Source organism: Streptomyces sp. UG1 (assembly GCF_049974585.1).
Classification (GTDB): Bacteria; Actinomycetota; Actinomycetes; order Streptomycetales; family Streptomycetaceae; genus Streptomyces.
In genome coordinates this window covers 1-57,320 of the sequence record NZ_JBNGGG010000043.1, presented here as the reverse complement: position 1 = coordinate 57,320, position 57,320 = coordinate 1, and the positions used below count along the sequence as shown (strand labels likewise).

General features: G+C 70.4%; 49 protein-coding genes and 1 pseudogene (1 of these 50 running past the window's edge). 26 read left to right on the top strand and 24 right to left on the bottom strand.

What is annotated here, in order from left to right; translation table 11 throughout:
- Nucleotides 1-49: the 5' end (the start) of an oligopeptide:H+ symporter gene (locus tag ACP4J3_RS38630; protein ID WP_426541005.1), read on the bottom strand. Its footprint begins 1,448 nt before the window's first position; the window shows 49 of its 1,497 coding nt (coding positions 1-49); it begins with the start codon at nt 47-49; its stop codon lies beyond the left edge, outside the window.
- Nucleotides 50-440: 391 nt separating this feature from the next.
- Here ACP4J3_RS38630 and ACP4J3_RS38625 point away from each other — a divergent pair, with 391 nt between their 5' ends.
- Together ACP4J3_RS38625 and ACP4J3_RS38620 are read left to right on the top strand one after the other, a co-directional pair.
- Entirely contained in the window at nt 441-1,118 is a 678-nt protein-coding gene (locus ACP4J3_RS38625) for a response regulator transcription factor (RefSeq protein WP_194045338.1), read from the top strand.
- Nucleotides 1,119-1,173: 55 nt separating this feature from the next.
- Nucleotides 1,174-2,445, top strand: a complete 1,272-nt coding sequence (locus ACP4J3_RS38620; protein ID WP_426541004.1) for an ATP-binding protein — start codon at nt 1,174-1,176, stop codon at nt 2,443-2,445.
- A gap of 21 nt (nt 2,446-2,466) precedes the next feature.
- Here ACP4J3_RS38620 and ACP4J3_RS38615 read toward each other — a convergent pair whose 3' ends face one another.
- Nucleotides 2,467-3,021: a GtrA family protein gene (locus ACP4J3_RS38615; RefSeq protein WP_426541003.1), complete on the bottom strand. Its 555-nt coding sequence runs from the start codon at nt 3,019-3,021 to the stop codon at nt 2,467-2,469.
- Between the two features lie 163 nt (nt 3,022-3,184).
- Between ACP4J3_RS38615 and ACP4J3_RS38610 the strand changes: the two genes are divergently transcribed.
- From ACP4J3_RS38610 to ACP4J3_RS38600, 3 genes are read left to right on the top strand one after another with little or no spacing between them, the layout of a single operon-like run.
- Complete coding sequence (locus tag ACP4J3_RS38610; protein WP_426541002.1) at nt 3,185-4,324, top strand: 5-(carboxyamino)imidazole ribonucleotide synthase; 1,140 nt, start codon at nt 3,185-3,187, stop codon at nt 4,322-4,324.
- Nucleotides 4,321-4,848: a 5-(carboxyamino)imidazole ribonucleotide mutase gene (gene purE, locus ACP4J3_RS38605; RefSeq protein WP_426541001.1), complete on the top strand. Its 528-nt coding sequence runs from the start codon at nt 4,321-4,323 to the stop codon at nt 4,846-4,848. Before ACP4J3_RS38610 ends, purE begins: the two co-directional genes overlap by 4 nt.
- Before the next feature lie 5 nt (nt 4,849-4,853).
- Complete coding sequence (locus tag ACP4J3_RS38600; RefSeq protein ID WP_426541000.1) at nt 4,854-6,044, top strand: dipeptidase; 1,191 nt, start codon at nt 4,854-4,856, stop codon at nt 6,042-6,044.
- Here ACP4J3_RS38600 and ACP4J3_RS38595 read toward each other — a convergent pair whose 3' ends face one another.
- Both ACP4J3_RS38595 and ACP4J3_RS38590 read right to left on the bottom strand, forming a co-directional pair.
- Complete coding sequence (locus tag ACP4J3_RS38595) at nt 6,045-6,458, bottom strand: VOC family protein (protein WP_426540999.1); 414 nt, start codon at nt 6,456-6,458, stop codon at nt 6,045-6,047. It abuts the gene before it with no gap.
- Between the two features lie 28 nt (nt 6,459-6,486).
- Nucleotides 6,487-6,846, bottom strand: coding sequence for a VOC family protein (locus tag ACP4J3_RS38590; RefSeq protein WP_426540998.1), 360 nt, complete (start codon nt 6,844-6,846; stop codon nt 6,487-6,489).
- A 147-nt stretch (nt 6,847-6,993) separates the two neighbouring features.
- Here ACP4J3_RS38590 and ACP4J3_RS38585 point away from each other — a divergent pair, with 147 nt between their 5' ends.
- Nucleotides 6,994-7,494, top strand: coding sequence for a CGNR zinc finger domain-containing protein (locus tag ACP4J3_RS38585; protein ID WP_426540997.1), 501 nt, complete (start codon nt 6,994-6,996; stop codon nt 7,492-7,494).
- A 190-nt stretch (nt 7,495-7,684) separates the two neighbouring features.
- Here ACP4J3_RS38585 and ACP4J3_RS38580 read toward each other — a convergent pair whose 3' ends face one another.
- Nucleotides 7,685-9,028, bottom strand: coding sequence for a UDP-glucose dehydrogenase family protein (locus ACP4J3_RS38580; RefSeq protein ID WP_426540996.1), 1,344 nt, complete (start codon nt 9,026-9,028; stop codon nt 7,685-7,687).
- A gap of 190 nt (nt 9,029-9,218) precedes the next feature.
- Between ACP4J3_RS38580 and ACP4J3_RS38575 the strand changes: the two genes are divergently transcribed.
- Nucleotides 9,219-10,376 (top strand): acyl-CoA dehydrogenase family protein, encoded by a 1,158-nt coding sequence (locus ACP4J3_RS38575; RefSeq protein WP_426540995.1) that lies wholly within the window; start codon nt 9,219-9,221, stop codon nt 10,374-10,376.
- A 14-nt stretch (nt 10,377-10,390) separates the two neighbouring features.
- On the opposite strand, the gene ACP4J3_RS38570 is transcribed toward ACP4J3_RS38575, so the two are convergent.
- A complete protein-coding gene (locus ACP4J3_RS38570; RefSeq protein ID WP_426540994.1) occupies nt 10,391-11,284 on the bottom strand; it encodes a DUF4344 domain-containing metallopeptidase in 894 nt (297 codons plus the stop codon).
- Between the two features lie 120 nt (nt 11,285-11,404).
- Nucleotides 11,405-11,962: an acyl-CoA thioesterase gene (locus ACP4J3_RS38565; RefSeq protein ID WP_426540993.1), complete on the bottom strand. Its 558-nt coding sequence runs from the start codon at nt 11,960-11,962 to the stop codon at nt 11,405-11,407.
- Between the two features lie 119 nt (nt 11,963-12,081).
- On the opposite strand from ACP4J3_RS38565, the gene ACP4J3_RS38560 reads away from it, so the two are divergent.
- Nucleotides 12,082-13,371, top strand: coding sequence for an LCP family protein (locus ACP4J3_RS38560; RefSeq protein WP_426540992.1), 1,290 nt, complete (start codon nt 12,082-12,084; stop codon nt 13,369-13,371).
- A 72-nt stretch (nt 13,372-13,443) separates the two neighbouring features.
- Here the strand turns inward: ACP4J3_RS38560 and ACP4J3_RS38555 are convergent, their stop codons facing one another.
- Nucleotides 13,444-14,850: an APC family permease gene (locus tag ACP4J3_RS38555; protein WP_426540991.1), complete on the bottom strand. Its 1,407-nt coding sequence runs from the start codon at nt 14,848-14,850 to the stop codon at nt 13,444-13,446.
- 216 nt (nt 14,851-15,066) lie between these two features.
- The gene (locus tag ACP4J3_RS38550) at nt 15,067-15,426 is read right to left on the bottom strand and encodes a four-helix bundle copper-binding protein (protein WP_426540990.1); all 360 of its coding nucleotides are present in this window, start codon (nt 15,424-15,426) and stop codon (nt 15,067-15,069) included.
- A gap of 201 nt (nt 15,427-15,627) precedes the next feature.
- Here ACP4J3_RS38550 and ACP4J3_RS38545 point away from each other — a divergent pair.
- Nucleotides 15,628-16,038, top strand: a pseudogene (locus ACP4J3_RS38545) (GNAT family N-acetyltransferase); the annotation flags it as partial.
- Nucleotides 16,039-16,355: 317 nt separating this feature from the next.
- On the opposite strand, the gene ACP4J3_RS38540 reads toward ACP4J3_RS38545, so the two are convergent.
- Nucleotides 16,356-17,813: an LCP family protein gene (locus ACP4J3_RS38540; RefSeq protein WP_426540989.1), complete on the bottom strand. Its 1,458-nt coding sequence runs from the start codon at nt 17,811-17,813 to the stop codon at nt 16,356-16,358.
- Nucleotides 17,814-17,955: 142 nt separating this feature from the next.
- Between ACP4J3_RS38540 and ACP4J3_RS38535 the strand changes: the two genes are divergently transcribed.
- Nucleotides 17,956-18,993 carry a glycosyltransferase family 2 protein gene (locus tag ACP4J3_RS38535; RefSeq protein ID WP_426540988.1) on the top strand — a complete coding sequence of 346 codons (1,038 nt, stop codon included), beginning with the start codon at nt 17,956-17,958 and terminating at the stop codon, nt 18,991-18,993.
- Between the two features lie 53 nt (nt 18,994-19,046).
- On the opposite strand, the gene ACP4J3_RS38530 is transcribed toward ACP4J3_RS38535, so the two are convergent.
- Both ACP4J3_RS38530 and ACP4J3_RS38525 read right to left on the bottom strand, forming a co-directional pair.
- A complete protein-coding gene (locus ACP4J3_RS38530; protein WP_426540987.1) occupies nt 19,047-19,466 on the bottom strand; it encodes a spore-associated protein A in 420 nt (139 codons plus the stop codon).
- A 50-nt stretch (nt 19,467-19,516) separates the two neighbouring features.
- The gene (locus ACP4J3_RS38525; RefSeq protein ID WP_426540986.1) at nt 19,517-19,921 is read right to left on the bottom strand and encodes a hypothetical protein; all 405 of its coding nucleotides are present in this window, start codon (nt 19,919-19,921) and stop codon (nt 19,517-19,519) included.
- A 320-nt stretch (nt 19,922-20,241) separates the two neighbouring features.
- Between ACP4J3_RS38525 and ACP4J3_RS38520 the strand changes: the two genes are divergently transcribed.
- Complete coding sequence (locus ACP4J3_RS38520) at nt 20,242-20,715, top strand: DUF2690 domain-containing protein (RefSeq protein ID WP_426540985.1); 474 nt, start codon at nt 20,242-20,244, stop codon at nt 20,713-20,715.
- Nucleotides 20,716-20,802: 87 nt separating this feature from the next.
- Here the strand turns inward: ACP4J3_RS38520 and ACP4J3_RS38515 are convergent, their stop codons facing one another.
- From ACP4J3_RS38515 to ACP4J3_RS38500, 4 genes are all read right to left on the bottom strand, one after another.
- Nucleotides 20,803-22,383, bottom strand: a complete 1,581-nt coding sequence (locus ACP4J3_RS38515; protein ID WP_426541053.1) for an LCP family protein — start codon at nt 22,381-22,383, stop codon at nt 20,803-20,805.
- 457 nt (nt 22,384-22,840) lie between these two features.
- Nucleotides 22,841-24,583: an LCP family protein gene (locus ACP4J3_RS38510; RefSeq protein ID WP_426540984.1), complete on the bottom strand. Its 1,743-nt coding sequence runs from the start codon at nt 24,581-24,583 to the stop codon at nt 22,841-22,843.
- Nucleotides 24,584-24,819: 236 nt separating this feature from the next.
- The gene (locus ACP4J3_RS38505; protein ID WP_426540983.1) at nt 24,820-25,953 is read right to left on the bottom strand and encodes an LCP family protein; all 1,134 of its coding nucleotides are present in this window, start codon (nt 25,951-25,953) and stop codon (nt 24,820-24,822) included.
- Nucleotides 25,954-26,186: 233 nt separating this feature from the next.
- Complete coding sequence (locus ACP4J3_RS38500; RefSeq protein WP_426540982.1) at nt 26,187-26,942, bottom strand: TIGR03089 family protein; 756 nt, start codon at nt 26,940-26,942, stop codon at nt 26,187-26,189.
- A gap of 140 nt (nt 26,943-27,082) precedes the next feature.
- Here ACP4J3_RS38500 and ACP4J3_RS38495 point away from each other — a divergent pair, with 140 nt between their 5' ends.
- A complete protein-coding gene (locus ACP4J3_RS38495) occupies nt 27,083-28,549 on the top strand; it encodes a peptidoglycan recognition protein family protein (RefSeq protein WP_426540981.1) in 1,467 nt (488 codons plus the stop codon).
- A 69-nt stretch (nt 28,550-28,618) separates the two neighbouring features.
- On the top strand, nt 28,619-29,701 hold the full coding sequence (locus ACP4J3_RS38490) for a sugar phosphate nucleotidyltransferase (RefSeq protein WP_426540980.1): 1,083 nt from the start codon (nt 28,619-28,621) through the stop codon (nt 29,699-29,701).
- 125 nt (nt 29,702-29,826) lie between these two features.
- Here ACP4J3_RS38490 and ACP4J3_RS38485 read toward each other — a convergent pair whose 3' ends face one another.
- From ACP4J3_RS38485 to ACP4J3_RS38470, 4 genes are all read right to left on the bottom strand, one after another.
- Nucleotides 29,827-30,828, bottom strand: coding sequence for a DNA-3-methyladenine glycosylase family protein (locus tag ACP4J3_RS38485; protein ID WP_426540979.1), 1,002 nt, complete (start codon nt 30,826-30,828; stop codon nt 29,827-29,829).
- 115 nt (nt 30,829-30,943) lie between these two features.
- Nucleotides 30,944-32,254 (bottom strand): coenzyme F420-0:L-glutamate ligase, encoded by a 1,311-nt coding sequence (locus ACP4J3_RS38480; protein WP_426540978.1) that lies wholly within the window; start codon nt 32,252-32,254, stop codon nt 30,944-30,946.
- Nucleotides 32,251-33,210 (bottom strand): 2-phospho-L-lactate transferase, encoded by a 960-nt coding sequence (cofD, locus tag ACP4J3_RS38475; RefSeq protein ID WP_426540977.1) that lies wholly within the window; start codon nt 33,208-33,210, stop codon nt 32,251-32,253. The genes ACP4J3_RS38480 and cofD overlap by 4 nt, the downstream gene beginning before the upstream one ends.
- A 34-nt stretch (nt 33,211-33,244) precedes the next feature.
- The gene (locus ACP4J3_RS38470; RefSeq protein WP_426540976.1) at nt 33,245-33,751 is read right to left on the bottom strand and encodes a cysteine dioxygenase; all 507 of its coding nucleotides are present in this window, start codon (nt 33,749-33,751) and stop codon (nt 33,245-33,247) included.
- A 646-nt stretch (nt 33,752-34,397) separates the two neighbouring features.
- Here ACP4J3_RS38470 and ACP4J3_RS38465 point away from each other — a divergent pair.
- From ACP4J3_RS38465 to ACP4J3_RS38455, 3 genes are all read left to right on the top strand, one after another.
- Entirely contained in the window at nt 34,398-34,661 is a 264-nt protein-coding gene (locus ACP4J3_RS38465; RefSeq protein WP_003975777.1) for a WhiB family transcriptional regulator, read from the top strand.
- A 213-nt stretch (nt 34,662-34,874) separates the two neighbouring features.
- Entirely contained in the window at nt 34,875-38,621 is a 3,747-nt protein-coding gene (locus ACP4J3_RS38460; RefSeq protein ID WP_426540975.1) for a glycosyltransferase, read from the top strand.
- Nucleotides 38,618-40,102 (top strand): DUF5719 family protein, encoded by a 1,485-nt coding sequence (locus tag ACP4J3_RS38455; protein ID WP_426540974.1) that lies wholly within the window; start codon nt 38,618-38,620, stop codon nt 40,100-40,102. The genes ACP4J3_RS38460 and ACP4J3_RS38455 overlap by 4 nt, the downstream gene beginning before the upstream one ends.
- 88 nt (nt 40,103-40,190) lie before the next feature.
- Here ACP4J3_RS38455 and ACP4J3_RS38450 read toward each other — a convergent pair whose 3' ends face one another.
- On the bottom strand, nt 40,191-40,640 hold the full coding sequence (locus tag ACP4J3_RS38450) for a metallopeptidase family protein (protein WP_426541052.1): 450 nt from the start codon (nt 40,638-40,640) through the stop codon (nt 40,191-40,193).
- Nucleotides 40,641-40,949: 309 nt separating this feature from the next.
- Here ACP4J3_RS38450 and ACP4J3_RS38445 point away from each other — a divergent pair, with 309 nt between their 5' ends.
- The 7 genes from ACP4J3_RS38445 (at nt 40,950) to ACP4J3_RS38415 (ending at nt 48,740) form a co-directional block, all read left to right on the top strand.
- Nucleotides 40,950-41,327 (top strand): DUF3499 domain-containing protein, encoded by a 378-nt coding sequence (locus tag ACP4J3_RS38445; RefSeq protein ID WP_426540973.1) that lies wholly within the window; start codon nt 40,950-40,952, stop codon nt 41,325-41,327.
- 134 nt (nt 41,328-41,461) lie between these two features.
- Nucleotides 41,462-43,078 carry an L-lactate permease gene (locus ACP4J3_RS38440; RefSeq protein WP_426541051.1) on the top strand — a complete coding sequence of 539 codons (1,617 nt, stop codon included), beginning with the start codon at nt 41,462-41,464 and terminating at the stop codon, nt 43,076-43,078.
- A gap of 113 nt (nt 43,079-43,191) precedes the next feature.
- On the top strand, nt 43,192-44,556 hold the full coding sequence (locus tag ACP4J3_RS38435; protein WP_426540972.1) for a phosphomannomutase/phosphoglucomutase: 1,365 nt from the start codon (nt 43,192-43,194) through the stop codon (nt 44,554-44,556).
- A 314-nt stretch (nt 44,557-44,870) separates the two neighbouring features.
- Nucleotides 44,871-45,041, top strand: a complete 171-nt coding sequence (locus ACP4J3_RS38430; RefSeq protein ID WP_007382472.1) for a Trm112 family protein — start codon at nt 44,871-44,873, stop codon at nt 45,039-45,041.
- A 136-nt stretch (nt 45,042-45,177) separates the two neighbouring features.
- A complete protein-coding gene (locus ACP4J3_RS38425; RefSeq protein ID WP_426540971.1) occupies nt 45,178-46,305 on the top strand; it encodes an SIS domain-containing protein in 1,128 nt (375 codons plus the stop codon).
- A 119-nt stretch (nt 46,306-46,424) separates the two neighbouring features.
- Nucleotides 46,425-47,576 (top strand): mannose-6-phosphate isomerase, class I, encoded by a 1,152-nt coding sequence (gene manA, locus ACP4J3_RS38420; RefSeq protein WP_426540970.1) that lies wholly within the window; start codon nt 46,425-46,427, stop codon nt 47,574-47,576.
- Nucleotides 47,577-47,759: 183 nt separating this feature from the next.
- Entirely contained in the window at nt 47,760-48,740 is a 981-nt protein-coding gene (locus tag ACP4J3_RS38415; RefSeq protein WP_426540969.1) for a cation diffusion facilitator family transporter, read from the top strand.
- 65 nt (nt 48,741-48,805) lie between these two features.
- Here the strand turns inward: ACP4J3_RS38415 and lepB are convergent, their stop codons facing one another.
- Both lepB and ACP4J3_RS38405 read right to left on the bottom strand, forming a co-directional pair.
- Complete coding sequence (lepB, locus tag ACP4J3_RS38410; RefSeq protein ID WP_426540968.1) at nt 48,806-49,489, bottom strand: signal peptidase I; 684 nt, start codon at nt 49,487-49,489, stop codon at nt 48,806-48,808.
- Nucleotides 49,490-49,628: 139 nt separating this feature from the next.
- Nucleotides 49,629-51,761, bottom strand: coding sequence for a fructose-specific PTS transporter subunit EIIC (locus ACP4J3_RS38405; protein WP_426540967.1), 2,133 nt, complete (start codon nt 51,759-51,761; stop codon nt 49,629-49,631).
- A 496-nt stretch (nt 51,762-52,257) separates the two neighbouring features.
- On the opposite strand from ACP4J3_RS38405, the gene ahcY reads away from it, so the two are divergent.
- Both ahcY and ACP4J3_RS38395 read left to right on the top strand, forming a co-directional pair.
- Complete coding sequence (gene ahcY / locus ACP4J3_RS38400) at nt 52,258-53,715, top strand: adenosylhomocysteinase (protein WP_426540966.1); 1,458 nt, start codon at nt 52,258-52,260, stop codon at nt 53,713-53,715.
- Between the two features lie 347 nt (nt 53,716-54,062).
- Nucleotides 54,063-54,677: a hypothetical protein gene (locus tag ACP4J3_RS38395; RefSeq protein ID WP_426540965.1), complete on the top strand. Its 615-nt coding sequence runs from the start codon at nt 54,063-54,065 to the stop codon at nt 54,675-54,677.
- A 25-nt stretch (nt 54,678-54,702) separates the two neighbouring features.
- On the opposite strand, the gene ACP4J3_RS38390 is transcribed toward ACP4J3_RS38395, so the two are convergent.
- Entirely contained in the window at nt 54,703-55,755 is a 1,053-nt protein-coding gene (locus ACP4J3_RS38390) for an RDD family protein (protein ID WP_426540964.1), read from the bottom strand.
- A gap of 130 nt (nt 55,756-55,885) precedes the next feature.
- On the opposite strand from ACP4J3_RS38390, the gene ACP4J3_RS38385 reads away from it, so the two are divergent.
- Nucleotides 55,886-56,893: a stage II sporulation protein M gene (locus tag ACP4J3_RS38385; protein WP_426540963.1), complete on the top strand. Its 1,008-nt coding sequence runs from the start codon at nt 55,886-55,888 to the stop codon at nt 56,891-56,893.
- Nucleotides 56,894-57,320: the final 427 nt, after the last annotated feature.

Genomic DNA, 57,320 nt, shown 5'->3' with positions numbered 1-57,320 from the left:
AGCCGGGGGTGCCCGGGCGGGCCGAGTCCTTCGTCAGGCTGGACGCCATGGTCGATCCTTGCTGGTCGGGACGCGTGTGCCTGAGCGGTGCCCGCGAGGAGTCCCGCTCCGGGTCACGAAGCGGCGGACGGCGCGGCGCCGGCGCGTACCGGCCCGCACATGAAAGAGACCCCCAGCGTCAAGCGCCGAAGGTCCCCGCAGTGCTACAGGCGTGGATTCACCATACGTCACGACACCGCCGGATATGGAAGGACTTGAGACCCGAATCACAGGTGTCGAGGGAACCGCAACACCTTTTCCATGGTCCTTTCCAGGATGGCACCTCACAGGCGTAGGTCTGTACCACAGCGGGTGAAGGTAAGAGGCTGACCAAAAGCCGGTGAGAACCAAGGCCGCCGATCACCCTCCAGCTCTTGTCAAGGGCGGACTACCATCAGCTCATGACCCGAGTACTGCTCGCCGAGGACGACGCGTCCATTTCGGAGCCGCTGGCCCGCGCACTGCGCCGGGAAGGGTACGAGGTCGAGGTGCGCGAGGACGGCCCCACCGCGCTCGACGCGGGAATGAAGGGCGGAGTCGACCTGGTCGTGCTGGACCTCGGCCTGCCCGGCATGGACGGCCTGGAGGTGGCACGCCGACTGCGTGCCGACGGTCACACCGTGCCGATCCTCATCCTGACCGCGCGCGCCGACGAGGTGGACACCGTCGTGGGCCTGGACGCGGGCGCCGACGACTACGTCACCAAGCCGTTCCGGCTCGCCGAGCTGCTCGCCCGGGTGCGGGCGCTGCTGCGGCGCGGGGCCGCGGAGCCGCAGCAGCCGCCGGCCACGCACGGGGTGCGCATCGACGTCGAGTCGCACCGGGCGTGGATGGGCGACGAGGAGCTCCAGCTCACGGCGAAGGAGTTCGACCTGCTGCGGGTGCTGGTGCGGGACGCGGGCCGGGTGGTGACCCGGGACCAGCTCATGCGGGAGGTCTGGGACACGACCTGGTGGTCGTCGACCAAGACGCTCGACATGCACATCTCCTGGCTGCGCAAGAAGCTGGGCGACGACGCGGCGAACCCCCGTTACATCGCGACGGTGCGAGGCGTGGGCTTCCGGTTCGAGAAGAGCTGAGCCCGAAGGCACCGGGCCGTACAGACACACGGGCCGTACAGGTAAGTAAGAGGACATGCGCCGCCGACTGATCCAGTCCACCCTCGCCGTCGTTCTCGTCGTGATCGCCGTCTTCGGGGTGTCGCTCGTCATCGTCGAGACGCGGACGATCACCAGCACCGCGCAGGAGCGGGTGGACACCGAGGCCGTGCGGCTGGCCAGCATCGTGGACAGCCGGCTGCTCGGCGAGGAGACCGTGGACGCCGCGGTGCTGCGGGACCAGATCCAGGGGGATCGTTACGCCGAGATCCGGATCCCCGGCAAGCCGTTGATCGAGGTGGGCGCCAGGCCGAGCGGTGACGTCATCAGCGCCACGGAGACGGGTGAGGAGGGCGAGACCGTCACCGTGCAGGAGCCGCGCTCGTCGGTGACCCGGGAGGTCGGCCGTACGCTGCTGATCATCGGGGCGGTGGCGCTGCTCGCGGTGATCGCGGCGGTGCTGCTCGCCGTCCGCCAGGCGAACCGTCTCGCCTCCCCGCTCACCGACCTCGCGGAGACGGCGGAACGGCTCGGCTCCGGCGACCCCCGCCCCCGGCACAAGCGCTACGGCGTCCCCGAGCTGGACCGGGTGGCGGACGTGCTGGACTCGTCGGCGGAACGCATCGGGCGCATGCTGACGGCCGAACGCCGACTCGCGGCGGACGCCTCCCACCAGCTCCGCACCCCCCTCACCGCGCTCTCCATGCGCCTGGAGGAGATCACCCTCACCGACGATCTCGACACCGTGAAGGACGAGGCGACCATCGCCCTGACGCAGGTGGAACGCCTCACGGACGTCGTCGAACGCCTCCTGACCAACTCCCGCGACCCGCGCAACGGCTCCGCGGTCACCTTCGACCTCGACGAGGTCATCCAGCAGCAGCTCGCCGAGTGGCGCCCGGCGTACCGCAGCGCGGGCCGGGCGATCGTGAGCTCGGGCAAGCGTCATCTGGAGGCGGTGGGCACGCCGGGCGCGGTGGCCCAGGTCCTGGCGGCCCTGATCGAGAACTCCCTCATGCACGGCGGCGGCACCGTGGCCCTGCGCACCCGCGTCACCGGCAACCAGGCGGTCATCGAGGTCACCGACGAGGGCCCCGGCATCCCGGCCGACCTCGGCGCCCGCATCTTCGAGCGCGCGATCAGCGGCCGCAACTCCACGGGCATCGGCCTGGCGGTGGCCCGCGACCTGGCGGAGGCGGACGGCGGCCGGCTCGAGATGCTCCAGACGAAGCCCCCGGTCATGGCCCTGTTCCTGTCCCGGACACCGCCGGCGAAGAAGGCGCAGGAGTCGGGACTGACGGTCAGGTAGGCGTCCTGCACCAGGTGCGTGTCAGCCCACCCGCTGACCGACCCTCGCCTCCCGTGCCGCGGGCCGGCGCTCCAGGAACGATTCGGCGGGCGGCGCCGGCTCCTCCACCGGGAGCGCCCGGAACACCCAGGTGCGGTACGACCAGAACCGGAACAGCGTCGCGATGCCGATGCCGAGGAACTTGAAGATGTTGCTCTGCAGCGGGCTGTCCCAGCCGAAGCCGTACGTCGCCGCGTACAGCACGCCGTTCTCGATGACCAGGCCGACCGCGCTGAACAGCAGGAACAGCCCGAGTTCCGTGGTATGGCGGCTCTTGTCGCGGTCCCGGTAGGTGAAGTACCGGTAACCGAGATAGTTGGTGAAGGTCGCGACCGCCGTCGCGATCACGCTCGACCGCACCACCTGGAGGTCGGTCACATGCCGTACCAGGTTGAACACGAGGAAGTTGACCAGGACCCCGGCCCCGCCCACCGCACCGAACTTGGCGACCTCACGTACCAGCCGGTCGAGGCGCTGCCGAAGCGCGCTGCGAGTCACCGGAGGCGCCTTCTGGAGCCCCGAGGAACCACGTCCCATGGTCGTGAAGGCTCCCGTCGGTCGATTTGTCGGTCGGTTTCGTCAACGCAGCCATGCTAACCACCCCCCTTCGCGATTGCCTGTGCGTGAACTCATACGCCCCGAGGAGACGCGGAAAAGTCCGGTAAGAGGGTCGCCCCGCGGCGGCCGATACCCTAGGGGCGTGACGTTCCCGGTAGTCGGCATGGTCGGCGGGGGTCAGCTCGCTCGTATGACACACGAGGCAGGCATCCCGCTGGGCATCAGGTTCAAGCTTCTCAGTGACACCCCGCAGGATTCCGCGGCTCAGGTCGTCAGCGATGTCGTCGTCGGCGACTATCGCGACCTCGACACGCTCCGCGAGTTCGCCCGAGGGTGCGATGTGATCACTTTCGATCACGAACACGTACCCACCGAGCACCTCAGGGCGCTCGAGGCGGACGGCATCCCCGTACGCCCCGGCCCCGACGCGCTCGTACACGCCCAGGACAAGGGTGTGATGCGCGCGAGGCTCGACGCGATCGGCGTGCCGTGCCCCCGGCACCGCATCGTCGGCGACCCGGCGGACGTGGCCGCCTTCGCGGCGGAGGGCGACGGCTTTCCCGTCGTCCTCAAGACGGTCCGCGGTGGCTACGACGGCAAGGGCGTCTGGGTCGTCGACTCCGTCGAGGAGGCCGCCGACCCGTTCCGCGCCGGCGTCCCGGTCCTCGCCGAGGAGAAGGTCGACTACGCCCGCGAGCTCGCCGCCAACGTCGTACGGTCGCCGCACGGCCAGGCCGTCGCCTACCCGGTGGTCGAGTCCCGGCAGGTGGACGGCGTCTGCGACACGGTCATCGCGCCCGCCCCCGACCTCGACGAGCCCCTCGCCCTGCAGGCCGAGGAGATGGCTCTGCGGATCGCCAAGGAACTGGACGTCGTCGGCCACCTCGCCGTCGAGCTGTTCCAGACCCGCGACGGCCGCATCCTCGTCAACGAACTGGCGATGCGCCCGCACAACTCGGGCCACTGGAGCCAGGACGGGGCGATAACGTCCCAGTTCGCCAACCACGTCCGGGCCGTCCTCGACCTCCCGCTCGGCGACCCCCGCCCGCGCGCCCCGTGGACGGTGATGGTCAACGTCCTCGGCGGCGACTACCCGGACATGTACTCCGCGTACCTGCACTGCATGGCCCGCGACCCCCAGCTCAAGATCCACATGTACGGCAAGGACGTGAAGCCCGGCCGCAAGGTCGGTCACGTCAACACCTACGGCGACGACCTCGACGACGTGCTGGAGCGCGCCCGTCACGCTGCCGGCTACCTGAGAGGGACCATCACCGAATGAGCCCCGTTGTAGGCATCGTCATGGGTTCGGACTCCGACTGGCCGGTCATGGAGGCCGCCGCCCAGGCCCTCGACGAGTTCGAGATCGACTACGAGGTCGACGTCGTCTCCGCGCACCGTATGCCGCGCGAGATGGTCGCGTACGGCGAGCAGGCCGCCGAGCGGGGCCTGAAGGTGATCATCGCGGGCGCCGGGGGAGCCGCCCACCTCCCCGGCATGCTCGCCTCCGTCACCCCCCTGCCGGTCATCGGCGTGCCCGTCCCGCTGAAGTACCTCGACGGCATGGACTCGCTGCTCTCCATCGTGCAGATGCCGGCCGGCGTCCCGGTCGCCACCGTCTCGGTCGCCGGCGCGCGCAACGCGGGCCTGCTCGCCGCCCGCATCCTGGCCGCCCACGACGAGGACCTGCTGCAGCGGATGCGGGAGTTCCAGCAGGACCTGAACGACCAGGCCACCGAGAAGGGCAAGCGCCTGCGTGCGAAGGTGGACGGATCGAACGGCTTCGGCTTCGGCGCGGGGAAGTGACGCCGATGTCCTCCGCTTCGTTGGAGGCAGCCCGGGAACTCCTGCGCGAGTTCCCGGTCGTCGACGGCCACAACGACCTCCCGTGGGCCCTGCGCGAACAGGTCCGCTACGACCTCGACGCCCGCGACCTCGCCGGCCACCAGGGCGCCCATCTGCACACCGACATCCCCCGCCTGCGCGAGGGCGGTGTCGGCGCGCAGTTCTGGTCGGTGTACGTCCGCTCCGACTACGCCGGTGACAAGGCGGTCAGCGCCACCCTCGAGCAGATCGACTGCGTACGGCAACTGCTGGTGCGCCATCCGCGCGACCTGCGCCCGGCGCTGACGGCGGCGGACATGGAGGCCGCCCGCGCCGAGGGCCGTATCGCGTCGCTGATGGGCGCGGAGGGCGGCCACTCCATCGCGAACTCCCTCGCCACCCTGCGCGCCCTGTACGCGCTCGGCGTCCGCTACATGACCCTCACCCACAACGACAACATCGCGTGGGCCGACTCGGCGACGGACGTACCGAAGACCGGCGGTCTGTCCGCCTTCGGTCGCGAGGTCGTGCGGGAGATGAACCGCGAGGGCATGCTGGTCGACCTCTCGCATGTGGCGCCCTCGACGATGCGTGACGCGCTGGACACCTCGACCGCCCCGGTGATCTTCTCCCACTCCTCCTCCCGCGCGGTGTGCGAGCACCCGCGCAACATCCCGGACGACGTCCTGGAGCGCCTCCCCGGCAACGGCGGCGTCGCGATGGTGACCTTCGTGCCGAAGTTCGTGCTCCAGGCGGCCGTCGACTGGACGGCCGCGGCCGACGAGAACATGCGCGCCCACGGCTTCCACCACCTCGACACCACCGCCGAGGCGATGAAGGTGCACCGCGCCTTCGAGGAGGCCAACCCGCGCCCGATCGCCACGGTGTCCACGGTCGCCGACCACCTGGACCACATGCGCGAGGTCGTCGGCGTCGACCACCTCGGCATCGGCGGCGACTACGACGGCACCGCCTTCACCCCCGAGGGCCTGAATGACGTCTCCGGCTACCCCAACCTCATCGCCGAACTGCTGGAGCGCGGCTGGTCCAGGCCCGACCTGACCAAGCTGACCTGGCAGAACGCGGTACGGGTGCTGGGCGCGGCCGAGGACGTGGCCCGCGACCTGCGGGCGACGCGGGGCCCGTCCAACGCGACCATCGAGGACCTGGACGGCTGATCAGGGGCGCTCGACCACGGGCGCCCGGTCGCCGGGCTCGATCCGGCAGAGGCAGAACGGGTGCCCGGCCGGGTCGGCGTACACCCGGAAGTCCTCCTTGTCCTCCTTGTGCAGCAGTCGCGCGCCCAGCTCCAGCACCTTCTCCTGGGCCGCCTCGACCTCCTCCCAGGTGGACCCGGCGTCGAAGTCGAGGTGGAACTGCTGGGAGTCGTGGTCGGCCCGCGGCCACTGCGGCGGGCTGTAGCCGGGCGCCGACTGGAAGGCGAGCCGCGGCCCGGCCGGGATCTGGAGTACGACCCAGTCGGGGTCGTCGTCCTTGGGCCTGCCGCCGCCGACGTCGGCGTAGAAGCGGGCCAGGGCCCGCGGGTCGGGGCAGTCGAGGACTACGTTGCGCAGGCGTGCCACGGGTGCCATGGGATCCTCTCGAGGGGTCGCGGGGATGTCAGCAGGCGCACAGGCAGAATGGGTGCCCTGCGGGATCGGCGTAAACCCGGAAGGTGCGCGAGTGGTCCCCGGCGTCCAGCGGCTTCGCGCCCAGGGCCAGTACCCCTTCCTCGGCGGCGTCCAGGTCCTCGACGGTCAGGTCGAGATGGAACTGCTGCGACTGATCGGGCGCGGGCCACTGCGGCGGTACGAACCCGGGGGCGGCCTGGAAGGCCAGAGCCGGCCCGCCGGGCACCTTCAGGTCCACCCAGTCCCCCTCGCCCTCGACGCTGCCGCCGAGCATGCGGGCGTAGAAGTCGGCGAGGGCGCGGGGTTCGGGACAGTCCAGGACGACGGCACCCAGTTCGGCGATGGCCATGACTTCCTCCTCGGAGTCCTGCTTACGCGCTCTTGTTACCCATGAAGCGCATCAACGGGTAACGCTGTTACCCCATACTCATGCATTGGGGGTAACGTCGCAAGGGAATTGGAGAAGCGTTCGAGAAGCGAGGGATAGCGTGCAGCCATGAGTGAGAGAACGCCCGCGCCCGGGGGCCTGGAGCTGGTCGAGTCCCTGGTCAACACGGTGGACCTGGAGTCGGGGGCGGACTCGCTGGACACGGCGCAGGGCAGGGCGCGCTTCGGGCTGGCCGAGGAGGACCTGCCCGGGGCGCGGGAGCTGCGGGAGTCGCTGCGGGTGGCGCTCCTCGCCCACGCCGGGCATCCGCCGCACCGCGCGGTGACCTCGCTCGGTGATCTGCTGGCGGCGAGCCCGCTGGTGGTCGCGGTCGACGCCGCCGACGGTTCGGCCGTGCTCGCCCCGGCCGAGGAGGGCCCGCTGCTGTCCCGCGTGGCCGCGGCCATCGCCCAGGCGCTGGTCGAGGGCACCTGGACCCGGCTGAAAGCCTGCGAGGCGGCCGACTGCCACTGGGCGTACTACGACCGCAGCCCGGCGGGGCGGGGGCGCTGGTGCTCGATGCAGGTGTGCGGGGCGCGCGCGAAGATGCGGCGCTACCGAGCGAAGTGAGCCATTTCGAAAGGTTGTTGAAGATTCATGCGGCACGCCGCGGCGGTGTGCGGCAGAATGCGAAGGACGCCGTTTCGGCCGACTGAGCCTCGGCCGAAACGGCGTCACCCGTGCCGCGGGCGGCGACCTGATCCGGTGTCGGCGGTCACACCCCGGCCAGCCGCGTCACCGACCTCTCCGAACAACACGCCTAGGCCGTCGGCCGGCCCATCGCCCGGTAGCTCCAGCCGGCCTCGCGCCACAGTTCGGGGTCGAGGGCGTTGCGGCCGTCCAGGATGACGCGGGCCGCGGCGGCCTCGCCGAGCGCCTTGGGGTCCAGCTCGCGGAACTCCCGCCACTCCGTCAGATGCAGCACGACATCGGCGCCGCGCACCGCCTCCAGCGCGCTGTCGGCGTAGCCGAGGGTCGGGAAGAGGCGGCGGGCGTTGGTCATGCCCTTGGGGTCGTAGACCGTGACCTGGCCGCCCTGGAGGTGGATCTGCCCGGCGACGTTCAGCGCGGGCGAGTCCCGTACGTCATCGGAGTCGGGCTTGAAGGTGGCGCCGAGCACCGCGACCCGCTTGCCCAGGAACGGCCCGCCGCCCAGCGCCTGCCGCGTCAGCTCCACCATCTGCCCGCGCTGGCGCATGTTGATCGAGTCGATCTCGCGCAGAAACGTCAGCGCCTGGTCCGCGCCCAGCTCACCGGCCCGGGCCATGAAGGCACGGATGTCCTTGGGCAGACACCCGCCGCCGAAGCCGATCCCGGCCCGCAGGAACTTCTTCCCGATCCGGTCGTCGTACCCGATGGCCTCGGCCAGCTTGGCGACATCGCCGCCCGCGGCCTCGCACACCTCCGCCATCGCGTTGATGAACGAGATCTTGGTGGCGAGGAAGGAGTTCGCCGAGGTCTTCACCAGCTCGGCGGTGGGGAAGTCGGTGACGACGAACGGCGAGCCGTCGGCGATCGGCGTCGCGTACACCTCGCGCAGCAGCTCCTCGGCCCGCTCGCTGCGCACACCGACCACGATCCGGTCCGGGTGCAGGGTGTCCTGCACGGCGTAGCCCTCGCGCAGGAACTCCGGGTTCCAGGCCAGCTCCACCTCGCCGCCGCCCGGGGCCAGCTCCAGGATGCGGGCGGCGAGCCGGTCCGCGCTGCCCACCGGCACCGTCGACTTGCCGACGACCAGGTTGGGCCCGCGCAGGTGCTTGGCGAGCGACTCGACGGCCGAGTCGACGTAGGACATGTCGCACGCGTACTCACCGTGCTTCTGCGGGGTGTTCACGCAGACGAAGTGCACGTCGCCGAACTCGGCGACCTCCGCGAAGTCCATCGTGAAGCGCAGCCGCCCGGTGGAGCCCTCGATGCCGGCCACGTGCTTGCGCAGCAGCTCCTCGAGCCCCGGCTCGAACATCGGGACCTGGCCCCGGCCGAGCATCTCGATCTTCTCGGGCACGACATCGAGCCCCAGCACCTCGAACCCGAGCTCGGCCATGGCCGCGGCGTGGGTGGCGCCGAGATAGCCGGTACCGATCACGGTGATCTTGAGGGCCATGGGGGACTCCAGAAAGGGGTACGGGGGCATGCGGGCCCGAGCATAGTCGGAGGGTCTGACGGGCAACTTCCCCGCTGTCGCCAAGCTCACGTATCACTCCCGTGGGCCGACCTCTAAAATTTGAGTTACTTAACGGTAATTAGCGCCAGCATCACACTTGCCACTCAGCGTCCTTGGAGCGTGAGAGACCTTGGCCGGATCGGCTGACTTCGACCTGTACCGCCCGTCCGAGGAGCACGACATGCTCCGTGACGCCATCCGCTCCCTGGCCGAGGCGAAGATCGCGCCGTACGCCGCCGCGGTGGACGAGGAGGCCCGCTTCCCGCAGGAGGCGCTGGACGCCCTGGTCGCGGGCGACCTGCACGCCGTCCACGTACCCGAGGAGTACGGCGGCGCGGGTGCCGACGCCCTCGCCACGGTGATCGTGATCGAGGAGGTGGCCCGCGTCTGCGCGTCCTCCTCCCTCATACCGGCCGTGAACAAGCTGGGCTCGCTGCCGGTGATCCTCTCCGGCTCCGAGGAGCTGAAGAAGAGGTACATGACCCCGCTCGCCAAGGGCGACGGCATGTTCTCGTACTGCCTGTCCGAGCCCGACGCCGGCTCCGACGCGGCCGGCATGAAGACGAAGGCGGTCCGCGACGGCGACCACTACGTCCTGAACGGCGTGAAGCGCTGGATCACCAACGCGGGAGTCTCCGACTACTACACGGTGATGGCGGTCACCGACCCCGCCAAGCGCTCGAAGGGCATATCGGCCTTCGTCGTCGAGAAGTCGGACGAGGGCGTCTCCTTCGGCGCCCCCGAGAAGAAGCTCGGCATCAAGGGCTCCCCGACCCGCGAGGTCTACCTGGACAACGTCCGCATCCCGGCGGACCGCATGATCGGCGAGGAGGGCACCGGCTTCGCCACCGCGATGAAGACCCTGGACCACACCCGCATCACGATCGCGGCCCAGGCCCTCGGCATCGCGCAAGGCGCGCTGGACTACGCCAAGGGCTATGTCCAGGAGCGCAAGCAGTTCGGCAAGCCGATCGCCGACTTCCAGGGCATCCAGTTCATGCTCGCCGACATGGCCATGAAGATCTCCGCTGCGCGCGCCCTGACCTACCAGGCCGCCGCCGCCTCCGAGCGCGGCGACGCCGACCTCACCTACCAGGGCGCCGCCGCCAAGTGCTTCGCCTCGGACGTGGCGATGGAGGCCACCACGGACGCCGTCCAGCTTCTCGGCGGCTACGGCTACACCCGTGACTACCCGGTCGAGCGCATGATGCGCGACGCCAAGATCACGCAGATCTACGAGGGCACGAACCAGGTCCAGCGCATCGTCATGGCGCGGAACCTGCCGTAACTGTCCCTGGTCCCTCAGCTCTTGAGGTAGGGCTCGAGCAGTGTGCCCCAGGCGTGCGCGATCTTCGCGAATTCGTCGGGGCACCTCTCGGCCCGCTCCTCGGGGAGATAGCCGTCCGGGTTGCCGTCGCTCTGCACGATCCACTTGTACGCGGCGGGGTCCGAACCGTACAGCCAGCAGGACCAGTTGTAGAACCGCTGGATGTCGAGGGAGTGCTCGTCGGCGTACGCGTCGTCGGAGATGCCCCCGGCCGCGTCCGCCTGCGCGAGGCCGCCCCACGCCCTGATCGTGTCGATCGCGTACTGCTTGTGTTCGTCATCGCCCTCGGCGAGCAGCAGTGCGGAGAGCTGGTCGACGGCGTCCTCCTCCTCGCCGGTGGCGGGCAGGTCGTACATGGCGATGAGGCCGTGGCCGAGTTCGTGCAGCAGGACGCCGTTGGTCAGGCCGACGAGGTCCTGCTCCACGGCGGCGGCCCGTTGCCCGGTGCCGCCCGCGGTCTCCTGCTTCTCGTAGATCGGCCTGAGGGCGTCGACGAACTCGTAGCAGTACGTGATGTCCTTCGTCTCGGGATTCCAGAAGGCGTTGGCCTCGCCGCAGCTCTTCGCGCGCAGCGGCACGTCGTACGGGAGCCTGACGATGCCGTCGGCGTAACTCGCCACGCCCTCAAGGGCCTTGGTGCGCCGGAGGAATTCCTCGACCTGCCGGTCCGCGGCCTTCTTCGGCTTCTCGTGCGACACCACGAGGGAGCCGGAGCCGGGTGGGGAAGCGGTGGCCCTGACCGGCCGCACCGCGTCCCTGGTCCTCGCCGTCGCTTGGTCGGAGCCGGTCGAGCAGCCCGTGACGGCGGTGAGGGCGGCCCCGACGAGAGCGGCGCCCGTCCGGACGTACGAACTCCGCGCTGCTGTCACGAGGGATCACCTCTCACGGTGTGGCCGGATGCGGAACGCCCCCCGTCCACCCTGGCCACGGGCCCGGTGCCGGGCAAACGGCGTGGGCCGAACGGGTGGCCGGCCGCGCAGGCCGAGGGCTCAGTCCTCGTAGCCCTCCGCCGCCCGCTTCTCCCGCAGCTCCTTGATCGCGCGCCGCCGGGCCAGCCGATGCGTCCGCCTGATCTGGGCCTCCTGGTAGCGGCGCCGGTCGCGCTCGGTCTCCGGTATCACCGGCGGCACCCGGCGCGGCTTGCCGTCCGCGTCGACCGCCGCGAACACCAGGTACGCCGAGCCGACCTGAGTGGGCGGTGCCGATTCGTTCCAGCGCTCGGCCAGGACTCGCACGCCGACCTCCATCGAGGTCCGGCCGGTCCAGTTGACCTGGGCCTTCACATGTACGAGGTCGCCGACGCGGACCGGCTCCAGAAAGGCCATCTCGTCCATGGACGCGGTGACGGCGGGGCCGCCGGAGTGGCGTCCGGCCACGGCGCCGGCCGCGTCGTCGACGAGTTTCATGATCACGCCGCCGTGCACCGTGCCCAGCAGGTTGGTGTCGCCGTGGGTCATGATGTGGCTGAGAGTGGTGCGGGATGCCGACGTCGGCTTGCCCGGGATACCCGGAGTGCCCGACTCCGCGTCGGTGACCTGGTCTGTCATGACCTCCACCTTATGCCGAGCTGACATTCGCGGACTTTGTGTTGGGTTCGCAACAGCCGTGCCTCTATTTTCCGCCGAACCTTGTAAGACACCTGGCCGGGCCCTGCACACTAAGGCGCATGAATGACTGGCCCCAGGGATGGTCCGACGACGACCGCGGCAACCGTTACGGACGCGGCAGCGCGAGCGCACAGCCCGAGAGCGCGCGCGTGATGCGCCAGGTCCGCCGCGGCCCGGCGGCGCCGCCCGGCCAGGGTTACGGCGGAGTGCCCCGGCAGCAGTCGTATGTGAACGGCCAGGGCCACGGCGGCTACGGCGACGGCGCGTCCTACGACGACGGGTACGACAGCGGCTACAACACCGGCCAGGTCTACGGCGGTGGCTCGGGCGGCTCCGGCGGTCCGGGGATGCGCGAGCGCCCCGCGCCGAACTGGCGGCGCCGGATCAAGGTGGCCACGATCACCCTCGTGACGGTGCTGCTCGTGACGACCGTCGCCACCTACTTCTGGGCCGACTCCAAGCTCAACCGCGAGGTCGACCTGTCCAAGGTCATCGAGCGGCCGGAGGCGGGCGAGGGCACGAACTACCTGATCGTCGGCTCCGACAGCCGTGAGGGGCTGTCCGACGAGGAGAAGAAGAAGCTGCGCACCGGGTCCGCCGAGGGCAAGCGCACGGACTCGATGATGATCCTGCACACCGGCAGCAACGGCCCGACGCTGATCTCGCTGCCGCGCGACTCGAACGTCACGATCCCGTCGTTCAAGGGCTCGGACTCCGGGAAGTTCTACGAGGGCACCGGCCGTCAGGTGAAGCTGAACGCGGCGTACGCGGAGGACGGTCCCGAACTGCTGGTCCGCACCGTCGAGGCCAACACCGGTCTGCACATCGACCACTACGTCGAGATCGGCTTCGCCGGCTTCGCCAACATCGTGGACGCGGTCGGCGGCGTCGAGATGGACATCCCGAAGGGCGGTATCAAGGACTCCAAGTCCGGGGCCGACCTCAAGGAGGGCAAGCAGACCCTGAACGGCGAGGAGGCGCTCGCCTTCGTCCGCACCCGGTACGCGCTGGCCGGCTCCGACCTGGACCGTACGAAGAACCAGCAGAAGTTCCTCTCCGCCCTGGCCAACCAGGTGGCGACGCCGGGCACGGTCCTCAACCCGTTCAAGCTGTACCCGACCATGGGCGCGGGGCTCGACTCCCTGATCGTCGACAAGGACATGAGCCTGTGGGACCTGGCGTCCATGTTCTGGGCGATGAAGGGCGTCAGCGGCGGCGAAGGCACGTCGATGAACATGCCGCTCTCGGGCAACTCCGCGAACGGCAACCTCCAGTGGGACACCGCGAAGGTGAAGCAGCTGGTGGAGCAGCTGAAGAACGACGAGAAGGTGACGGTCTCGGGCAACTGACGGCCGACGCACCCATGCCGCGTGGGCTGCTGCCGGTGCAGCAGCCCACGCGGCATTTCGTCAGGCAGGCGGTCAGCGTGCCCCGACCGCTTCGATCAGACGCCGCTCCGCGTCCTCACCGGGCGCGATCTTCGGCAGCCGCCACAGGAACACCGCCCCGGCCAGCCACCAGGCCCCCACGATCACCCACTCCGAGGGCCAGATGAGGGCCGCGGGCATGCCGGGGAGGTAGAGGACGCCCAGGCCGAGGCTGAGGACGAGCGCGGCGATGCCGACGGCCGGGCCGGCCGGGGTGCGGAAGGGACGCGGCATGGCGGGCTCGCGGCGGCGCAGCACCAGGAAGGACAGCACGACGACGACGTAGGCGACGACGATGTTGATGCCGCCCGCGTCGACGAGCCACACCAGCATCGCCCGGCCGAAGAACGGGGCGAGCACCGTCAGCGCGCCGATGAACAGCACGGCGTTGCCCGGCGTGCGGTACTTCGGGTGGAGCTTGCCGAACCAGGCCGGGATCATGCGGGACTCGGCCATGGCGTACAGCAGTCGGCTGCCGCCGATGAGGAAGGCGTTCCAGCTGGTCAGGATGCCCGCGATACCGCCGATGATCAGGATGTTGCCCATGGCCTCGCTGCCCCACAGGGCCGTCATGGCGTCGGCGGCGGCGAGGTTGGCGTCCGCGAGACCGGCGGCGTTGAGACCGGAGCCCACGGTCAGCATGATCATGACGTACCAGACGGTCGCGCACAGCACGGAGATCACCAGCAGCCTGCCCACCTGGCGGTACGGCAGCTTGATCTCACCGGCGGACTGCGGGATGACGTCGAAGCCGACGAAGAGGAAGGGGACGGCGACCAGCACGGTGAAGATGCCGTCCATACCGCCGTTGATCATCGGCTCCATGTTGTCGGCGGAACCGCCCTTGAGGGCGCCGACGAGCAGCGCGGCACCGGCGGCCAGCAGGAAGAGCACGGCGATGGTCTGGAAGACGGCGGCGGGGCGGATGCCGATGTAGTTGACGACGGTGATGGCGATCGCGGCGACGACACCGACGGCGACCCAGCTGGCGTAGACGTCGTAGTCGGCGATCGTCCACAGGTGGCCGGCGAGCATGTCCGGGAAGAGGTTGACCATGCTGTGCGGCAGCGCGACGGCCTCGAAGGCCGCGACCGAGACATAGCCGAGGACCATCGCCCAGGACGCCAGGAACGCCCCGCGCCCGCCCAGTGCCCGCAGCGCGTAGTGGTGCTCGCCGCCGGCGTGCGGCATCGCCGAGACCAGCTCCGCGTACGTCAGTCCGACGAGGGTGACGACCAGCCCGCCGACGGCGATGGCGATGGCCGCGCCCACCGGTCCGGCGTCGCTGATGAAGTCGGAGGTGAGGACGATCCAGCCGAAGCCGATCATGGCCCCGAAGGCCAGTGCCAGTACGTCACCTCTGCCGAGGACTCTGAGGAACCCGCCGTTGTTGTCCGTCATGCGCCGCGCCTGCCTCTCAAGCGGTTTCGTTCGTCGGGGAGAGACAGCAGTGGAGCGGATGTCAGGACATGAACGCCAGCGGCGAAATGTATAAGAGGCCGCGCATATATATACGGATCGATGAAAGGGCTGGTGGTAGGCCTGCAACAGCGCACGTTCAAGGGCACCCGGGTGGGTGCCCTTGAACGAGATCCGGCACGAGATCCGGCGAGGTCGTCACATCGTGGCGCCCGCCATCGAGCGACAGGACTCGGCGCAGCGCCGACACGCCTCGGCGCAGCGCATCATCTGGGGGTCGTCCGGCATGGACATACACGCCTCGGCGCACATCTCACAGGCCTTGGCGCACATCGCGCACATCTCCGTCGACATGGGCGAGCGGCGCATCATCATGTCCGCGCACATACGGGTCGTCTCGGCGCAGTCCATGAGCGTGCGCATGATCTGCATCTGGGCCTGGCCGCCCATCTGCATGCAGGAGCTCATGGTCTCCTCGCACACGCTGTGGCAGTTCATGCACGCCTCGACGCAGTCCTGCATCTCCTTGCTCATCGTCGTGGTTCCGGGCTGGGTCATGGCTCCTCCTGGTGGTGCGGGAGCCCGGGGGCGGGCCCCGTGCCCTTCCGTCCTACGCCCACCCGCCGCCGCGCGCCATCGGTCGGACACACACATTCCGGGGAGGGCGCCATCGGGGTTACGGCGTCGAATGCGCAGCGCGGCCGCGACGGGGCGTACAAGTCGGCTGTGGCGCCGGGGCGTCCGTGGCACGATGCGGCGATGATCCACCACACGCCGGACACCCACGGCGCGCCCATACCGGCCGTCGTCCCCGCGGGCCGGATGGCCCTGAGCGACCAGCCCGTACTGCCTCTCTCCCGCGGCCGGGAGCTGCGCCCCTGGCTCCCGGCCGACGCCGGCGCCCTGGTGGCCGCCGGCCAGGACCCGGCGATCCGGCAGTGGAACCTGCTGGCGGTGGCGTCGGAGCAGGACGCGCGCCGCAGGATCGAGCGGATGCACGAGCGCTGGCGGGCCGAACAGGGCGCCGTCTGGGCCATCGCCGGGCGGGACGGCAGCGAGGCCGTCGGGCTCATCGGCTGCAACGACGTCGATCTCGCCGGCGGCAGCGCCGAGATCGTCTACTGGGTGCTGCCCGAGGCACGCGGCGCCGGCGTGGTCGTCGAGGCGGTCGGGCGCCTCAGCCGCTGGGCGCTGGACGAACTCGGCCTGCACCGGCTGCGGCTGTGCCACTCGGTGGTACGCCTTCGAGGGCACCATGCGCGAGGCGCTGCTGCATGCGGACGGGTGGCACGACCAGCATCTGCACGCGCTCATCCAGGGGGACGCGGCGGCGGTGCGGGCGCACGAGGACTAGGGGGCGTTGTGCGAATCCCGTGCGGTGCCTGCGCCCGCCGCGGCAGCGGCTGTTGTCACAGCCGGTTCGTGCCTCGGCGCGGTGCGGGCCGGGCGCCGTGGGTGCCGTGCGGGACTCTCACAGTACCCCCCGACTACGAGCAGCCTGTCTCGTCCCCGCGCACCACCCTGGCGTGCCCGTCCGCCGGGTCCTCGGCCCGCACCTTCCGCACCTGCTCGAAGTCGGCCCCCACGATCACCTTCAGCGTCGGTCCGAGCCCCTTCACCGCCCGCAGTTCGCTTCCGGGCAGCGCGGCGGCGAGGGACTTCGCGGAGCGGTCCCAGCCGGGGTCGTGGGCGACGACCGTGCGCTTCAGGTCGCGGTCCGTCGCGAACACGGGGCTTCCCGTGGTGCGGAAACCGGTCTTCGCCAGCGCGGTGTCGACGCGCTCGCCGAGGCCGTTCTCCTTCGTGCCGTTCTCCACCTGGACCTGGATCTGCCGCGGGTCGACCTCCACGGGGACGGCCCTGGGCTTCGGGCGGTGCGTGGCGAGCGGCTTGTCCTCGCGCAGGGCCCTGAAGAGCCGCTCGGCCTGTGCGGTGTCCCACTTCACGGTGGAGCCGATGCCCTTCACGTCGTATTCGAGGTCCCCGATCGGCACGGTCGTGAACTCCGAGGAGGACGGTGAGAAGTTCCGCATCGCCCGCCCGAGGTCGAGCAACTCGCCCGTGCCGAACCCCTTGTCGGCCCGCACCGACCCCAGCACCGCCCGTGTCACGTCCCGGAACCGCATCGGGTTCAGCAGGATCCCGGACGACGTGGCCCGCTCGACCAGTGCCGCCATGAACCGCTGCTGACGCTGCACCCGCCCCAGGTCGGCGTCGCTGTCGAGATGCCGCGCGCGCACGAACTGCAGCGCCTCGCCGCCCATCAGCCGGTGGCTGCCGGCCGGCAGGTCGAGGCCGGTGTAGGAGTCCTTCAGCGGCTCGGCGGTGCAGATCTGCACACCGCCGAGGACGTCCACCGTCTTCATGAAGCTGGTGAAGTCGATCTCCAGATAGTGGTCGATCTTGACGTGGGTCATGTGCTCGACGGTGCGCACGGTGAGGTTCGGACCGCCCTCGGCGTACGCCGCGTTGATCTTGATGGGGTGTGCCGCACGGCCCTCGCCCTCCGGCACCTCGGCGTACGAGTCGCGCGGCAGGCTCACCACGCTGGCCCGCTCCCGGTCCGCCGAGATGTGCACGATCATGATCGTGTCCGTGCAGTGACAGGGCGCCCCGCCCAGCCGGTACTTGCGCCGCTCCTCCTCGGTGATGCGGTCGCGGCCGTCCGTTCCGACGAGCAGGACGTTCATCCCGTGCCCGGCCTGCGGCCGGTTCTTCATGTCCTTGAACGGGTCCACGCGCTCGATCTTCGCGTCCAGGCTGGTGACCACCGCGTGCCCGATCCCGGCCGAGGCGAGCACCACGACGGACAGCGTCGTCACCGCCCGCATGGCCCAGCGCGGCCGCCTGCGCCGCCGCACGGGCGCGACCGGCCGCTCCCCGCCGCGGGACAACTGCGGGCGTCGCTGCGCGGGGGCGGGGGAGCGGCGGGGCGTCGTGGGCATGAGGCGATACCTCCGCTGGGGCTTGCCCTGGGGGGTGACGGGGGATCCGAGTAGCACCGTACGGCCATACGATCGGCTGCCCGGAGCACCGGCCCCGGCGGGGCGCACCGGTGTCCCCCGTTCGCGGTAACGTGAGGCCTCTATGAACGCCAATCCCGACGTGCAGCTCCCCGCCGTGTCCGTCATCATGCCCGTCCTCGACGAGGAGCGGCATCTGCGCGGAGCCGTCCAAGCGATCCTCGCGCAGGAGTACGCCGGCGAGATGGAGGTCGTGATCGCCCTCGGTCCCTCCACGGACCGCACGGACGAGATCGCGGCCGAGCTCGTCGCCGAAGACCCTCGTGTGCACACCGTCCCGAACCCGACCGGCCGCACACCCGCCGCCCTCAACGCCGCGATCAAGGCCTCCCGGCACCCGATCGTCGTCCGCGTCGACGGCCACGGCATGCTCTCGCCGAACTACATCGCCACCGCCGTACGGCTCCTTCAGGAGACCGGCGCGCAGAACGTCGGCGGCATCATGCGCGCCGAGGGCGAGAACGACTGGGAGCACGCCGTCGCCGCGGCCATGACCTCGAAGATCGGGGTCGGCAACGCCGCCTTCCACACGGGCGGCGAGGCCCAGGCGGCCGAGACCGTCTACCTCGGTGTCTTCCGGCGCGCGGCCCTCGAACAACAGGGCGGGTACAACGAGGAGTTCATCCGCGCCCAGGACTGGGAGCTCAACTTCCGCATCCGCGAGGCGGGCGGGCTCATCTGGTTCTCGCCCGAGCTGAAGGTGTCGTACCGCCCGAGGCCGTCGGTGAAGGCCCTCGCCAAGCAGTACAAGGACTACGGCCGCTGGCGGCACGTCGTGGCCCGCTACCACTCCGGCTCCATCAACCTGCGCTATCTCGCCCCGCCGACGGCGGTGTGCGCGATCGCGGCCGGCCTGGTACTCGGCGCCCTGGTCACCCCGTGGGCCCTGGTGGTCCCGGGCGGCTACCTCGCGGCGATCGTCGCCGGGTCCGTCCCCGCCGGCAAGGGGCTGCCGCTCAAGGCCAGGCTCCAGATCCCGGTCGCCCTGGCCACCATGCACATGTCCTGGGGCTACGGCTTCCTGACCAGCCCTCGAGCCCTGGCCCGAAAGGTCATCGCGTCCCGTCGCCCGGCGGTGCTCAGCGCGGGCTCCTCGCGCTGAACACGGGGCGGGCCCCTCTCGGCGTATGAGAGGGGCCCGCGCGCACTGGGGCGTCAGCCGCAGTGGACGTTGTAACTGACCCGGACGTAGTTCGAGGCTGCGGCACCGCCGTAGTCGACGCAGGTGTCCACGGCCTTCACGTAAACGGGGCCCGCGTAATACTTGAAGGTGCCGTAGTCCGTCTCGCTGTCCTTCCACACGGTGTCGGTTCTGTGGATCCGCAGCCGGGCGTCCAGGACCATCGGCGTGCCCGGGGTGTCACTGACGGTGACGACGCAGTTCTTGCCGGTGGCGCGGCTGTAGGTGATGAAGGTGTTGCCTTCGCCGACGTCCTTGGAGCCGATCACGCTGTAGCCGGAGCCGCAGGCGCCGTTGTACGAGGCGGCCGAGGCGGTGCCTGTGGCCGCGACGGTTCCGGCGACGGTCAGGCCGAGGACGGCTCCGACCGAGCCGAGTCGCTTGAAATTAAGCATGGTTGAGTCTCCATCAGGTTCGGGTTGCGGGTCCGAGGGCTGTTGCAGGGTCAGCCGCAGTGGAAGTAGCCGTTCGGCGGGACGTGGTCCTGGATGATGTTGTTGCCGCTCTTGTTCCACACGTCGGTCTCGACGGCTATGCAGCGGCCCTTCCCCTTGAAGGTCCAGCTCGCGTAGTACAGGTAGGAGCCGTCGTCCCCCTTGACGTACCCGTCCTTGTCCGTCCAGGCCTTCACGGCGATGCGGGTCTTGACGCCGTAATACGAGCCGCGCTTCACGGCCGCGACGCAGTTGTTCGTCCCGTCCCAGAACAGGTAGGTCGTGGCGTACGTCGTGCCGTTGTAGGTGTTGTTCCAGCTGTCGATCTGGGAGCCGTTGCACCCGTATGTGGCAGCGCTGGCGGCCGGGGCGGTGGCGAGTGAGTAGCCGGCGATTCCCGACAGCATGAGCGCCATCGAGGTCGTGATCCTGGCTGCCTTGCTTGTGAACCTGCGCTTCAACTTCGCTCCAGTGAAAGGGGGGTGGCCGACAGAGGCGGACAACGGTCCTGATACTGACATGAGTTGATCAATCTCGCACATGAATTGCTTTGCGGAAGAACTGCTTTGACATGCTTTCATCACTCGTGATCAACTAGGCGCTGATTGTGCGCCGCCCGACCAGCGGCCTTTGTGCACCAGGGGCGGGTTTGCCGACCTCCCGCACGTATCCCGGTTCTCGACAGCCGCGGCAGATCCGCCGCGGCTTCCACAGTCATGCCATCAAGGGGGCAGCAATGCGTTTCGGTAAGAGGAATCTCGCACGAGCGGGTGTGGTGGCCGGAGGGATCGGCCTGTCGCTGGTCGCCACCATGGGTGGCGCCCAGGCCTACACGGCCGACGGGAAGGACCCGTCGGCCGCGGGCTGCGGCGCTGACGCCAGGACGGTGCACTCCGCGACGGTCAAGAACTCCAACATCACCTGGGGCACCATCGAGCTGCGCTACAGCCTGAAGTGTCACACCGCCTGGGCCAGATTCACGCTCGACCACACCCAGTACGCCTGTGGCAACGCCGCCGCGGGGGAAGACTGCGAGCGCGCGTACATCGTCCGCAACAACGACGGCCGCAAGTACAGCTGCACCATCACCAAGGGGCAGAAGCAGTGCTACACGCCGATGGTCTACGACAAGGGGCTGACGTCGTACGCCGCGGCGTCCGCGGACTCCTCGGCGGGCGGCACGGCCTACGTGCGGACCGCTTCCTACTGATGCCGGGAAAGCGCCACCCTCAAGGGTGATCAGGCCTGGCCGGGGGCTCGCCGTGGCTTGACGGCGAGCCCCCGTGGTCGTTGCCGACTACCAGCGGTAGGGCGCGTACACGTCCATGCAGGGGCTGCTGTCCGACCCGTTGATGGCGTCGGCGTTGTCGGGGATGTCCCCGGCCTTCGGTGTCGACTGCTTGGGGTAGGCCGTCCCCGAACGCCAGTCGGTGCCCACGACAAGGGTGACCCCGGAGACATCGGTGGTCCGCTTCACCGAACTCATCGGAATTCCCAGCGACTTGGCGACCCGCTGGGCGTCGCCCTCCATGTCCGCACTGGGGTAGCGGACGACCGTCTTGTCCACACTGAGCGGCGCCGAGGGGTCCGCCACCGCCTGCGTGAAACCCTTGCCGACGAGCTGCTGGGCGATCACGCCGGCCCGCTGGGGCACCGCGGCCTTCGTGCTGGTCTTTGTGCCGTTCTGCACCTGTACGGCGATCTTGTCGTCGGCCGCCGCCGGGTCCTTGGAGGTCTTCTCCTCGGTCGTCGCCTTCTTCGTGTCCGCGTCCGTGCCGTTGGCGTCGAACGGCACGTCGTCGCGGAGCATCGTCCACACCTTCTCGGCGTCGGCACCGGCCGGCACCACGTGGTTGGCGTCCTGCGGGTCCTGGACGTTCGGCATCGTCGTCATGGTGATGCGGTTCGTCGGCACCGTCTTGAGCTGCATGCCGAGGTCGTACAGCTTCTTGACCGTACCGATCTCCTCGGAGACCTTCAGCGACCTCGTGGCCGCCTCGGCCAGGTCCATCAGATGGCCGGTGTCGGTGAAGACGTTCTGATCCTTCAGGGTGCGGATCATCGAGTTCAGGTACATGTGCTGAGCCCTGGCCCGTAGGAGGTCGCTGCCCCAGGCGTGGCGCGTGCGCAGCCACTGAAGCGCCTGCTTGCCCTTGACCTGCTTCGTGCCGGCCTTCATCTTCAGGCCGGAACCCCCGCGGTCCCATACGTTCTGCTTCACACAGACGTCGACCCCGCCGATGGCGTCCGCCATGCTCACCACGCCCGCGAAGTCGATCGTCATCCAGTGGTCGATGTAGACCCCGGTGAGGTTCTGCCAGGTGGCCAGCGTGCAACCGGCTCCGCCGCGGGCCAGCGACTCGTTGATGATGGTGTTGGTCGCCGGATAGGTCTTGCCGGTCTCCGGGTCCGTGCACTGGGGGATGTCGACCCGGGTGTCGCGCGGGATACTCACCACCGCGGCGCTCTTGCGGTCGGCAGACAGGTGGATGAGCATCTGCACGTCGCCCAGCGGCGGGTTGCCGCGGTTGTCCCTGCTGCCGCCCAGCGCCACATTCTCGTCGGAGTTACGGCTGTCGGAGCCGATCAGCAGGATGTTCAGCGGTGTCTGCCCGGCCGCGTTGGGCGCCGTCTTCTGCGCCTTCGAGTCGCCGCTGCTGCGCTCGCCCTTCTCGATGTTGCCGTTCAGGTGCCGGTAGTACAGGTATCCGGCACCGGCGGTCCCCAGTATCACCACCGCCAGAACAGTCGCCGACCAGCGAAGCGCCCGCCGTCTGCGGCGAGGGGGGCCGGTTTCATGCCCTGGCCGGCGCCGCCTGCCACCAGCGTGCCGGCCTGCTTCGGCCGATGTGTCCCGGTCCTGCGGTGTGAGGGACATCGTGTCCTCGGCCGCGGGCACTTCTCCCTGCACACTGCTGTGTCCCAACTCCCCGCCCTTTCCCCACCCTTGCCTGACAAGGCCACGCTCGCGTCCGGACCTCCCGGTCCGGCGCGGAGCGAACCCTTTCAGGCCACCCTGTCCGACATCGGCCTGCTACCTGTCAGACCCTTTTGGGCCGAACCGGGTTGGCCATGCGTCGGCAAAAACCGCGCTTGACACGGCCATGTACTGCCTTCCACGACGCACCGTCGACGTCGGGCCGACGTGCAGTCGACACAGCGGTGTCCCTAGTCAGACCAACGTGCGCCCCGCGCGGTTGCGTTCCCGTCCGGACAACCCCGTATCCGATTCCGGTCGGTCACCCTGCTCCCGGCAGGGGCGGCCCGGCAAGGGAGGGGCTGTCGCTCGACTCGTAAGGCGCGCGACAGCCCCTCGGATCACTCGCTTCGCCGATTCAGCTGGCGCACTGGGCCTTGTCCGCCGTGGACCTCGGCACATTCGGAGTGGCTGCGGCAGAAGAGTTCATCTTCACCCCGGCGCCCTTGAAGTCCTCTCCCAGCGTGAGTGTCATCGTCGGCAGTCCCTGGGCATTGGTGACGCTCTTCCCCGGCTTCATCATGGACCCGCTCAGGCCCATGATGTCGGCCAGCCTGCGTGCCTGGTCCGCCTGCTCGGGCGCGTACTCGAGCGTTGTCTTGGCTTGCGTGGCGTCAGCGTTGCCCGCGTTCTCGGACTTGGTGACGCCCGCCTCCGTCTGGAGCCAGGTCAGCTGTGCCTGGGCGCTGCCGCCCGGGGCGCCGCCGTTGAGGATCTGCACGCGAACCTCCGAGGCGTCGGCCTTCTCTCCCTTGAGGCGGGCGGCGATCGCAGCCTTTTCCTTCGCCTCCTTCTTCTTCACCTCGGTGAAGGAGGTGTCGTTCTTGATCATCTGGAAGACCTGAGGTGCACTCGACTCGTCGACGACCACGGTCGCCTTGACCTTCTCGGCCGGGTTGTCGCGCACGGGCACCGTCAGGAACGTGATGTTCTTCGTCGGTACCTGCTTCAGCTGCAGGGCCACGTCCTTGAGCGTGCTGACCTTGCCGATGCCGGTGTCCACGGTCAGCGCCTTGGTGGCGGCCTCGGCGAGGTTCACCAGTTTCTTGGGATTGGTCAGGGTGTCGCTGGAGGACATCTTGCGCATGAGCGAGCCCAGGAACTGCTGCTGCACCTTGATGCGGTCCAGGTCGCCCTGGTTGCCCCAGCTGTGCCGGGTACGGAGGAACGCCAGCGCCTGCTCACCCTCGATCTTGGACTCGCCCGCGGGCAGCCGAAGCTTCGACTCCTTGTCGTTGACGGCCTTCTCCACGCAGACCGTGACCCCGTCCACCGCCGTGGTCAGCGTCTTCACCGCGTTGAAGTCCGCCATCATGAAATGGTCCGGCTGGATGCCGGTGGCTTCCTTCACGGTGCGCATGGTGCAGCCCGCGTCCCGGCCGTTCTCGCCGAGGCTGCGATTGAAGCGGACGCCCTGCAGCCCCGGGATGATCTTCTCGCTGCCGTCCTCCTGAATCGTCGGGCAGTCGGGGATGTCCACGATCAGGTCGCGGGGGATGCTGAGCGCGGTGGCGTTCGTGCGGTCCTTGGAGACGTGCAGCAGGATCGTGGTGTCGGCGTGCCCCACGCTGCCCTTGTCGCCGTAGCCCTCGTTACCCGCACCGGTGCGCTTGTCGGTGCCGATGATCAGGATGTTGAAGGCCTCATCCTTGCTGAAGCCGTCCTTGCCCGCGCTGCCGACGTCCGTCGTCGTGACGTTGCCCTCGAGGTGCCTGAGGTAGAGATAGCCGGCCGTGCCGACCGCGACGAGGACGAACGCCATGGTGCCGCCGGTCCACATAAAGGCCTTCTTGGCCTTCGATTTCTTCTTGGCCGGCCGTCGCCCCCGTCGCCCCGGCAGGGGCTCGTCGGGCGCGGCACGTCGTCGGCGCTGTGGCGGGACCTCGCGACCGGGGGCCTCGGGGGCGCGACGGCGCGGTGAGGCCGTTCTGGTGTGCACGGCATCACGGGCGCCACGGTCCGCGGCCCTGCGCTGCCCCGGAACCGATGACTGCGGTGCGGAATTGCTCAGTCGCAGTTCGTATTCACCGGTGTTCGGATTGAGCACCCACTGGTCTGCGGGATCGATGTCATCCGCCCGCCCACGGCCTTGCGCGTCCACGGTTGTCTGAATCCTCCGTCGGGGCCACGCGGCGCCTTCCCCCTCCAAGGCGCTCGGGTCTCTCGGTCAAACAGTGCGCAAGCCTAACTACGGCAGGGAGCACCAGATCGCTCACACTATCCGCCCAGTTCAGCGTCGAGCGAGGACGGTGACAAATTCCACGTCCCTACAACTGGGCAATCCGTCCCATTTCTTTGAGGTCGGGTTCACGGCGGGGCGACGACTTGGTGAGCGCTTTACCCACAGGGGTTCTCGGCGGCGGTGCTGCCGCGGAAGGTGGGTGCCGGGGGAGTGGGGCCGGAAGGCTCGTCCGGACGGGAGAGATGGCGTGGTGACCCCGGGTGCATTTCGGGCGAATCCGTGACTTCCACCGGGGTGTCGGTGCGCAGTCGCTCGAAGAGGCGCTCGGCTTCCGGCTCCACGAGTTGGTCGCGATTGGAGTTGTAGAGGTACGACTCCCTCGGAACCGTGAGGAATTGCACGCGTTCGGTGGGGATGTCGCGCACTCCGCGCGCAAGTTCGTACAAACCACGCAAGCTGGCCAGGGCCGGGTCGGTGGTGAGAGACGATGTGGCGGCGTCCAGGACGGGGTAGAGCCTGACCGGATTGAGCAGTACGTCATTGCTCTGCACCTTGTGCACGAGTGCGGCCAGGAAGCGCTGCTGGCGTTCCATGCGGTCGGTGTCGCTGCCGTTGCCGAGGGATTTGCGGGCGCGGACGTAGCCGAGGGCCTGCTCGCCGTTGAGGGTCACTTTTCCGGCCGGGAGTCTGAGCTTGGCGGCCTTGTCGGCGATGGGTTTCCGCAGGCAGATCTCGACGCCGTCGAGGGCGTCGACCATCTCCTTGAAGCCGTGGAAGTCGATGACGACGTGGTGGTCCACGCGGATGTTCGTCAGCCGCTCCACGGTGCGGATGGTGCAGGCCGAACCGCCCACCTGGAAGGCGTAGTTGAACATCGCGAACACAGGGTCGCTGCGGGTGCCGCCGGGGCGGCGGCAGCCGGGGACGTCGACCATGAGGTCGCGGGGTATCGAGACGGCGGTGGCGCCGCGGCGGTCGGCCGAGAGGTGCAGCAGGATGGTGGTGTCGGAGCGCTCGGTCCCGGAGTCGCGGCCGTAGCGGCGGTTCTTGCTGCCGGCGCGCGAGTCCGAGCCGATGACGAGGATGTTCTGCGCGCCGCGGACCAGTGAGGTGGGGCGTTCCTTCTCGTACCGGGCGAGTTCGGCTGCGGCGGCCTCGTCCGGGGTGATGTTGGAGTCGAGCTTGGCGTAGACGGCCCAGCCGACCCCGCCGGCGACGAGCACCAGGATCCCGACCCCCAGGGCTCCCCGCCGAACCCATCGCCGGCGCGCACGTACGGTGTCGGTCACGGCTGGGTCCACCCCTCAGTGCGTGCTGCGTGTGGTGTGGGCTGCTGTTACGACCATGGCTTGGGTGGGGGGTGGGTGGGGGGTGGTGATGGGCCGAATGGGTGGTGGGGGGCGCTCCGCCCAAGCTGCGGGCAGTCGTGCCGCTGGGGCGGCGCCCGTCCCAAAGAAAGGCGGCACCCCGTCGCGCCGGGCTGCGCACCCACCCCCGCCCAGCCCTCAGGCCGGGTGCGGCGTCACCGCGCCGTCGTCGTCACCCGCTCCGCATCGATGCGCTTGGCCAGCGCCTCATCCGTCAGCGCCTCGAGGTGCCGGCACAGCACCACCGAGCCACCGGTCGCGAGCGCCGCGTACAGGCCGGCGTTGAGGCCGTGCCAGGTGTCGTACGGCAGGGCGGAGAGGATCCTTGAACCCGGGCCCGTGAGGCCGAGCGCCGGTGCCTCCGCTCGGGCGCGTTCGACGAGCTCGGCGGCGCTGAACTCCCGGCCGGCCACGATCAGCGCCGGATCCTCGGGGTCGACCGGCGCGTACGGTGCGAAGCTGTCGCCCTGGCTGGGCACCTCCACCGCGTAGTCGGCGAAGCCGGGCGGGGGTTGCGGGAAACGGCCCCCCAGCGGGCGTAGGGCCAAGGCGACCCGCTCACCCCGGCAGGCCCGCGCGGCCTCCAGCCCCTCCGGCCCGCTGACGACCACGTCCGCCGTCGCCGGATCGCCGCCCACGTCCGCGATCGTGCCCACCGAGGAGCACGCCAGCAGCCATACCGCCGTCTGCCAGTGCGCGGGCAGCAGCAGCGTGACCCGGTCACCCGGCCCGGCCCCGAGGTCGCCCTGGAGCAGATTCGCGGTCTTGGCCACCCAATTGGCGAAGGTGGCCACGGACAATTCGACGCGTTCCCCGGTGGCGTCGTCGTAGAAGGTCACCAGGGGACGTCCGGCATCCGCGGCAAGCGCGGAACGCAGCAGGTCGGCAGGGGTGCGATCGGTGGCATTCACCCGCGCAAGGGTACGCGCAGGCCTGGCCGCGCACCCCCCTGCGGGCCGCGAGGGCGCCACCGGTTCGGCGGAGCCGTGGGCCGACACGGCGTCAGTTTCCCAATGGACAGATTTGTGTGACTATGTCCAATATCGGGAGCATGCGTGGATTCCTTGCTTCTTCAATCGGTGTCACGTGCGCGGCCGCTCTCCTCCTCCCGCTCACCCCGACCGCCGTCGCGGCGCCCGGAGCGGAAGCCGCCGCAGGCCGGGGGACGGTGGCCGGGTCGGCGGTGCGGCGCGCGGACAACGAGGCCTACGTCCCCGGCAGTACCCAGTCGCTGCCTCTCGTCCCCCTCACCCGTGACCGTGTCGCCGGCGCACCCACCGAACTGGGGCTGCCCCGCCGGGACGTAGGTCACTTCTCCCTCGTCGGCGTCGTCTGGGACGACCCGGCCACCGAACTGCACGGCCGTGTCCAGGTCCGCACCCGCGCGGTCGACACTGGCACCTGGTCCGACTGGCAGGACGTCGAGACGCACAACTCCGAACACGCGGCCGACCCGGACACCTCCGAAGGCGGCTCCGGCGGGGCACGCGGCGCCACGGCACCCTTGTGGGTCGGCGAGTCGGACGGCGTGGAGGTGCGGGTCACGGCCCACCGAGCCGAACCGCGGCCCGAGGAAGGCGAAAGCGCGGAGGACGGTGACGACTCGGCGGTGCACCCTCACGCCATCACTCCGCTGCCCGCCGACCTCCACGTCGAACTCGTCGACCCCGGCGACCCCGCCCCCGTGCAGGGCGACCCCGGCTCCGGTACGGGCGGACTGAACCCCGGGACCAGCGGGGCGGCCGGAACCGGCGGCATCGCCGTGTCCGCCGATGCCCTCGCCGCCTCCGCCGCCAACGCCGAACTCACCTCCCTGGGCGCCGCCGAGATCCCCGCGCTCGGCCGCATCGAGACCGAACGGGAACTGCTGGCCCTGCGCGGCAGCGAGCTGACGGCGGAGCAGCGGGCCAAGCCGTACATCGGGCCGCGGCCGCGCATCGTCACACGGCGCGGCTGGGGCGCCAACGAGAGCTGGCGGGAGCGGCGGTTCGGCTACACGAAGAAGGTGAAGGCGGCCTTCGTGCACCACACGGCGACCGGAAAGTACCGGTGCAAGCAGGCCCCCTCGCTCATTCGCGGTATCTACCGCTACCACGTCAAGAGCATGCGCTGGCGCGACATCGGCTACAACTTCGTCGTCGACAAGTGCGGAAACATCTACGAGGGGCGCGCGGGGGGAGTGGCCCGGCCGGTCATGGGTGCCCACACACTCGGTTTCAACTCCAACAGCATGGGGATCGCCGTTCTCGGCAGCTACGACACCAAGAAGCCGACCCGCAGGGCGGTGAAGGCCATCGCCCGGCTCACGGCCTGGAAGCTGGGGCTCCACGGTGCCAATCCGCGCGGAAAGACATACCTGAAGTCCGGAGGTGGCAATCTCTACCGAAAGGGAAAGAAGGTACGACTGAACGTGATCTCCGGCCATCGGGACGGGTACTCCACGGCGTGCCCCGGATGGCAGCTCTACCGCAAGCTCGGCTCGGCGCGCTCCGCGGCGGCCCGCTACCAGGGACGTTGACGACGGTCTGCATAAACTGGCCGGCCGAAAGACAGTTCGGCCGGTCCCGGCAGGAAGCAGAGACGACAGGTGACAGAAGCGATCCTCCTGGTCGGCGGCAAGGGCACTCGGCTGCGCCCGCTCACCGTGCACACGCCGAAGCCCATGGTCCCGGCGGCCGGGGTGCCGTTCCTCACGCACCAGTTGGCGAGAGCGAGAGCGGCGGGGGTCGAGCACATCGTGCTCGCGACGTCGTACCTGGCCGAGGTCTTCGAGCCGTACTTCGGCGACGGGTCGGCGCTGGGCCTCCATCTGGAGTACGTCACGGAGGAGGAGCCCCTCGGCACGGGCGGCGCGATCCGCAACGTGGCATCGCGTCTCCACTCCGCGCCGGACGACCCGGTGCTGATCTTCAACGGCGACATCCTGACGGGGCTGGACATCAGGGCGCTGGTCCGCACCCACGAGACGACGGGCGCGGACGTCTCCCTCCACCTCACCAAGGTGACGGACCCGAGGGCGTACGGCCTGGTCCCCACCGACGACACGGGCCGGGTGACGGCGTTCCTGGAGAAGCCGCAGACTCCCGAGGAGATCGTCACCGACCAGATCAACGCGGGCGCGTACGTCTTCCGCCGCTCGATCATCGACACGATCCCGGCGGGCCGTCCCGTGTCGGTGGAGCGCGAGACCTTTCCGGACCTCCTGTCGGCCGGGGCGCACCTGCAGGGCATGGTCGACTCGACGTACTGGCTCGACCTGGGCACACCGGCGGCCTTCGTCCGGGGCTCGGCCGACCTGGTCCTGGGCCGGGCCCCGTCCCCCGCGGTGCCCGGCCGGTGCGGCGACCGCCTGATCCTCCCCACGGCCCAGGTGGCACCGGACGCCAAGCTGACCGGTGGCACGGTGGTGGGAGAGGGCGCGTTCGTGGCCGAGGGCGCCCGGGTCTTCGGCAGCACGATCCTGCCCGGCGCCGTGATCGAGCCCGGCGCCGTCATCACCGACTCCCTGATCGGCAGCCGCGCCCGCGTGGGCGAACGCTCGATCCTCACCGGCACGGTCATCGGCGACGGCGCGGTGATCGGCGCGGACAACGAGCTCAAGGAGGGGGCACGGGTGTGGTGCGATGCCCGGATACCGGCCGGGGCGGTGAGATTCTCGCCGGATCTCTGAGCGGCGGCGGATGGCCGGCCCGGCGGGGGCACGCGTGCCGTATCGTCGACGGCCGGTACACGGTCCGGGGCTGCACACCGCGCCTACCGGTAAGCGCGGCGAGACCGGTCAGCCCTCGGTGGACGTCACAACCGCCCGATATCCCCCCGAGGCATCCGCGGCGCCCGCCGCGCCGGCACCCGCCCACTCAACAGAATCAACCGAGCCGCCCGGTGCCGCTGCCCCGCATACGGCTCCAGCAACTCCAGCATCACGGAGTCATCCGCATCCCGATCCCCCGCAAGCGCGAACCCCACAATCCCCGGCAGATGCAGATCCCCCACCGTCACCGCATCCGCCGCCCCATGACTACGCTGCACAACCTCCGCAGACGTCCACGGCCCGATCCCCGGTACGACCTCCAACCGAGCCTGCGCCTCAGCCGGAGGCATCCGCACCGCCTCCTCCATCCGCGCAGCGACCCGCACCGCCCGCAGAATCGTCGACGCCCGCTTGTTGTCGACCCCGGCCCGATGCCACTCCCAGGACGGAATCAGCGCCCAGGTCCGCGCATCCGGCATCACACACATCCGCCCCGGCGCGGGCCCCGGCGCCGGCTCGCCGTACTTCCGTACCAGCAACCGCCACGCCCGATACGCCTCATCGGTCGTGACCTTCTGCTCCAGCACCGACGGAATCAACGACTCCATCACCAGCCCGGTCCGCGTCAGCCGGAGCCCCGGCCGCCGATGCCGAGCCATCGCCACCACCCGATGCCGAGGCACGAACACGGACGGATCGTCGGCGGCCCCGAGCAGCTCGGGCAACCGCTCCAGCAGCCACTCGGAACCCGGCCCCCACGCCTCACCCCGCACCTCAGCCCCGCGCGCACTGACCCGCAGCGTCCCCGGCCCGGCAGGCGTGAGACAGGCCCGCCACACCGACCCGTCCGGCATCGCCCGGAACGTCGGATCCCCCGGCCCACGCCGCAGCGGCCCGAGCACCAGCCCGAGATCGAGCGGCCCCTCCGGCACCCACGTACGCACCCGCCCGGGCGCCGCGGCCTGCCGCGGTATCCCCGCGGGCACGGCGACATGCCCACCGCGCACGGTCGTACGCGTGGGCCGCGGAGCGAAACGTCCTGCCACGGTTGAGTCCTAGGGGGCTGGGAGGCTACGAGCGTAAGCACCTGGCGAGCGCGCCCGCAGGGGTGGATGTCGCCGCAGGTGGTGCTCTACGAGCGTAGGCGCCGCACGGCACGGATCAGCGCATCTCGATGAAAGCCCCCGCATCCCGCTCCGGCCGCGGCCGTGGCTGCTGAGCCGGATGACCGACCGCCACCGCCCCCATCGGATCCCAGTCCTGCGGCAGCCCGAGTACCTCGCGCACCACATCCCGGCAGAACATCGTCGACGACACCCACGCCGAGCCCAGTCGCTCCCCGGCCAGCGCGACCAGGAAGTTCTGCACCCCGGCCCCGGCGGCGACGACGAACATCTCCCGCTCGGCCCCGTCCCGCCGCGCATCGCCGTAGGTGTGCGAGCCGTCCATGACCAGGCAGGGCACCACGAGGTACGGCGCGTGGCGCAGCACATCCCCGCGCCGCACCCGCCTCGCGATCGACTCCTCGCTCTTGCCGTCCCGGCGCAGATCGGCGATCCAGGCCTCGCGCATCGCGTCGAGCAGCCGCGTCCGCGACTGCGCCGATTCCAGCAGCACGAACCGCCACGGCGTCGTGTGGTGCGGCGCCGGCGCCGTGACCGCCGCCGCGACCGCTCTTCGTACGGCCCCGGAGTCGACGGGCTCGTCCGTGAACGCCCGGACCGTACGGCGCTGGGTCACCGCCTCCCGTACCGCCTCCGACGTGCCCAGCCGGAACATGTCGTCACGCGCGCCGCGCACCAACGTCCGCGCCCCCTCCCCGTGGTCCTCGGTCACCGTGTGCGCCAGGCCGCGCACGACGGCGACGGGCAGCCCGGTGGCCTTGCCCTTGACCAGGTCTCCGGCGGCGGCGAGTTCGTCCGCCGTCGCCACGACGGTCGCGCTGAGCGGATTGCCGTACGCGTCCGTGCCCCCGCGCAGATCATCCAGTACGCGGACACCGGCGGCGCCGATCGCGACATCGGTGAGCCCGGAGCGCCAAGGGCGTCCGAAGGTGTCGGTGACGACGACGCCGACCTCGACGCCGAGGGCGTCGCGCAGGCCGTCGCGGATCGCCCGCGCGGACGCGTCCGGGTCCTCGGGCAGCAACAGCACGGTCCCGGCGGGGGTGTTGGAGGCGTCGACCCCGGCGGCGGCCATCACCAGGCCCTGCCGGTTCTCGACGATGCGCAGGGCGCCGCGGCGCGCCACGACCCGTACCGTCTCCGCGTCGATCGCGGCCTCCCGGTCCGTCGCCTCGACGATCCGCCCCTCCGCCTTGGAGACGATCTTCGAGGTGACCAGGAGCACGTCCCCGTCGGCGAGAGCGGGTTCGGCGGCGGCGATCAGTTTGGCGAGGTCGTCGCCCTGCCGGACCTCGGGCATCCCGGAGACGGCCCAGACCCGGTAGCCGTCGGCACGGATCTCGCTCAAACTCCCCGCACCTCCTTCGCCAGCGCCAGCGCCTCGCGGGCCATCTGCGCGGCGGCGTCGATGTCGGTCATCATCAGCGGTACGGCCCGGCAGCGGATCCCGGCCGCCTCGACGCGCTCCACGGTGCCCGCGTCCACGGTGTCCACGAGCCAGCCGTCGAGGAGCCCGGAGCCGTAGTGCTCGGCGACCGCCGCGGCCGTCGACTCCACGCCGACCGCCGCGAGCACCTTGTCGGCCATCCCGCGCACGGGCGCGTCCCCGACGATGGGGGACAGGCCCACGACCGGCACGCCCGCGTCGGCGATCGCCTCGCGGATGCCGGGCACGGCGAGGATCGTGCCGACCGAGACGACCGGGTTGGACGGCGGGAAGAGGATGACGTCCGCCTCGGAGATCGCCTCCAGGACACCCGGCGCCGGCTTCGCCTGCTCGGCCCCGACCGGCACGATCGCCTCCGCCGGCACCGAGGCCCGCAGCCGTACCCAGTACTCCTGGAAGTGCACGGCCCTGCGCTCGCCGTCCACCTCGACCGCGACATGGGTCTCCACACGGTCGTCCGTCATGGGGATCAGGCGGACGCCAGGCTTCCAGCGGTCGCACAGCGCCTCCGTCACCGCGCTGAGCGGATAGCCGGCGCCGATCATCTGCGTCCGCACGATGTGCGTGGCGAAGTCCCGGTCGCCGAGCCCGAACCACTCCGGTCCCACGCCGTACGCCGCGAGTTCCTCCTTGAGGTGGAAGGTCTCCTCGGCCCGGCCCCAGCCCTGCTCCTCGTTGATGCCGCCGCCCAGCGTGTACATCACCGTGTCGAGGTCCGGGCAGACCTTCAGCCCGAAGAGGTGGATGTCGTCCCCGGTGTTGCCGATGACCGTGATGTCCGCGTCCGGCACGGCCCGCTTCAGACCACGCAGGAACCGGGCACCGCCGATGCCGCCTGCCAGAACCACAATGCGCATGGGAGTAAGTCTTGCAGGCGGATACGACAACGGGTCAGGCAGTCACCGGACGCGGTTGCGTGTGCGCCTCGCACGCCGAGGCCGTGTGCATCGGCATCTGTGTCAGGCCCGGGTAGTACACGTGCAGACTCACCGCGGGCTCCAGCGCGTCGTTGACGACTTCGTGGGCGTACCCCGGCGCGAACACCCGCTGAGCGCCCGCCGCCAACGCGCGCATGCCGCGCTCGGTGTGCTCGGTCAGCGTGCCGTCCAGGACGGTCAGCACGCCGGAGGAGGGGCCGTGGTCGTGCAGTCCGCTGCCCTGGCCGGGGACCCAGGACAGCAGCCACACCTCGTAGCCGGGCCCGGTGCGCAGCCGGTGGTACCAGCGGGTGGTGGCGTCGTACTGGACGAGGTGCTCCCACTGGGAGCGGTCGGCGGCGATGGCGCGGGCCAGGCCGGCGAACTCGGCGACGGTGGCCGGGTGCTCGCGCGGTGTCTGGAGGAGGTGGGGGACTTCGAGGATGTCGCCGGCGATCTGCAGGTCGCTGTCGCTGTTCATGGGTGGGGTGGTTCCTCAGTGAAAGAAGGTCAGAGGGAACTGAAGCCGAGGAGACGGGCGACTCGGCCTGGCTGGAGCGGGTGGGGCTCAACAGCCGGGACAGCAACAGCTACAGCGAGCGCGGGCAGCACCGTGGGACCCGGCGGTGCGGGTCGAGGTGAGTGCCGAGTTCGCGAGCATGCCCACAAGGACATCGGTTCGCACCTTGACTGTCAACTCGGCGCCCGCCTTGTGGGACGTGTTTCACCTCATCCGGTTCATCTCTATGGCGAAAGGTTTGTTCATGGGGCAGGCGGGACACATGGCGCACAACCGGGCGCACGAGCGTCGTTGTGATCCTGTGATCCGACTGTGATCCGGTTCGCATCCGCGCGTGTGTGCAACGAGATCGAACTTCTGGGCGTCCTTGTCCGTACAGGCTCTGCGCGGGGGTGGCGCCCCTCCTGGGTCTCGTCTGCTTGTCAAGGTTTAGGCCGATTTGAACACTTTCCGCTAGGCCTTGGTTCCGCAGAGTGAATAAGGGGCTCAATAGCAGATCTCGGCTTGACTCGCCCGGAGCAGCACACTTGTAATTTCACTCGTGTCGTTCAGCCGAAATCGGTAACGGCTACATCACGGGGACGCGAAAGACAGACGAGGGGCGCACATGACCGAGCTGGTGCAGCAACTGCTGGTCGACGACGCGGACGAGGAACTCGGCTGGCAGGAGCGCGCGCTGTGCGCCCAGACCGACCCCGAGTCCTTCTTCCCCGAGAAGGGCGGCTCCACCCGCGAGGCCAAGAAGGTCTGCCTCGCCTGTGAGGTCCGCTCCGAGTGCCTCGAATACGCCCTCGCCAACGACGAGCGCTTCGGCATCTGGGGCGGCCTGTCCGAACGCGAGCGCCGCCGGCTGAAGAAGGCGGCCGTCTGACCGCAGCGCCGGGCGCCGCGGTCGGCACCCGAGCAATGCGCACGTACATACGTCTCGAACAGGTCTCGAACGGCCCGTCGCAGGTGGGTTATCCACAGGCGGCGGGCCGCCGTGATGCCCAGCCGATAGTGTGGTCGCTCGTCCGAGACGCCCCGCTGCCCCCTCGGGGCACAGGCGTCCACCGCAGTCCATCGAACCGGGGCCCGTACCTCGATGTCCGTGCACAGCCACACGGCAGCCCACGACCACTTCGCTGCCACAGCAGTGTTTGACCCGACCCGCCCGCCCGAGTTCCCACGTCATGTGGTGACGGCGGTGCTCGTCTCCCACGACGGCGCCCGCTGGCTGCCCGACGTGCTCGCCGGGCTGCTCGGCCAGGAGCGCCCCGTCCAGTTCGCCGTCGCCGCCGACACCGGCAGCGCGGACCACTCCGCGCAACTGGTCACCGACGCCCTCGGCGCCGACCGGGTCCTGCACCTCGCCCGGCGCACCGGATTCGGCCAGGCCGTCGAGGAGGCCAACCGCACCGCCCCCGTCCTCACCCCGGACGAGCTGACGTATCTGAAGCGGCCCAGCGGCTGGGACCCGGTCACGCGCACGTGGCGCGACGACGCCTACGACATGCCCGAACTCCCCCACGGGGAGCCGGTCCAATGGCTGTGGCTGCTGCACGACGACTGCGCCCCCGACCCCGACGCCCTGGCCCAGCTGCTGCGCGTCGTGGACAACGAGCTGGAGCTGGGCCGCGACGACGTGGCCGTCGTGGGCCCCAAGCTGCGCGGCTGGTACGACCGCCGCCAGCTCCTCGAGGTCGGCGTCACCATCGCCAACTCCGGCCGCCGCTGGACCGGCCTCGACCGCCGCGAACAGGACCAGGGCCAGCACGACCACGTGCGGTCCGTGCTGTCCGTGTCCACCGCCGGCATGCTGATCCGGCGCGACGTCTTCGAAGAACTCGGCGGCTTCGACCGGCGACTGCCCCTGATGCGGGACGACGTCGACCTGTGCTGGCGCGCCACGGCCGCCGGCCACCGCGTCCTCGTCGCCCCCGAGGCCGTCGTACGACACGCCGAGGCGTCCTCCCGCGAGCGCCGCACCGTCGACTGCGTGGGCCGCACCGCCGCCTCCCCGCACAAGGTCGACAAGGCCGGCGCCGTCTACACCCTGCTCGTCAACACCCGTACCGCCGCGCTGCCCTGGGTGCTGCTGCGCCTCGTGCTCGGCACCGTCCTGCGGACACTCGCCTACCTCGTGGGCAAGGTCCCCGGCCAGGCCCTCGACGAGATCCGCGGCCTCATGGGCACCCTGCTGCGCCCGGAGCGGATCATCGCCGGGCGGCGCAGGCGCGGGCGCCCCGTCATCGACAAGGGGGAACTGCGGGCGCTGTTCCCGCCGCCCGGCGCGACCGTGCGGGCCACCGTCGAACAGGTCGCGAGCAACCTCGTCGGCCGCTCCGACCCCGAGGCCGCCGCCGGCGCGGGACGGCACGGCGGCGCGGTCGAGTCCGGACCCGGCGGCGACGACGCCGACTTCCTGGAGATAGAACAGTTCGCGCGTCTGAAGCGCATCGCCCGCAACCCCGGCCCGATGCTCTTCCTGGGGCTGCTGTTCGTCGCGCTGATCGCGTGCCGCCAGCTCCTCGGCGGCGGCGCCCTCGCGGGCGGCGCGCTGCTGCCCGCCCCCGCCGAAGCCGGCGAGCTGTGGTCCCGCTACCTGGATGTCTGGCACCCGGTGGGCGCCGGCGGCACCTCGTCCGCGCCGCCGTACCTCGCGATCGTGGCGATGCTCGCCGGCGTACTGCTCGGCTCGACCGGGCTCGCGGTCACCGTCCTGCTGGTCTGCTCGGTACCGCTGGCCGGATTCACCGCCTACTTCGCCTCCCGCCCGCTCGTGGAGTCGCGCCTGCTGCGCGCGTGGGCCGCCGTCGTCTACGCCTTCCTGCCCGCCGCCACCGGTGCCCTCGCCGGCGGCCGCATCGGCACCGCCGTACTCGCCGTCCTGCTGCCGCTCATCGCGCGCGCGGGCATTGCCGCCAGCGGCCTGGCGAACAGCGCGGGCGTGCGGGGTAGCTGGCGCGCGACCTGGGCGTACGCCCTGCTGCTGACGATCGTCACGGCCTTCACGCCGATCGTGTGGCCGATCGCGCTGATCCTCGGCATCGGGCTGCTCGTGGTGCGGCGCACCGACATCACCGCGTACGGCCTGCGCTTCCTGGCCCAGCTCGGCGCGCCCCTGCTGGTCCTCGCGCCCTGGTCGCTGTCCCTGCTGCCCTTCGGCTTCTTCCGGGAGGCCGGCCTGGAGTACGGCGCCTCGACCGCGTCCGCCCTGGACCTGCTCGGCGCCAGCCCCGGCGGGCCCGGCACCGTCAGCGGACTGATGCTCATCGGCGTCGTGCTGGCCGCGCTCGCCGCCCTGCTGCGCTCCGAGCGTCAGTCGGGCATCCGCACGGCCTGGGCGGTCGCCCTGCTGGGCTTCGTCTTCGCCGTCCTGTCCAACAGCTCCGCCTGGGCCGGCCCCGCGACCCTCGTCTACGGCATCGCCCTCCTGGCCGCCGCCCTGCTCGGCGCCGACGGGGCACGCTCGAGGGTCGCCGAGCAGAGCTTCGGCTGGCGCCAGCCGGTCGCCGCGCTGATCGCCTTCTCCGCCGCCGCGGGCCCGCTGCTGGTCGCCGCCGGCTGGATGATCCGCGGCGCCGACGGGCCGCTGGAGCGCCGCGACCCCGTGCAGGTGCCCGCGTTCGTCGCCGAGGAGAGCGGCACCCGCGACCAGGCCCGCACCCTCGTCCTCGACAGCGACTCCTCGGCCCACGTCCGCTACATGCTGGTCCGTGGCTCCGGGGTGCGGATGGGCGACGGTGAACTCGCCGTGGCCGACGGGGAGAACGCCAGGCTCGACAAGATCGTCGCCAACCTCGTCGCCGGCTCCGGCGCCGACCAGGCGGACCAGCTCGACGCGTTCGCGGTGCGTTACGTCCTCATCCACAAGGGTGCGCCGCGCGAGGTCGCGCGCGTCCTGGACGCCACGCCCGGGCTGTCGCGGCTGAGCGAGCAGAACGGCAGTGCGCTGTGGCGGCTCGACCGGGAGGTCTCGCGGGCGGCCATCGTCGCCGGGGGCGATGCCGATGCCGATGCCGGCGAGCCCCAGCCGGTCGCCGCCGGGCCCGTGGAGATCCACACCACGATCCCGGCCGGCTCCGACGGGCGGGTGCTGCGGCTCGCCGACAGTGCCGACGACGGGTGGACGGCGACCCTGGACGGCAAGGCGCTCACCCCGACCACCGTCGACGGCTGGGCGCAGGGCTTCGAACTGCCCGCCGAGGGCGGCAGATTGGACGTCACCCACGACGACCCGATCGGGCACACCGCCTGGCTGTGGACGCAGGGCTTCCTCGCGCTCGTGCTCGTCGTGATGGCGCTGCCGGGGCGCCGGCGCGACGTCGACGACGACCTGCCCGAGGAGGAGCTCGTGCCGGCCGAGGCCATGGCGGGCGACGGGCGGCGGGCCCGCCGGCTGCGCGCTCAGGCCGAGGCCGAGCCCGAGTCCGAGCCCGAAGAGGGCGGTCAGGGCGGTCAGGGCGGGGACTTCCCGCCTCCTCCTTCGCAGGCGCCGTCCGCCGGGATTCCCCAGCAGACGCCCTATGGAGAGTGGGACACGCCCGGCTACACAGGGGCCGACTACGGGGGTTACGGCGGGGGCGAGCAGTACCAGGGTGGCCGGCAGTATCCGGTCAGCGCCGCCTACGACCAGGCGTATCAGGCGGATCCGTATCAGGGCGGGCAGTACGACCCGTACGCGTACGGCGGGCAGTCACAGGCGGGGGCGCCGGGGGCACCGGGGGCGTACGACTCCTCGTACGACCAGACGTACCAGCAGGGTTACGACCAGGGTTACGACGGCACGTACGACCCGGCGCAGCAGCATCCGCACGGCAGTGAGCGTTCCGACGGGAGCCAGCAGTGAACCGCACCACCCTGTCCCTGATCGCCGGCGCCGGCGCCCTCGCCGTCATCACCGGGCTCGCGACGCTGACCTCGCCGGACGCGTCCGGTGCGGACACCGCGAAGGTGGCCACGGAGTTGCCGGTGGAGCGTTCGAGTCTGGTGTGTCCGGCGCCGAGCATCTCGGACCTCGCCGAGACGACGTACACCTCGTTCACGCCGGTCACCAAGGGGACGGGGAGTGACGGGAAGGCGGTGCTGCTGCCCGGGGAGGGCAAGGGGGGCAAGGCCGGGAAGGGCGGTAAGGCCGGGAAGCCTGTTGTGGAGGTGAAGGAGCCGGGGACGCCGGCCACCGGGGACGCCTCCGGGGCCGACTCGCCGGCGCTGATCGGGACCGCCGACGGGAAGTTCGCGCCCGGGTGGGCCGTGCAGGAGACGACCGAGGTCGCGGCGGGCACGGGGCGTGGGCTCCAGGGGGTCAACTGCACCACGCCGGACACGGAGTTCTGGTTCCCGGGGGCCAGTACGGCTGCCGATCGGACCGACTACGTGCACCTGACGAATCCTGATGACTCGGCGGCCGTCGTGGACATCGAGCTGTACGGCAAGGACGGAGCACTGGAGACCACGGTGGGGGAGGGGATCACGGTTCAGCCGCACTCCGGAGAGCCGATACTCCTGTCCACGCTCACCGGTGAGAAGCAGGACAACGTGACCGTGCATGTGAGTGTGCGCAGCGGTCGGGTGGGTGCGTCGGTGCAGGCGCTGGACGACAAGCTGGGCGGCGACTGGCTGGCGGCGTCGGCCGATCCCGCGGGGAGCCTGGTGCTGCCCGGTGTGCCGAAGGACGCCACGTCTGTGCGGCTGGTCGCGTTCGCGCCGGGGGAGTCGGATGCGGATCTGAAGGTGCGGCTCGCTTCGCCGTCCGGGCTGATCACGCCTGCCGGGAATGAGACGTTGCACGTCAAGGCCGGGATGACGAGTGCGGTGGATCTCGGGGACGTGATGCAGGGTGAGGCCGGGTCGTTCGTGCTGACGCCCACGGATCAGTCCGTGCCGGTGGTCGCGGCGTTGCGGGTGGTGCGGGGGAAGGGCGCCAAGCAGGAGACGGCGTTCATTCCCGCTGCTCGGGCTGTCGGCGCGCGCGCGACGGTGGCGGACAACCGGGAGAAGGGCACGACGCTGTCCGTGACGGCGCCGTTCCGTGCGGCGGAGGTCAAGGTGACGGCGTCGGCGGGGAGCGAGGGCGGTACGGCGGCGTCGAAGACGTACACGATCAAGTCCGGCACCACCGAGGATGTCGAGGTGCCGGTGCCGAGCGGTCTGAAGGGCACGTACGCGCTGACGGTGGAGACGGTGTCGGGCGGGCCGGTGTACGCGTCCCGGACGCTGGCGGTGACGCAGGACGGGGTGTCCGGGTTCACGGTGCAGACGTTGCCGGACGATCGGGGCATGGTGGCTGTGCCCGAGGCGGATGAGGATCTGTCGGTGTTGCAGAAGTAGTGCTGCTGGGTGGGGGTGCGCGGGCGGCACCCCGTCGGCGCCGGGGCTGCGCGACCCACCCCCGCCCAGCCCCGGCGCCGAGTGCCTGTCAGTCCTCCCCGTAGCGCGGGTCCACAGTCTCCGGCGTGAGGCCCAGCAGCTCGGCGACCTGCTCCACGACCACCTCGTGGACCAGCGCCGCCCGCTCGTCGCGGCCCTTGGTGCGGATCTCCACCGGGCGGCGGTAGACGACCACCCGCGCGGGTCGCCCCTCGCGGGCGGGGATCGTGCCGCCCAGGGGGACCGCCTCGTCGTTCCAGGAGCGGCCGGGGCCGTCCAGGCGGGGTACTTCCAGGACCAGGAAATCGATGTCGGTCAGCTGTGGCCAGCGGCGTTCGAGGCGTTCCACCGAGTCCTGGACCAGGTCGGCGAAGATGTCGGCGCGGCTGGCGGCGAGCGGGACCTGGGGTGGTGCGATCGGGCCGCGCATGCCCCGTCCGTGGCGATCACGGCGGCGGGGCCCGGGGCCGGCGGCGCGGGGCGGTACAGGGGTGTCCATCACTGACGAAGCGTAGTCCTCACGGCCGATGATCTCCCGTCCGTACCGCATGTCGGCAGATGACCATTCCAGCCAAGCTTGGGCTCGATTCCGTATCTCTCCGGGACCGTCGATGTCGAGGTAATTGACGGGTTTTGTGATGATTGGTGACCGGTTCTGTCAGTGTTCGGGATCTCGGAGGGAGGCTTCCGGGCAGGTCAGAAGGGTGGGGCGAAAGGGGCCTGTGGGGTGGTTCACAACACGACACGGTGGGGTGACCTGGGGGAGAGTCGTCGCGGCCCGCTCAAGAGTGCGGTACCGTCCAACGTCGTGAGCCCTGTACGTCGCTGTTCGCGCACCGCTTGCGGTCGTCCCGCCGTCGCGACGCTGACGTACGTCTACGCCGACTCGACCGCGGTCCTCGGCCCGCTCGCCACCTACGCCGAACCCCACTGCTACGACCTGTGCGCCGAGCACTCCGAGCGTCTCACCGCCCCCCGCGGGTGGGAGGTCGTGCGGCTGCTCGACGGCTCGGCACCTGCCCGTCCCAGCGGCGATGACCTGGAAGCGCTCGCCAACGCCGTGCGCGAGGCCGCCCGTCCGCAGGAGCGCGCGGCCGAGGCCGGCGGGGGCGGGGGTCGTGGGGCCGACCCGATGGAGGTCGCACGGCGTGGGCATCTGCGCGTGCTCCGGTCGCCCGACAGCTGACTTTTTCCTGCGCGTCGTGTGTTCGTTTCGTTGAGTGATGCACGGCCATTGACGTGCCCTTGTCGCGGACACGACCATTCCGTATGTCGGAACGAGAAATCGCTTTCCGCATGGCGGAATCCGGGGAGTCGCCCGTGTACGTCCAGGAACTGGAGCCCTTAGCCGGCTCACTGGGACTGTCCGCCCTGGTGGCGGCCCTGCCGCTGGTGATCGTGCTCGTCCTGCTCGGCGGCGTCCGGCTGAAGGCGCACCTGGCGGGGCTCACGGGGCTTCTGGCGGCCGTACTGGTCGCCTGGCTCGCCTACGGCATGCCGCTCGGGCAGACGCTCTCCGGCGCCGCCCAGGGAGCCGTCTTCGGGCTCTTCCCCATCCTGTGGATCGTCGTCAACGCCCTGTGGGTGTACCGGATGACCGTCCGGACACGGCACTTCGACATCCTCCGGCGGTCGTTCGGGCGGCTGTCCGACGATCCGCGCATCCAGGCCCTCGTCGTCGCCTTCTGCTTCGGGGCCCTGCTGGAGGCCCTCGCCGGCTTCGGGGCGCCCGTCGCGATCTGCTCGGTCATGCTGGTGGCGCTCGGCTTCGAGCCGGTGCGCGCGGCCGTCGTCGCCCTGGTCGCCAATACGGCGCCCGTCGCCTTCGGCGCGATGGGTACGCCCGTGGTGACGCTCGCTCAGGTCACCGGCCTGCCGCTGGACGACGTGGCCTCCGTGGTGGGGCGTCAGACGCCTCTGCTGGCCCTGGTCGTGCCGCTCGTGCTGGTCGGGCTCGTGGACGGGCGACGCGGGCTGCGGGAGACCTGGGTGCCCGCCGTGGTGTGCGGAGTCGCCTTCGCCGTCGCCCAGTTCGCCGCCTCCAACTACGTCTCCGCGCAACTCGCCGACATCGGCGCCGCCTTGGCCGGTGCGGGTGCGCTGGTCGCCGTGCCGCACGCGCGCGTGCCCGCCACCGAGGCCGTACGCACGTCCGTGCTGACCGGGGCGCGGAGCGAGGAGTTGGACGAGGACGACCCGCGCGGCGAAGTCGTGCGGGCCTACGCGCCGTACGCGTTGATCGTCGTGATCTTCTCCGTCGCCCAGGTCCCGGCCGTCAAGGACTGGCTGGCCGAGGCGACCCGGACCTTCGACTGGCCCTTCCTGAACGTCGCGAACCCGGACGGGGATCCGGTCAGCGGCAACGTCTTCAGCCTGCCGATCGTGTCCACGGGCGGCACGCTCGTGCTGCTCGCCGGGGTGTGCACCGCGGTGGTTCTGGGCGTGCACGCGCGCGTGGCGGTCAGGGAGTGGGCCGCCACCGTGCACGAGCTGCGGTTCGCGATCCTGACCGTGACGTCCGTGCTGGCGCTGGCGTACGTCATGAACCTCTCCGGACAGGCCGCCACCATCGGCCACTTCGTGGCGGCTGCAGGCGCCGGGCTCGCCTTCCTGTCGCCCGTGCTGGGCTGGTTCGGGGTGGCCGTCTCCGGCTCGGACACCTCCGCCAACGCCCTGTTCGGCGCGTTGCAGGTGACGGCGGCGCGGGAGTCGGGGCTGTCGCCGGAACTCCTGGCCGCCGCCAACAGTTCAGGTGGTGTGCTCGGCAAGATGATCTCGCCGCAGAACCTCACCATCGCCTGCGCGGCGGTGGGGCTCGCGGGCCGGGAAGGGGACCTGCTGCGGCGGGTGCTGCCGTGGAGTCTGGGGCTGCTGCTGGTGATGTGTCTGATCGTGGTCGGGCAGAGTTCACCGGTGCTCGGCTGGATGCTGCCCTGACGCCCGCGCTGACCTTGAGGTTACGGCTCGGGGTCCACTCAGTGGGCACCCAGCGCACTGTCAGTCCGGGCGGGTAGTTTGGGGTGACCGACAGGACTTTCAGGAGGTTGGCCGTGGCTGCTGATCTGTCACAGCTCGTGAAGGCGTACGACGTGCGCGGGGTCGTCCCGGACCAGTGGGACGAGTCACTGGCCGAGCTCTTCGGCGCAGCCTTCGTCCAGGTGACCGGCGCGAGCGCGATCGTCATCGGGCATGACATGCGCCCCTCGTCGCCCGGTCTGTCCCGCGCCTTCGCGCGCGGAGCCGCGGCCCGGGGCGTCGACGTCACCGAGATCGGCCTGTGCTCCACCGACCAGCTCTACTACGCCTCGGGTGCGCTGAACCTGCCCGGCGCCATGTTCACGGCCTCGCACAACCCGGCCCAGTACAACGGCATCAAGATGTGCCGCATGGGCGCCGCCCCGGTCGGCCAGGACACCGGCCTCGCCGAGATCCGCGAACTCGTCGAGGGCTGGACCGAGTCGGGCGCCCCGGCACCGGCCGCGCAGGCGGGCACGATCACACAGCGCGACACATTGGCGGACTACGCGGCCCACCTCCGCTCCCTCGTCGACCTGACCTCCATCCGCCCCCTGAAGGTCGTCGTCGACGCGGGCAACGGCATGGGCGGCCACACGGTGCCGACCGTGTTCGGCGGCCTCCCGCTGGAGGTCGTCCCGATGTACTTCGAGCTGGACGGCACCTTCCCGAACCACGAGGCGAACCCGCTGGACCCGGCGAACATCGTCGACCTGCAGAAGCGGGTCCGTGAGGAGTCCGCCGACCTCGGGATCGCCTTCGACGGCGACGCCGACCGCTGCTTCGTCGTCGACGAGCACGGCGCCCCGGTCTCCCCGTCCGCCATCACCGCCCTGGTCGCCTCCCGGGAACTCGCCAAGCACGGCGGCAAGGGCACGGTCATCCACAACCTGATCACGTCCTGGTCGGTCCCCGAGGTCGTCAAGGAGAACGGCGGCACCCCGGTCCGCACCCGCGTCGGCCACTCCTTCATCAAGGCCGAGATGGCGAAGACCGGCGCGATCTTCGGCGGCGAGCACTCCGCCCACTACTACTTCAAGGACTTCTGGAACGCCGACACGGGCATGCTGGCCGCCCTCCACGTCCTCGCCGCCCTCGGCGGCCAGGACGGCCCCCTCTCGGGCCTGGTCGCCCAGTACGACCGCTACGCGGGCTCCGGCGAGATCAACTCCACCGTCGCCGACCAGTCCGGCCGGCTCGCCGCGATCAAGGCCGCGTACGAGGGCCAGGAGGGCGTGGAACTCGACGAACTCGACGGCCTGACGGTGACGGCCGCCGACTGGTGGTTCAACGTCCGCCCGTCCAACACGGAGCCCCTGCTGCGCCTGAACGCTGAGGCCAGGGACGAGACGACGATGGCGAAGGTACGGGACGAGGCGTTGGCGATCATCAGAGGGTGAGACCGGGCCCAGTCACTGTCCCGGGCCCGGTCACTGTCATCGCCGGTCCAGGCAATCTCAGCCCGTCCGGCGTTTGAGGACGAGGCCCGTTCAGGGCCGACAGCGGGGGTCTGGGGGCGCAGCCCCCAGAAGGCCACGGGGTCGAAGGGGCAGAGCCCCTGGAGGACGGGACGGGTAGGGGCGGCGGGGGCGACCCCACCCGGTCAACCCCACCCCCGCCCAACCCCGGCACCCCGCCCCCACCGGCGGTACCCTGACCAGGCACATCCGCACACGCACGCACCACCCGCCCCCACCCCCGGAAGGGACCCGCCATGCCGCTGGAAGCCGGCCTCCTGGAGATCCTCGCCTGCCCGGCCTGCCACGCCCCCCTCAAGGAGCAGGACACCGAGCTGATCTGCACCGGCCAGGACTGCGGCCTGGCGTACCCGGTCCGCGACGGCATCCCCGTACTGCTCGTGGACGAGGCCCGCCGCCCGGCGTAACAAAGCCACAACCACGGCCACAACCACGGCCGCAAGCCGACCCCGGCCAGGGCCCGCCCAACCGCACAACACGACAACAGCCGCGAACCGCACAACAAATCCACACCCACGCCCCGGCGATCGGAGGCTGCCGCCCATGCTCGACGAATCGCTGCTCGACACGCCGGACGCGCTCGCCGAGGCCGACCGCCGTGCCCTGCTCCGAGGCGCGGCCGAAGCCGGCGCCCGCGTCCGCACCGCCGCCCGCCACGCCACCGAGGCCGGTGTCAACGACCTGAAGCCGGACGGCCGCCCCCGCGCCATCCTGATCGCCGGCCCCGGCACCGCCGCCATCTGCGTCGCCGACCTCCTCGGCACCCTCGCCGGCGCCACCAGCCCCGTCACCCGACTGGCCCCGTCAGGCGTCGCCCCCGCCGCCGGCGCCCTGCGCTGGGAGCTGCCCGGCTGGGCCGGCTCCGTGGACCTGCTGCTGATCGCCACGCCCGACGGCACCGAACCCGGTCTGTCACTGCTCGCCGAACAGGCGTACCGCCGCGGCTGCACGGTGGTCGCCGTGGCCCCCGCCCACACCCCGCTCACCGCGGCGGTGCACGGCAACCACGGCCTGTTCGTACCGATGGCGACCGCGCCGTACGAGCACGACGAACCCCTCACCGCCTCCGCCCCCGGCGTCCTGTGGGCGCTGCTCACCCCACTCCTCGCGCTCCTCGACCGCACCGGCCTGCTCACCGCCCCGCCCGACGCCGTCGAGAAGGTCGCCGACCGCCTCGACCACATCGCCGAACGCTGCGGCCCCGCCATCGCGACGTACAGCAACCCCGCCAAGACCCTGGCCGCCGAACTCGCCGACGCGCTCCCGCTGATCTGGACCGAGGGCGTCTCCGCCGGCCCGGCCGGCCGCCGTTTCGCCGCCGCGCTCGCCGAACTCTCCGGCCACCCCGCCCTCGTCGCCGAACTGCCCGAGGCCCTCGCCTCCCACAGCGCCCTCCTCGCCGGCCGCCTCGCGGCGAGCGCCGACCCCGACGACTTCTTCCGCGACCGCGTGGAGGAGCCACCGGCCCTGCACGCGCGCGTGCTGCTGCTGCGCGACCGCCCGATCGGCGGCCTCACCGCCGCGCCGTCCGCCCGCGACCTGGCCCTCAGCCACGACACACCCATCAGCGAACTGGAGCCGGAGCCCGGCGACGAACTCGAGACGCTCGCGGAGCTGATCGCCATCACGGATTTCGCCGCCGTTTACCTCGCGCTCGCCTCGAGAGCCTGATCTGTCCCGGGACGCCCTGACGGCCGTACGCCCGTGGAACCGGCAGTCGTACGCAAGGCGAACTCACGTCCCGCACAACGAGACCGCGCCGCACGCACAGAGAGCAGGCAGACAACCGCATGGACCGCCTCGACAACACCATCCGCCCCTACGCCTGGGGCTCCACCACCGCGATCCCGAAGCTCCTCGGCGTCGAGCCGACCGGCGAACCGCAGGCGGAGATGTGGATGGGCGCGCACCCGGGCGCACCCTCGCGCACCGGGCGCGGCACGCTCGTCGAGGTCATCGAGGCCGACCCGGAGCGCGAACTGGGCGCCACGGCCGTCGCGAAGTTCGGCCCCCGCCTGCCGTTCCTGCTCAAGATCCTCGCCGCCGGCGCCCCGCTCTCCCTCCAGGTGCACCCCAACCTGGAGCAGGCCAAGGAGGGTTACGAGGACGAAGAGCGCCGCAACATCCCGGTCGACGCCGGCCACCGCAACTACAAGGACGCCAACCACAAGCCCGAACTGATCTGCGCGCTCACCGAGTTCGACGGCCTGTGCGGCTTCCGCGACCCCGTCCGGGCCGCCGACCTGCTCGACGGCCTCGGCGTCGACTCCCTCAAGCCGTACGTCGATCTGCTGCACGCCCATCCCGAGGATGCGGCCCTGCGCGAGGTGCTCACCGCGATCCTCACCGCCGACCCGGACGAGATGGCCCACACCGTCGCCGAGGCCGCGGCCGCCTGCTCCCGCCTAGGCGGCGACTACGCCCCGTACGCCGACATCGCCCACCACTACCCGGGCGACCCCGGCGTCATCGCCGCGATGCTGCTCAACCACGTACGCCTGCAGCCCGGCGAGGCCCTGTTCCTCGGCGCCGGCATCCCGCACGCCTACCTCAACGGCCTCGGCGTCGAGATCATGGCCAACTCCGACAACGTGCTGCGCTGCGGCCTGACCCCCAAGCACGTCGACGTCCCCGAACTCCTGCGCATCGTCCGCTTCGAGGCGGGCGACCCGGGTGTGCTGCGCCCGGAGGCGGCCCCGGACGGCGAGGAGGTCTACGAGACCCCGATCGACGAGTTCCGTCTGTCCCGGTACGTCCTCCCGGAGGGGACCGTCGCGCACGACCTCACGCGCGCGACCCCGCAGATCCTGCTCTGCACGGCCGGTGCCGTCCGCGCCGGGGAACACGAGCTGACGCCCGGCGAATCCGTCTTCGTACCGGCGGGCGAAAAGGCCGAAGTGTCCGGGGCCGGTACGGTCTTCCGGGCCACGGTCGTCGCCTGACCGAGGGCATCCGACGACCCGGCGCGCCGTTGTCGTACCGGGCTGCAACAATGGCCCACCGGCAAAGGACGGGCAAAGCCGATCGGGGGCCGCGCGCTCCCCTCGGCGACGCCTTGGACGGCGTACGCACGAAGGCTACGAAGGCTTACGAAGGCCTACGAAGGCGAAGGGACAACGCGACACATGAGCGCGTCAGGCGGTACCAAGGCGATCGTGGCGGCACTCGCCGCCAACCTCGCGATCGCGGCATCGAAGTTCGTGGCGTTCGCGTTCAGCGGCTCGTCGTCGATGCTCGCCGAGGGCGTGCACTCGCTCGCCGACTCCGGCAACCAGGCCCTGCTGCTGGTCGGCGGCAAGAAGGCCCAGCGCGAGGCGACCCCGCAACACCCCTTCGGCTACGGCCGCGAGCGCTACATCTACGCGTTCCTCGTCTCGATCATCCTGTTCTCGGTCGGCGGCATGTTCGCCCTCTACGAGGGCTACGAGAAGATCAAGCACCCGCACGAGATCGAGCACTGGTACTGGCCGGTCGGCGTCCTCGTCTTCGCGATCATCGCCGAGGCCTTCTCCTTCCGGACCGCCATCAAGGAGTCCAACGCCCTGCGGGGCAAGAAGTCCTGGAAGGAGTTCGTCCGCCACGCCAAGGCCCCCGAACTGCCCGTCGTCCTCCTGGAGGACCTGGGCGCGCTGGTCGGTCTGATCCTCGCGCTGGGCGGCGTCGGCCTGGCCCTGATCACCGGCGACGGCGTCTGGGACGGCATCGGCACCATCTGCATCGGTGTCCTGCTCGTCCTGATCGCCGTCGTCCTGGCCATCGAGACCAAGTCGCTGCTGCTCGGCGAGGCCGCGGGTGTCGAGGACGTCCAGAAGATCGAGGCCGCCGTCGTCGACGGCGACACGGTCACCCGCATCATCCACATGCGCACGCTGCACCTCGGCCCCGAGGAGCTCCTGGTCGCCGCCAAGATCGCCGTCCGGCACGAGGACACGGCCGCCGAGGTCGCCTCCGCCATCGACGCCGCCGAGGCCCGCATCCGCGAGGCCGTCCCGATCGCCCGCGTCATCTACCTCGAACCCGACATCTACAGCGAGGCCGAGGCCGCCAAGGGCGCCGACCGCGAGGCGACACCCGGGGGACCGGCCTCGCACGACACGGACCACTGACGCCCGCACACCTTGAGGGGTCTGCCGGAACAAACCGTTCCGGCAGACCCCTCTGGTGCATGCCCTCAAGCCTGCATCATCCAGGGCGCTGCGGGCGGAACAGCCGCCCGCGCCCGCCGCCGTACGACCACGGCGGCGATCCCCAGACCGACCCCGACCAGCACCAGCACCACCCCCAAGATGATCGCCGTCCCGAGGACCGCCGGCACGGTGAAGTCGTCGAGCACACGCCCCCGGACCGCGGACACCGGCACCGTCCCGCCCTGGTCGTCGAGAAAGGCCCGCGAATCACGGGCGTTGGCGCGGTAGTCACCCAGCAGGAACAGCCGCCCCTCGGGAACCCGCACGTCGTAGGAGGGCATGCCGAACCCGCTGGCCTCCCCGCCCTTCAGATACGGCTCCTCCAGCGGCTCCCCGTCCACCGTGACCCGCGCATCCGCCCCGTTTCCCTCGCAGCACGCCACACGGTCGCCGCCCACGCCGATGACCCGCTCCATCACCAGCGCGTCGAAGCCGTACCGATCCGGATCCGAGAACAACACGACGTCCCCGGCCCGCACATCACTGCCGTCGACCCGCTCGAAGACGATCCGGTCACCAGGCCGATACGTCGGCCGCATGCTGTCGCTCGCCACGACGGAACCCCCGAACCCCTGCCGCGCCCAGGCCAACCCGCCCAGCCCCAACAGCACGCCCACCAGGCCCACCACCACGGCAGCGATCCCCAGCCCCCGCCCCTTGCCGGCCATAACGCCCCTCCCCTGCGGCCCATCCGCGGCCGCAGAGCGTAGCGGGTCCATACGACCGGGCTGTGCACCGCATTCGGCAGCCACATCGACGCCTGGGCCCGCGCCCCCCGGACTCGGGAACGCGGGCCCGCACACGCGCCTACCCGACCTCGCGCAGCACCCCGATCACGGCCGATGCGTCCGCCGCGTCCAGCAACCGCTCACGGAACCCCGCATCCATCAACTTCCGCGACAGCAGCGCCAGAATCCGCAGATGCTCATCCCCGGCGGCCGCCTCCGGTACGGCGATCATGAACACCAGCCTTGCCTTCGTACCGTCCGGCGAGTCCCACTCGACGCCTTCCGCGGACCGGGCGAAACCGACGACCGGCGCGCTCACCGCATCCGTCTTGGCGTGCGGAATCGCGATCTCGTCCCCGAGCCCGGTCGTCCCCTGCTCCTCCCGCCGCAAGGCGGTCGCCACCAACTCGTCCACATCCGCGACCCTGCCGGTCCGCGCGAGCAACTCCGCCATCTCACGGATCGCGGACTCCTTGTCGGAGGCGCCGAGCCGGACCTTGACGCTCCGCTCGGTGAGATGGCCGGACAGGACCTCGCCCGAGGCCCCGCCGCCTTCGTCCGGTTCGGCGGGGGAGGCCTGCTTCGGTACGGCGGCTTCGGCTTCGGCTTCCGCGGCCGCAGCACTGTCCACAGCCGTGGCTGTCGTCGTCTTGGCGGATGCAGCCCCTTGCCCTACGACAGCACCGGCCCCCGTCGCTCCGACACCGGCCCCGACCAGCGCAGCCTCGGGCCCGACCGGGCCGGCGCCCGCTTCTCCGCGCCGCCTGCGCTCAACCAGGTCGACAAGGGCGACCGTCGTCACCGCGGTGACGACCGAACCGATCACCACCGCGACGAAGAACATCGGCACCCCGCTCACCGCGCCCAGCACGGCCACGATCGGCCCACCGTGCGGCACCGCGTCCTCCACGCTCGCGACTCCGGCGACCGCACCGGCGACCGCGCCGCCCAGCATGTTGGCGGGGATGACCTGTGCGGGCCGGGCCGCGGCGAACGGGATCGCGCCCTCGGAGATGCCGAAGCAGCCCATGAACAGCGAGGCGAGCCCGGTCTCCCGCTCCTGCTCGGTGTACAGCCGCCTGCGTATCAGCGTGGCCAGACCCTGACCCAACGGCATGACCGGGATCGCGGCCGCGCACATGCCCATGACCGTCTGGTTGCCGGTCGCGATGAGGCCCGCGCCGAACAGGAACGCCGTCTTGTTGACCGGCCCGCCCATGTCGAACGCGATCATGAGCCCCAGAATCGCGCCGAGCAGGATCGCGCTCGTGCCGGTCATCCCGCTGAGCCAGTCGGTCAGGTTCTCGAACACCCAGGAGATCGGCTTGCCGATGACGTAGATGAAGAACAGCCCGAGCACCGTCGTCGCCACGATCGGGATCACGATGATCGGCATGATCGGCTGCACGAACTTCGGGACCTTGACCTTCTTGATCCACCGCACCAGATACCCGGCGAGGAACCCGGTCACGATCGCGCCGATGAACCCGGCGCCCGCCTTGGAGCCGTACAGCTCACCGGTGTTGGCGATCCAGCCACCGATCATGCCGGGCACGAGGGCCGGCCGGTCCCCGATGGCGTACGCGATGTAACCGGACAGGATCGGCACCATCAGCGTGAAGCCGATCACGCCAATGTTGTTCACATCCATCCAGAAGGAGTCCTTCGGGATGACCAATCCACCCGACGGGTCCGTGTGCCCGCCGAGCGAGAGGGAGATCGCGATCAGCAGGCCGCCGACCACGACGAACGGGATCATGTAGCTGACCCCGTTCATCAGCGCCTTGTATCCGACGCTGCGTTCCCTGCCGCCGCCGGTCGCGGGAGCCGTGGGGGCGCCCCCTACCGCGTGCACGGGCGCCGACAGCACCCGCTCGATCAGCTGCTCGGGGTGGCGGATGCCCTCGGCCACCCCGACGGTCAGGACCCGCTTGCCGGCGAAACGGCTCAGGTCCACGTCCTTGTCCGCGGCGATGATGATGCCGTCCGCGTGATTGACATCGTTGTCATCTAGGACATTTTCAGCCCCGATGGATCCCTGTGTCTCCACCTTCATGTCGACACCGCGGCTCTCGGCGGCCTGCGCGAGCTTCTCAGCCGCCATGTACGTATGGGCGATGCCGGTCGGGCACGCGGTCACCGCGAGCAGCCGCAACCGCTTCTGCTCGTCACCGCCGCTGCCCGTGGGGGGAGGGCCGGCCGGACTGGTCACGTCGATCTCCTAACGCCATTGTCGTGCGGAAACGCCGTCCCGGACGCCCCGCAAGATCGATCAGGTGTTCCGATCTCCAGGCATCCTGCACCACCTCACCGCAGGCTCAAAGGCCCAAAGGTCCCGCGGCATCCTGGCTTGCCTTCTCCTGTGAACCGTTCGTTGGCGTCCTGTTACCGCTCCCGCACCTGACCGTCACCCCACCCACGAACGGCACTCCCAGCCCCCCGCCCGCCACGCCCCCTCGTTGGCGAGATCTGTTCGGAGGCGGACTGGGGACGGTCGGGCATCCCGGTGTAGCTTGGGACGGAGCCAGACGTCGCTGCTGATGGCGGTCGGGCGGTCCCGACACGGACCGGCCGAGGGAGAGAGGGCCTCCGACGGACTGCGCTGCGCGCACGCGGGCATGCCTGTGTCCTCTTCGGGCACTCCTGTGTCCGCCGCCGCGCAGACCAGCCGTACCCACCCTCGACCCAACCCCGAGGAGCAGCTCGTAATGACGACTGTCGAGAACCGACAGGACTTCAAGGTCGCCGACCTCTCCCTGGCCGAGTTCGGCCGCAAGGAGATCACCCTCGCCGAGCACGAGATGCCCGGCCTGATGGCGATCCGCAAGGAGTACGCCGAGGCCCAGCCGCTGGCCGGCGCCCGCATCACCGGCTCCCTGCACATGACGGTGCAGACCGCCGTCCTGATCGAGACCCTGGTAGCCCTGGGCGCCGAGGTCCGCTGGGCGTCCTGCAACATCTTCTCCACTCAGGACCACGCCGCCGCCGCGATCGCCGTCGGCCCGAACGGCACGCCCGACAACCCCCGGGGCATCCCGGTCTTCGCCTGGAAGGGCGAGACCCTCCAGGAGTACTGGTGGTGCACGGAGCAGGCCCTGACCTGGCCGAACACCCCCACCGGCGGCCCGAACATGATCCTGGACGACGGCGGTGACGCCACCCTCCTCGTCCACAAGGGCGTCGAGTACGAGAAGGACGGCCAGGTCCCGGCCGTCGACACCGCCGAGTCCGACGAACACCGCGTCATCCTCGAACTGCTCCACCGCACCCTGGGCGAGAACGCCCAGAAGTGGACCCAGCTCTCCTCCGAGATCCGCGGCGTGACCGAGGAGACCACGACCGGCGTCCACCGCCTGTACGAGATGCAGCGCGACGGCACCCTCCTGTTCCCGGCGATCAACGTCAACGACGCCGTCACCAAGTCGAAGTTCGACAACAAGTACGGCTGCCGCCACTCCCTCGTCGACGGCATCAACCGCGCCACCGACGTCCTGATCGGCGGCAAGACCGCGGTCGTCTGCGGCTACGGCGACGTGGGCAAGGGCTGCGCGGAGTCCCTGCGCGGACAGGGCGCCCGCGTGATCATCACCGAGATCGACCCGATCTGCGCCCTGCAGGCGGCGATGGACGGCTACCAGGTCACGACCCTCGACGAGGTCATCGACAAGGCCGACATCTTCATCACCACGACCGGCAACAAGGACATCATCATGGCCTCGGACATGGCCAAGATGAAGCACCAGGCGATCGTCGGCAACATCGGCCACTTCGACAACGAGATCGACATGGCCGGCCTCGCCAAGGTCCCGGGCATCGTCAAGGACGAGGTCAAGCCGCAGGTCCACACCTGGACCTTCCCCGACGGCAAGGTGATCATCGTCCTCTCCGAGGGCCGCCTACTGAACCTGGGCAACGCCACCGGTCACCCGTCCTTCGTGATGTCCAACTCCTTCGCGGACCAGACCCTGGCCCAGATCGAGCTGTTCACCAAGCCGGACGCCTACCCGACCGGTGTGTACACGCTGCCCAAGCACCTGGACGAGAAGGTCGCCCGCCTCCACCTGGACTCGCTCGGCGTGAAGCTGACGACGCTCCGCCCGGAGCAGGCCGCCTACATCGGCGTCAAGGTCGAGGGTCCGTACAAGTCGGACCACTACCGCTACTGAGCGGACCCACTGACGAGCCGGACCGCCCCCACCGGCCGAGCGGCCGCTGAGCCGGCCTGCCTGAGCCAGGTGCCGGTCGCCGGTCGCTGGTTGCCGTACGACGGCGCTCGTACGGCAACCAGCGGCACGGGCAGTCCGCACGCCACTCTCCGCCCGTGTGGTCCGCTGCCCGGCATCTCTCCACGAGCGCGCCCGTGCACTGACGCGCCGCGCAGCGGCAGCTCCTCCGGGGCAGGCCCCCGCACCCCCGTGCCGGGGGCCTGCCCCGTCGGCCCACATGGCCGGTCCAGTAGCCTCATCAGCCCGAGTGGCCGGGACCAGCCCGTCCGTCAAGCCCCAGGACCCCGATGCCCCGCGGCCGTTATTCGCTCCACGATCCGCACGATCACACCCCCTTCGCAGAAGAGCACTTCCACTGCGCCCCCGGCCCTTCCGGCTGGCGCTATGTCGCCCAGCGGACCACCCCCGCGGGCGATCACAGCGGCTCCGTCGACCTTGCCCTCGACGAACTCGGCCGCCCCATCCGCCTCGAACTCCACGCCGGCGGCTGGCAGGTACGCGGCGCCGCTCTCGACGGCGTCACCTGGGTCCGTACCGACCCCACCGGGGAGTACGCCACAGAAGGCAATGTGCGCGCCCATGCCTTCACCGGGACGTCCCCCGCATTCCTCATCGCCACCACCCGTCTCCTCCGCCTCACCCCTTCCGACTCGGCAACCCGCGTCCGGCTCGTGGCCCTCACGGATCCGGTACTCGCCCCGCGCACCGTGGACCAGTCCTGGGCCTTGGTGAACAGACAAACACACGCCACTGACAACGGCCCCCTGACCGTGGACGAATACCAGGTCACAGCCCTGGACACGGGGGAGCAGCACGCCGTACACATCGCGGGAGACGTGGTCCTCGCCGCACCCGGCGTCGAGCTGGAGGACCTGGACTCACCGCCGTCGACGTTCGTCTGAGCGAGGCCGGTCAGAACGGGGCGCGCTAGGCGGGGGGAACGAAGCCGGTGGCGGGTCGGTCGGCCGATGCCGTGTCGTGGGCCGGCGACGCCTGCTGCACCGTGCCTTCGTCCGCCGACACGGGGGAGGGGGAACGGCCCTCTTCCGTCCGAGCCGCGTGCTGATCCCCACCCGGAGCAACGCCCGAGCCGTAGGCGACAACCGACGGCGGGGGCGTTGGCGCGACGGGCGGCGCGACCGGCGGACCGTACGGCCCCGGCGCACCAGTCCCACTCCCCGGCCCGCTCACCATCTCGGCGCCGCTGGGTGTCCCACCACCCCCAGCCGACCCATTTCCGAAGGCCCGCCGTGCCTCCCGCTGCTGCCGCTCCTGCAGAACCGCGGCCAGATACGCGGCCGGCGGCACACCGTGCGGAGCCGGAGCTCCCGTGCGCGCCGCGAGATCCGACGAGAGCCGCTCCGCCATGCTCCAGGCGACCTGCGGGTCGAGCTGCTGCATCCGTGTCAGGTACTGGCGAATAGCGAGCCACAGCCCATCGGGAACCGAGGACAGATCGAGCGCCGAGAACCGCCCGGCCAACCACGGCGGAGGCGGAGGAACGAACCCCGTCCGCGTGAGGGGCACCCGTTCCCGCACGACGAGAGTCCCGGCGAACACATCACCGAGCCGCCTCCCGCGCGCGGACACCAGCGAGGCGATGACAGCGACGACCCCGAAGGTCATCAGAATCTCGATGACACCTATAAGGCCTCGTACCAGTGCGTGCCGGAAACGGATCGGTCCGCCGTCGTCGCGCACCACCCGCAGCCCGCACGCCAGCTTCCCGAGCGACCGCCCATGGCTGAGCGTCTCGACCGCGATCGGCCCGCCCACCAGCAGCAGCACGAACATCGCGATCGACAGCGCGGTCTGCGCCGCCTCGTCCAGAGAAGCGGTGGCAGCCACCACGCCCATGGTCACGACGATGTAGGCGATGAAGGCCACGGCCAGATCGAGCAGCACGGCCAGCGCCCTGCTGGGCAGCTTCGCCGGGCGCAACTCCAGCGCCACCGCCTCACCCGTGACCAGCTCACTCACGCCGTCCGTCCTTCCCCTGACCTGCCCTTGGAATGGCCAGTCTGCCAAGCTGTGGGCGCATTGCGTCGCAGTACGACAAGCTGACACCTACGACGAGTCGCCGACGAACAGCCGAGGAGCAGAAAACCAGATGGACCTCGACGTCTTCGTCACCGCCCACCGAGCCGAATGGGACCGCCTCGACGCCCTGCTCGGGCGCCAGCGCCGCCTCACCGGCGCCGAGGCCGACGAACTCGTCGCCCTCTACCAGCGCACCGCCACCCACCTGTCCCTGATCCAGTCCAGCGCCCCCGACCCTCAGCTGACGGGCAGGCTCAGCCAACTCGTGGCACGCGCGCGTAGTGCCGTGACAGGCACACGCCGCGCCTCTTGGCGCGATGTCACACGCTTCCTCGCCTACGGCTTCCCGGCCGCGGTCTACCGATCGCGCCACTGGTGGGTACCCACCGCGCTCCTGTCCACCCTCGTCGCGGCCCTCCTGGGCTGGTGGATAGGCACCCATCCCGAAGTACAGGCCACCATCGCGGCCCCCAGCGAACTGCGCGAGCTCACCCGCCCCGGCGGCCAGTACGAGACGTACTACTCCAGCCACCCCGCGGCCTCCTTCGCCGCCCAGGTCTGGACGAACAACGCATGGGCCGCCGCCCTGTGCCTGATCCTCGGCGTCTTCCTCGGCCTCCCAGTTCTCTGGATCCTCTTCCAGAACATGCTCAACCTCGGCGTCGGAATCGGCCTGATGTCCTCAGCAGGACGCCTGGACACCTTCCTCGGACTCGTCCTGCCACACGGCCTCCTCGAACTGACCGCGGTCTTCGTAGCCGCCGGCACCGGCCTACGCCTCGGCTGGACCCTCATCGACCCCGGACCCCGCACCCGCCGCACGGCCCTCGCCGAAGAGGGCCGAGCCGCGATCGGCATGGCGATAGGTCTCGCCCTGGTGCTCTTCATCTCCGGCGCCATCGAAGGCTTCGTCACCCCTTCGGGCCTGCCCACCTGGGCACGCATCACCATCGGCGTCGTCGCTGAACTGGTCTTCCTCGCCTACGTCTATGTCGTCGGCGGCCGTGCCGCCCGCGCCGGAGACACCGGTGACCTCGAGGCGGCCGAACGCAGCGCCGCCGTTCCGACAGCGGCCTGATGTGCGAGCACGCCTACTGAGCTGCTAGTGTCCTCTTCGCCTCACAAGAGCCGTTGACACGGAGCGTGTGGGGAGGTAGATTTGAACAGTTGTCTGGAAGTGGATGTAGTCCACCCGGGCGAGTGAAAATCTGTCTGCTTCAGTGGAACATCGATTCCCGAGAAGCCCCTCCCGATGATTTCGGAAATGAGTGGCTGGTCAGTCCGGCCCGAAACTTCTGATAAAGTCGGGGTCGCCGGAAAGGGAAACGCGAGAGCGGGAACCTGGAAAGCACCGAGGAAATCGGATCGGAAAAGGATCTGATAGAGTCGGAAACGCAAGATCGAAGGGAAGCCCGGAGGAAAGCCCGCGAGGGTGAGTACAAAGGAAGCGTCCGTTCCTTGAGAACTCAACAGCGTGCCAAAAGTCAACGCCAGATATGTTGATA

Coding starts and splice junctions, on each gene's coding strand:
- ACP4J3_RS38625 (WP_194045338.1), top strand. CDS start 441: ATGACCCGAGTACTGCTCGCCGAGGACGACGCGTCCATTTCGGAGCCG.
- ACP4J3_RS38460 (WP_426540975.1), top strand. CDS start 34,875: ATGTCCGTGCACAGCCACACGGCAGCCCACGACCACTTCGCTGCCACA.
- ACP4J3_RS38600 (WP_426541000.1), top strand. CDS start 4,854: ATGTCCTCCGCTTCGTTGGAGGCAGCCCGGGAACTCCTGCGCGAGTTC.
- ACP4J3_RS38415 (WP_426540969.1), top strand. CDS start 47,760: ATGAGCGCGTCAGGCGGTACCAAGGCGATCGTGGCGGCACTCGCCGCC.
- ACP4J3_RS38515 (WP_426541053.1), bottom strand. CDS start 22,383: ATGTCCCTCACACCGCAGGACCGGGACACATCGGCCGAAGCAGGCCGG.
- ACP4J3_RS38450 (WP_426541052.1), bottom strand. CDS start 40,640: ATGGACACCCCTGTACCGCCCCGCGCCGCCGGCCCCGGGCCCCGCCGC.
- ACP4J3_RS38535 (WP_426540988.1), top strand. CDS start 17,956: ATGAACGCCAATCCCGACGTGCAGCTCCCCGCCGTGTCCGTCATCATG.
- ACP4J3_RS38495 (WP_426540981.1), top strand. CDS start 27,083: ATGCGTGGATTCCTTGCTTCTTCAATCGGTGTCACGTGCGCGGCCGCT.
- ACP4J3_RS38595 (WP_426540999.1), bottom strand. CDS start 6,458: ATGGCACCCGTGGCACGCCTGCGCAACGTAGTCCTCGACTGCCCCGAC.
- ACP4J3_RS38395 (WP_426540965.1), top strand. CDS start 54,063: ATGCCCCGCGGCCGTTATTCGCTCCACGATCCGCACGATCACACCCCC.
- ACP4J3_RS38590 (WP_426540998.1), bottom strand. CDS start 6,846: ATGGCCATCGCCGAACTGGGTGCCGTCGTCCTGGACTGTCCCGAACCC.
- ACP4J3_RS38565 (WP_426540993.1), bottom strand. CDS start 11,962: ATGACAGACCAGGTCACCGACGCGGAGTCGGGCACTCCGGGTATCCCG.
- ACP4J3_RS38530 (WP_426540987.1), bottom strand. CDS start 19,466: ATGCTTAATTTCAAGCGACTCGGCTCGGTCGGAGCCGTCCTCGGCCTG.
- purE (WP_426541001.1), top strand. CDS start 4,321: ATGAGCCCCGTTGTAGGCATCGTCATGGGTTCGGACTCCGACTGGCCG.
- ACP4J3_RS38425 (WP_426540971.1), top strand. CDS start 45,178: ATGCTCGACGAATCGCTGCTCGACACGCCGGACGCGCTCGCCGAGGCC.
- ACP4J3_RS38580 (WP_426540996.1), bottom strand. CDS start 9,028: ATGGCCCTCAAGATCACCGTGATCGGTACCGGCTATCTCGGCGCCACC.
- ACP4J3_RS38385 (WP_426540963.1), top strand. CDS start 55,886: ATGGACCTCGACGTCTTCGTCACCGCCCACCGAGCCGAATGGGACCGC.
- ACP4J3_RS38430 (WP_007382472.1), top strand. CDS start 44,871: ATGCCGCTGGAAGCCGGCCTCCTGGAGATCCTCGCCTGCCCGGCCTGC.
- manA (WP_426540970.1), top strand. CDS start 46,425: ATGGACCGCCTCGACAACACCATCCGCCCCTACGCCTGGGGCTCCACC.
- cofD (WP_426540977.1), bottom strand. CDS start 33,210: ATGCGCATTGTGGTTCTGGCAGGCGGCATCGGCGGTGCCCGGTTCCTG.
- ahcY (WP_426540966.1), top strand. CDS start 52,258: ATGACGACTGTCGAGAACCGACAGGACTTCAAGGTCGCCGACCTCTCC.
- ACP4J3_RS38550 (WP_426540990.1), bottom strand. CDS start 15,426: ATGACCCAGCCCGGAACCACGACGATGAGCAAGGAGATGCAGGACTGC.
- ACP4J3_RS38585 (WP_426540997.1), top strand. CDS start 6,994: ATGAGTGAGAGAACGCCCGCGCCCGGGGGCCTGGAGCTGGTCGAGTCC.
- ACP4J3_RS38620 (WP_426541004.1), top strand. CDS start 1,174: ATGCGCCGCCGACTGATCCAGTCCACCCTCGCCGTCGTTCTCGTCGTG.
- ACP4J3_RS38560 (WP_426540992.1), top strand. CDS start 12,082: ATGAATGACTGGCCCCAGGGATGGTCCGACGACGACCGCGGCAACCGT.
- ACP4J3_RS38555 (WP_426540991.1), bottom strand. CDS start 14,850: ATGACGGACAACAACGGCGGGTTCCTCAGAGTCCTCGGCAGAGGTGAC.
- ACP4J3_RS38520 (WP_426540985.1), top strand. CDS start 20,242: ATGCGTTTCGGTAAGAGGAATCTCGCACGAGCGGGTGTGGTGGCCGGA.
- ACP4J3_RS38615 (WP_426541003.1), bottom strand. CDS start 3,021: ATGGGACGTGGTTCCTCGGGGCTCCAGAAGGCGCCTCCGGTGACTCGC.
- ACP4J3_RS38470 (WP_426540976.1), bottom strand. CDS start 33,751: ATGAACAGCGACAGCGACCTGCAGATCGCCGGCGACATCCTCGAAGTC.
- ACP4J3_RS38525 (WP_426540986.1), bottom strand. CDS start 19,921: ATGGCGCTCATGCTGTCGGGAATCGCCGGCTACTCACTCGCCACCGCC.
- ACP4J3_RS38540 (WP_426540989.1), bottom strand. CDS start 17,813: ATGCCCACGACGCCCCGCCGCTCCCCCGCCCCCGCGCAGCGACGCCCG.
- lepB (WP_426540968.1), bottom strand. CDS start 49,489: ATGGCCGGCAAGGGGCGGGGGCTGGGGATCGCTGCCGTGGTGGTGGGC.
- ACP4J3_RS38465 (WP_003975777.1), top strand. CDS start 34,398: ATGACCGAGCTGGTGCAGCAACTGCTGGTCGACGACGCGGACGAGGAA.